General features: G+C 41.4%; 51 protein-coding genes, 1 tRNA gene and 1 pseudogene (2 of these 53 running past the window's edge). 28 read left to right on the forward strand and 25 right to left on the reverse strand.

What is annotated here, in order from left to right; translation table 11 throughout:
- A protein-coding gene (locus tag LZZ98_RS02300; RefSeq protein ID WP_237786474.1) for a YbgF trimerization domain-containing protein crosses the window boundary here: on the forward strand, positions 1 to 716 show its 3' portion. The gene continues 175 nt to the left of window position 1, outside the view; the window shows 716 of its 891 coding nt (coding positions 176-891); its start codon lies beyond the left edge, outside the window; the stop codon is at positions 714 to 716.
- Positions 717 to 765: 49 nt separating this feature from the next.
- On the opposite strand, the gene lpxA is transcribed toward LZZ98_RS02300, so the two are convergent.
- From lpxA to rimO, 12 genes are all read right to left on the reverse strand, one after another.
- Positions 766 to 1,554, reverse strand: coding sequence for an acyl-ACP--UDP-N-acetylglucosamine O-acyltransferase (lpxA, locus tag LZZ98_RS02305; RefSeq protein ID WP_086174304.1), 789 nt, complete (start codon positions 1,552 to 1,554; stop codon positions 766 to 768).
- Positions 1,551 to 2,036 (reverse strand): 3-hydroxyacyl-ACP dehydratase FabZ, encoded by a 486-nt coding sequence (fabZ, locus tag LZZ98_RS02310; protein WP_171263214.1) that lies wholly within the window; start codon positions 2,034 to 2,036, stop codon positions 1,551 to 1,553. Before fabZ ends, lpxA begins: the two co-directional genes overlap by 4 nt.
- 5 nt (positions 2,037 to 2,041) lie before the next feature.
- Positions 2,042 to 3,109 (reverse strand): UDP-3-O-(3-hydroxymyristoyl)glucosamine N-acyltransferase, encoded by a 1,068-nt coding sequence (lpxD, locus tag LZZ98_RS02315; RefSeq protein ID WP_237786475.1) that lies wholly within the window; start codon positions 3,107 to 3,109, stop codon positions 2,042 to 2,044.
- A gap of 3 nt (positions 3,110 to 3,112) precedes the next feature.
- Positions 3,113 to 3,610, reverse strand: coding sequence for an OmpH family outer membrane protein (locus LZZ98_RS02320; RefSeq protein ID WP_237786476.1), 498 nt, complete (start codon positions 3,608 to 3,610; stop codon positions 3,113 to 3,115).
- A 36-nt stretch (positions 3,611 to 3,646) separates the two neighbouring features.
- On the reverse strand, positions 3,647 to 6,163 hold the full coding sequence (gene bamA, locus LZZ98_RS02325; protein WP_237786477.1) for an outer membrane protein assembly factor BamA: 2,517 nt from the start codon (positions 6,161 to 6,163) through the stop codon (positions 3,647 to 3,649).
- Positions 6,164 to 6,204: 41 nt separating this feature from the next.
- A complete protein-coding gene (rseP, locus tag LZZ98_RS02330; RefSeq protein ID WP_237786478.1) occupies positions 6,205 to 7,560 on the reverse strand; it encodes an RIP metalloprotease RseP in 1,356 nt (451 codons plus the stop codon).
- A 3-nt stretch (positions 7,561 to 7,563) separates the two neighbouring features.
- A complete protein-coding gene (gene ispC, locus LZZ98_RS02335) occupies positions 7,564 to 8,760 on the reverse strand; it encodes a 1-deoxy-D-xylulose-5-phosphate reductoisomerase (RefSeq protein ID WP_237786479.1) in 1,197 nt (398 codons plus the stop codon).
- Positions 8,761 to 9,585, reverse strand: a complete 825-nt coding sequence (locus LZZ98_RS02340; protein ID WP_086174311.1) for a phosphatidate cytidylyltransferase — start codon at positions 9,583 to 9,585, stop codon at positions 8,761 to 8,763. It lies immediately after the preceding gene.
- A 3-nt stretch (positions 9,586 to 9,588) separates the two neighbouring features.
- Positions 9,589 to 10,341: a polyprenyl diphosphate synthase gene (uppS, locus tag LZZ98_RS02345; protein WP_237786480.1), complete on the reverse strand. Its 753-nt coding sequence runs from the start codon at positions 10,339 to 10,341 to the stop codon at positions 9,589 to 9,591.
- Between the two features lie 6 nt (positions 10,342 to 10,347).
- On the reverse strand, positions 10,348 to 10,902 hold the full coding sequence (frr, locus tag LZZ98_RS02350; protein ID WP_086174313.1) for a ribosome recycling factor: 555 nt from the start codon (positions 10,900 to 10,902) through the stop codon (positions 10,348 to 10,350).
- A 78-nt stretch (positions 10,903 to 10,980) separates the two neighbouring features.
- Entirely contained in the window at positions 10,981 to 11,709 is a 729-nt protein-coding gene (pyrH, locus tag LZZ98_RS02355; protein WP_237786481.1) for a UMP kinase, read from the reverse strand.
- A 58-nt stretch (positions 11,710 to 11,767) separates the two neighbouring features.
- Positions 11,768 to 13,111 (reverse strand): 30S ribosomal protein S12 methylthiotransferase RimO, encoded by a 1,344-nt coding sequence (gene rimO / locus LZZ98_RS02360; protein ID WP_086197899.1) that lies wholly within the window; start codon positions 13,109 to 13,111, stop codon positions 11,768 to 11,770.
- Between the two features lie 360 nt (positions 13,112 to 13,471).
- On the opposite strand from rimO, the gene glnL reads away from it, so the two are divergent.
- Positions 13,472 to 14,581, forward strand: a complete 1,110-nt coding sequence (gene glnL / locus LZZ98_RS02365) for a nitrogen regulation protein NR(II) (RefSeq protein WP_086174316.1) — start codon at positions 13,472 to 13,474, stop codon at positions 14,579 to 14,581.
- Positions 14,568 to 16,049 (forward strand): nitrogen regulation protein NR(I), encoded by a 1,482-nt coding sequence (glnG, locus tag LZZ98_RS02370; protein WP_086174317.1) that lies wholly within the window; start codon positions 14,568 to 14,570, stop codon positions 16,047 to 16,049. Before glnL ends, glnG begins: the two co-directional genes overlap by 14 nt.
- Before the next feature lie 60 nt (positions 16,050 to 16,109).
- Here the strand turns inward: glnG and LZZ98_RS02375 are convergent, their stop codons facing one another.
- The 4 genes from LZZ98_RS02375 to mnmG form a co-directional block, all read right to left on the reverse strand.
- Positions 16,110 to 16,436, reverse strand: a complete 327-nt coding sequence (locus tag LZZ98_RS02375) for a hypothetical protein (protein WP_237786482.1) — start codon at positions 16,434 to 16,436, stop codon at positions 16,110 to 16,112.
- A gap of 118 nt (positions 16,437 to 16,554) precedes the next feature.
- Positions 16,555 to 17,760, reverse strand: coding sequence for a 3-(3-hydroxy-phenyl)propionate transporter MhpT (gene mhpT / locus LZZ98_RS02380; RefSeq protein ID WP_237786483.1), 1,206 nt, complete (start codon positions 17,758 to 17,760; stop codon positions 16,555 to 16,557).
- A 258-nt stretch (positions 17,761 to 18,018) separates the two neighbouring features.
- Entirely contained in the window at positions 18,019 to 19,824 is a 1,806-nt protein-coding gene (locus LZZ98_RS02385; RefSeq protein ID WP_237786484.1) for a tetratricopeptide repeat protein, read from the reverse strand.
- Positions 19,825 to 19,913: 89 nt separating this feature from the next.
- Positions 19,914 to 21,794 carry a tRNA uridine-5-carboxymethylaminomethyl(34) synthesis enzyme MnmG gene (gene mnmG, locus LZZ98_RS02390; protein ID WP_237786485.1) on the reverse strand — a complete coding sequence of 627 codons (1,881 nt, stop codon included), beginning with the start codon at positions 21,792 to 21,794 and terminating at the stop codon, positions 19,914 to 19,916.
- 254 nt (positions 21,795 to 22,048) lie between these two features.
- On the opposite strand from mnmG, the gene LZZ98_RS02395 reads away from it, so the two are divergent.
- The 21 genes and pseudogenes from LZZ98_RS02395 to LZZ98_RS02495 all read left to right on the forward strand — a co-directional run bounded on the left by LZZ98_RS02395 (position 22,049) and on the right by LZZ98_RS02495 (position 48,264).
- Positions 22,049 to 22,504, forward strand: a complete 456-nt coding sequence (locus LZZ98_RS02395; protein WP_237786486.1) for a hypothetical protein — start codon at positions 22,049 to 22,051, stop codon at positions 22,502 to 22,504.
- A 137-nt stretch (positions 22,505 to 22,641) separates the two neighbouring features.
- The gene (locus LZZ98_RS02400) at positions 22,642 to 23,532 is read left to right on the forward strand and encodes a bile acid:sodium symporter family protein (protein WP_237786487.1); all 891 of its coding nucleotides are present in this window, start codon (positions 22,642 to 22,644) and stop codon (positions 23,530 to 23,532) included.
- Between the two features lie 214 nt (positions 23,533 to 23,746).
- Positions 23,747 to 24,626, forward strand: a pseudogene (locus tag LZZ98_RS02405) (bile acid:sodium symporter family protein).
- A 132-nt stretch (positions 24,627 to 24,758) separates the two neighbouring features.
- Entirely contained in the window at positions 24,759 to 25,676 is a 918-nt protein-coding gene (gene prmA, locus LZZ98_RS02410; RefSeq protein ID WP_237786488.1) for a 50S ribosomal protein L11 methyltransferase, read from the forward strand.
- 3 nt (positions 25,677 to 25,679) lie between these two features.
- Positions 25,680 to 26,555, forward strand: coding sequence for a DUF3426 domain-containing protein (locus LZZ98_RS02415; RefSeq protein ID WP_237786489.1), 876 nt, complete (start codon positions 25,680 to 25,682; stop codon positions 26,553 to 26,555).
- Positions 26,556 to 26,946: 391 nt separating this feature from the next.
- On the forward strand, positions 26,947 to 27,216 hold the full coding sequence (gene fis, locus LZZ98_RS02420) for a DNA-binding transcriptional regulator Fis (RefSeq protein WP_001086304.1): 270 nt from the start codon (positions 26,947 to 26,949) through the stop codon (positions 27,214 to 27,216).
- A gap of 94 nt (positions 27,217 to 27,310) precedes the next feature.
- Positions 27,311 to 28,885, forward strand: coding sequence for a bifunctional phosphoribosylaminoimidazolecarboxamide formyltransferase/IMP cyclohydrolase (gene purH, locus LZZ98_RS02425; RefSeq protein WP_237786490.1), 1,575 nt, complete (start codon positions 27,311 to 27,313; stop codon positions 28,883 to 28,885).
- Positions 28,886 to 29,015: 130 nt separating this feature from the next.
- Positions 29,016 to 30,299 carry a phosphoribosylamine--glycine ligase gene (gene purD, locus LZZ98_RS02430; protein ID WP_237786491.1) on the forward strand — a complete coding sequence of 428 codons (1,284 nt, stop codon included), beginning with the start codon at positions 29,016 to 29,018 and terminating at the stop codon, positions 30,297 to 30,299.
- 83 nt (positions 30,300 to 30,382) lie between these two features.
- Entirely contained in the window at positions 30,383 to 31,219 is an 837-nt protein-coding gene (locus LZZ98_RS02435; RefSeq protein WP_237786492.1) for a TIGR02391 family protein, read from the forward strand.
- 443 nt (positions 31,220 to 31,662) lie between these two features.
- Positions 31,663 to 32,535, forward strand: coding sequence for a MetQ/NlpA family ABC transporter substrate-binding protein (locus LZZ98_RS02440; protein WP_237786493.1), 873 nt, complete (start codon positions 31,663 to 31,665; stop codon positions 32,533 to 32,535).
- Between the two features lie 73 nt (positions 32,536 to 32,608).
- Positions 32,609 to 33,634 (forward strand): methionine ABC transporter ATP-binding protein, encoded by a 1,026-nt coding sequence (locus tag LZZ98_RS02445; RefSeq protein WP_237786494.1) that lies wholly within the window; start codon positions 32,609 to 32,611, stop codon positions 33,632 to 33,634.
- A complete protein-coding gene (locus tag LZZ98_RS02450) occupies positions 33,631 to 34,326 on the forward strand; it encodes a methionine ABC transporter permease (protein WP_237786495.1) in 696 nt (231 codons plus the stop codon). Before LZZ98_RS02445 ends, LZZ98_RS02450 begins: the two co-directional genes overlap by 4 nt.
- Positions 34,327 to 34,619: 293 nt before the next feature.
- On the forward strand, positions 34,620 to 38,189 hold the full coding sequence (gene dnaE, locus LZZ98_RS02455) for a DNA polymerase III subunit alpha (RefSeq protein ID WP_237786496.1): 3,570 nt from the start codon (positions 34,620 to 34,622) through the stop codon (positions 38,187 to 38,189).
- Between the two features lie 33 nt (positions 38,190 to 38,222).
- Positions 38,223 to 39,080, forward strand: coding sequence for an RNA methyltransferase (locus tag LZZ98_RS02460; RefSeq protein ID WP_237786497.1), 858 nt, complete (start codon positions 38,223 to 38,225; stop codon positions 39,078 to 39,080).
- On the forward strand, positions 39,073 to 39,882 hold the full coding sequence (gene cysE / locus LZZ98_RS02465; protein ID WP_237786498.1) for a serine O-acetyltransferase: 810 nt from the start codon (positions 39,073 to 39,075) through the stop codon (positions 39,880 to 39,882). The genes LZZ98_RS02460 and cysE overlap by 8 nt, the downstream gene beginning before the upstream one ends.
- Before the next feature lie 111 nt (positions 39,883 to 39,993).
- Positions 39,994 to 40,908, forward strand: coding sequence for an ABUW_2363 family tetratricopeptide repeat lipoprotein (locus tag LZZ98_RS02470; RefSeq protein ID WP_237786499.1), 915 nt, complete (start codon positions 39,994 to 39,996; stop codon positions 40,906 to 40,908).
- Between the two features lie 130 nt (positions 40,909 to 41,038).
- A complete protein-coding gene (locus LZZ98_RS02475) occupies positions 41,039 to 43,048 on the forward strand; it encodes a lipase family alpha/beta hydrolase (RefSeq protein ID WP_237786500.1) in 2,010 nt (669 codons plus the stop codon).
- A 399-nt stretch (positions 43,049 to 43,447) separates the two neighbouring features.
- The gene (gene mutS / locus LZZ98_RS02480; RefSeq protein ID WP_237786501.1) at positions 43,448 to 46,084 is read left to right on the forward strand and encodes a DNA mismatch repair protein MutS; all 2,637 of its coding nucleotides are present in this window, start codon (positions 43,448 to 43,450) and stop codon (positions 46,082 to 46,084) included.
- Between the two features lie 199 nt (positions 46,085 to 46,283).
- On the forward strand, positions 46,284 to 46,607 hold the full coding sequence (gene fdxA / locus LZZ98_RS02485; protein ID WP_004279936.1) for a ferredoxin FdxA: 324 nt from the start codon (positions 46,284 to 46,286) through the stop codon (positions 46,605 to 46,607).
- A gap of 142 nt (positions 46,608 to 46,749) precedes the next feature.
- Complete coding sequence (locus LZZ98_RS02490; RefSeq protein WP_237786502.1) at positions 46,750 to 47,463, forward strand: D-Ala-D-Ala carboxypeptidase family metallohydrolase; 714 nt, start codon at positions 46,750 to 46,752, stop codon at positions 47,461 to 47,463.
- Between the two features lie 135 nt (positions 47,464 to 47,598).
- Positions 47,599 to 48,264, forward strand: coding sequence for an O-methyltransferase (locus tag LZZ98_RS02495; RefSeq protein WP_237786503.1), 666 nt, complete (start codon positions 47,599 to 47,601; stop codon positions 48,262 to 48,264).
- 143 nt (positions 48,265 to 48,407) lie between these two features.
- On the opposite strand, the gene LZZ98_RS02500 is transcribed toward LZZ98_RS02495, so the two are convergent.
- The 8 genes from LZZ98_RS02500 to LZZ98_RS02535 form a co-directional block, all read right to left on the reverse strand.
- A complete protein-coding gene (locus LZZ98_RS02500) occupies positions 48,408 to 49,250 on the reverse strand; it encodes a universal stress protein (protein ID WP_086174340.1) in 843 nt (280 codons plus the stop codon).
- Positions 49,251 to 49,384: 134 nt separating this feature from the next.
- Positions 49,385 to 50,002 (reverse strand): acyltransferase, encoded by a 618-nt coding sequence (locus tag LZZ98_RS02505; protein WP_237786504.1) that lies wholly within the window; start codon positions 50,000 to 50,002, stop codon positions 49,385 to 49,387.
- Positions 49,995 to 50,594, reverse strand: coding sequence for an IMPACT family protein (locus LZZ98_RS02510; RefSeq protein WP_237786505.1), 600 nt, complete (start codon positions 50,592 to 50,594; stop codon positions 49,995 to 49,997). Before LZZ98_RS02510 ends, LZZ98_RS02505 begins: the two co-directional genes overlap by 8 nt.
- A gap of 162 nt (positions 50,595 to 50,756) precedes the next feature.
- On the reverse strand, positions 50,757 to 51,503 hold the full coding sequence (lptB, locus tag LZZ98_RS02515; protein WP_086174343.1) for an LPS export ABC transporter ATP-binding protein: 747 nt from the start codon (positions 51,501 to 51,503) through the stop codon (positions 50,757 to 50,759).
- Positions 51,503 to 52,069 carry a lipopolysaccharide transport periplasmic protein LptA gene (lptA, locus tag LZZ98_RS02520; protein WP_237786506.1) on the reverse strand — a complete coding sequence of 189 codons (567 nt, stop codon included), beginning with the start codon at positions 52,067 to 52,069 and terminating at the stop codon, positions 51,503 to 51,505. Before lptA ends, lptB begins: the two co-directional genes overlap by 1 nt.
- Complete coding sequence (lptC, locus tag LZZ98_RS02525; RefSeq protein ID WP_237786507.1) at positions 52,053 to 52,601, reverse strand: LPS export ABC transporter periplasmic protein LptC; 549 nt, start codon at positions 52,599 to 52,601, stop codon at positions 52,053 to 52,055. The genes lptA and lptC overlap by 17 nt, the downstream gene beginning before the upstream one ends.
- Positions 52,602 to 52,642: 41 nt before the next feature.
- On the reverse strand, positions 52,643 to 53,182 hold the full coding sequence (locus LZZ98_RS02530) for a KdsC family phosphatase (protein WP_086174346.1): 540 nt from the start codon (positions 53,180 to 53,182) through the stop codon (positions 52,643 to 52,645).
- Positions 53,183 to 53,185: 3 nt separating this feature from the next.
- On the reverse strand, positions 53,186 to 54,163 hold the full coding sequence (locus LZZ98_RS02535; protein ID WP_237786508.1) for a KpsF/GutQ family sugar-phosphate isomerase: 978 nt from the start codon (positions 54,161 to 54,163) through the stop codon (positions 53,186 to 53,188).
- A 397-nt stretch (positions 54,164 to 54,560) separates the two neighbouring features.
- Between LZZ98_RS02535 and cysS the strand changes: the two genes are divergently transcribed.
- From cysS to LZZ98_RS02555, 4 genes are all read left to right on the forward strand, one after another.
- Positions 54,561 to 55,982, forward strand: coding sequence for a cysteine--tRNA ligase (cysS, locus tag LZZ98_RS02540; RefSeq protein WP_237786509.1), 1,422 nt, complete (start codon positions 54,561 to 54,563; stop codon positions 55,980 to 55,982).
- A gap of 65 nt (positions 55,983 to 56,047) precedes the next feature.
- Positions 56,048 to 56,123: transfer RNA gene (locus LZZ98_RS02545), tRNA-Gly, on the forward strand.
- A 302-nt stretch (positions 56,124 to 56,425) separates the two neighbouring features.
- Entirely contained in the window at positions 56,426 to 56,878 is a 453-nt protein-coding gene (locus tag LZZ98_RS02550) for a universal stress protein (RefSeq protein ID WP_237786510.1), read from the forward strand.
- Positions 56,879 to 57,068: 190 nt separating this feature from the next.
- On the forward strand, positions 57,069 to 57,455 hold the full coding sequence (locus LZZ98_RS02555; RefSeq protein WP_237786511.1) for a carboxymuconolactone decarboxylase family protein: 387 nt from the start codon (positions 57,069 to 57,071) through the stop codon (positions 57,453 to 57,455).
- Positions 57,456 to 57,592: 137 nt separating this feature from the next.
- Here LZZ98_RS02555 and LZZ98_RS02560 read toward each other — a convergent pair whose 3' ends face one another.
- Positions 57,593 to 57,671, reverse strand: partial view of an ATP-binding cassette domain-containing protein gene (locus LZZ98_RS02560; protein ID WP_237786512.1) — the 3' end only. 563 nt of this gene lie beyond the right edge of the window; only the last 79 of its 642 coding nucleotides appear in the window; the start codon falls outside the window, past its right edge — the gene reads right to left on this strand; it ends in the stop codon at positions 57,593 to 57,595.

Below are 57,671 nucleotides of genomic sequence, written 5' to 3' on the forward strand. Positions count from 1 at the left end.
ATTGGCAAATCATGCAAAAAAACCAGCAATTAGAAAATGACATTCGTATCTTGCGTGGGAAAATTGAAGAACAGGACAACGAAATTGAACAGCTTAAACACGAACTGACCAATCGCTATACTGACTTGGACCAGCGTCTTGAGTTATTGCAACAAAAGGTTGACCCGGAAAGTACAACTCCAGAGGAGGATAACCAACAGGATACTTCACCCAGCACCAACACAACCAGCTCAACCCCAGTAGCACCCAACACACGACCCGCAGCCAAAACTACAAATACGCAAGCACCAACTACTAAGGCAACAGCCGCCAATTCGCAAGCAACGACAATTAACGCTCAGTCTTCAGCTGAACTGGATAAAGCAGCCTATACTGTCGCTTTAGATGCTTATAAACAAGGCGGTGCAAAAAAAGCTATTGCGCCCATGCAAAACTTTATTAAGAATAATCCCAATAGTGTCTACATTAGTAATGCCTATTTTTGGCTCGCTGAATTTAATCTGGCGATTGAACCCACCAATTATAGCGAAGCTAAAAAGAACTATAATATTGTGGTCAATCAATACCCCAATTCTGCAAAGGCCTCACGCTCTCTATATCAGCTCTACAATATAGCCAAAGATGTCGATCACAACACTACCCTTGCCACGCAGCTTAAAACCAAACTGCAAAAAAATTATCCTAAATCTGAAGAAGTAGGATATTTAAAGAAATAAAAACAAAAAAAAGACACCCAAACGGGTGTCTTTTTTTAGCTATATTCGCTTAACGAACAATACCACGTTTAGATTGCTCTAAAGAATCAATCAATAACTGTGCCTCAGGTGCTTCAGGCAACAAATCCGTGCGAATCTGCTGTATAGCCTGCTCGGTCGTTAAACCCTCTTTATAAATCAATTTAAAGGCTTGACGTAAGGCCTGGATCACATTTTTAGACCATCCCTTACGACGCATACCTTCAACATTCATTGCAAAGGCATGTGCTGGATTACCAGAAACCATCACATAAGCAGGTACATCTTTTAAAATCAGCGATGCGCCACCAATCATGCTGTAAGAATCGATTTTGCAGAATTGGTGAATACCAGAGTTACCACCCACAACCACATGATCGCCTACATGCACATGTCCAGCAACACCGACATTATTGGCAAAAATATTATGATCACCTACCATACAGTCATGTGCAATATGAGTATTAACCATCAATAAATTATGGCTACCGATTTTGGTGAGTCCTTGATCCTGAACCGTACCACGATGCAAGCTGCAATGCTCGCGAATTGAATTGTGATCGCCAATTTCAAGCCAGGTCTCTTCGCCAGCATATTTTAAATCCTGACAAACTTCACCCACACTCGCAAACTGGAATATTTCGTTGTTTTTCCCAATACGAGTATAACCACCAACCACTACATGTGCATGTAGCTTGGTGCCCTCACCAATGGTGACCTGTGGCCCAATAATACAATAAGGGCCAATTTGTACATCTGCAGCAATGACTGCAGATGAGTCTATAATGGCGGTTGGGTGAATTAAATCGTTATTACTCATGCCTGCTCTATTTTCTGATGCGAAACCGTAATTTCCGCGGTTGTTGCTACAACGCCATCCACTGTGGCTATACAATTATATTTGTAAATTCCACGTTTGTGCATAACCAATTCTGATTTTAATACCAATTGGTCACCAGCAACGACCTGTTTTTTAAAACGGACTTTTTCAACACCCGCAAAAAGAAACAATGATCCTGGACCAGGTTTTTCATTATTCATAATAAAACCAAGTATACCAGAGACTTGAGCTAATGCCTCAACAATCAAAACGCCTGGCATAATCGGGTAGCCCGGGAAGTGCCCCTGTAAAAACTCTTCGTTGATTGAAACATTCTTATAGCCCACGATGCCATTGTCAGTCACATCTACAATGCGATCGACCAATAAGAATGGATAGCGGTGAGGTAAATATTCACGAATTTGTTGAATGTGCATTGGCAATTCAGGTTTCGTAAATGCAGGAGTATTCGACTCAGTCATCATATCTATTTACGCTTAAAAGTTGATTCAAGGGACTCGATTTGAGCCTGTATATGATCAAGCCGTTTAAGTAACTGGGTCAATGGCACATCTGCTAATTGTTTAAAGCGTACCGCAGCCCGTTTCCAGTGCAAACTTTCCAGCATCGGTGTACCTGAAGAATAGCTTCCTGCCTCAGAAATACTTTTTGTGACCATTGACATACCAGTAATTGTGACATTGTCGGCAATATTAATGTGCCCTACCACTCCCACTGCTCCAGCCAGTACACAGTTTTTGCCAATTGTTGTGCTACCGGCTATACCACATTTCGCAGCAAGTGCTGTATTTGCACCAATTTTTACGTTATGGGCAATTTGCACAAGATTATCAATAATGACACCATCTTCCAAAATGGTGTCATCGAGTGCACCACGGTCAATACTGCAATTTGATCCAATGCGGACATCATTACCGATTTTAACTGAACCTAATTGTGCAATACGATGCCATTTACCCTGATAAGGAGCAAAACCAAAGCCTTCTCCCCCAATCACAGTATTGGCATGAATACGGACGCGATCACCGATTTTTGTTTCACCGGTTAAAGTGACATGTGAATCAATAAAACACTGTTTACCAATTTCTACATCATCATCAATTTTAACGTGTGATTGAATGACCGTCTGATCACCCACCACGCAATGTTCACCAATGACAACATAATGCCCAATATAGGCACTATCGGCAATTATTGCAGAAGGATGAATTTGTGCTGTACTTTCTATTCCCTGATGCTGATTTTTCTTTTCAAAAACATGCGTCAGGATTGCGAAAGCAAGATAAGGATTATCGACCACAAGAAAGTTATTGTGCGTATCTAACTGATTTTTTAGAGCTGAAGTAACAATCAACGCACCTGCTTTTGAAGCACGTGCCTGATCTAGATATTTATCAGCATTTACAAATGCAATATGTTTCGCTTGAGCCGCATCTAAGCTGGCCAACCCTTCTAATATTAAATCAGATTGACCTACGTGCTCACCCTGTACCAGACGGGCAAGATCTTCTAAGCGAAATTGTCTAGGATTCATTGATTACTTAATAACGTTAACCTTTTGAATCATTTTATCAGTTAAATCATATTTAGGGTCATAAGCAAGTGCAGAATTTTTATTCAAAACAACATCTAAGTTATTTTCTTTACGCAATTGTTCTGCCACTTGCTTGACTCGAGTCCCTAAAGTTTTATTCATCACCTGAATCGTAGACTGAACGGTTGACTGTACACTTTGCTGCAGCGTATTAAACTCTTTTAGCTGAGTCTGAAATTGCACAGACATTTTTTGCTTTTCAGCATCTGATAAATTAGGCGTTTGCTGAGCACGTTGCTGCAGAGCTTCCAGTTGCTTAGCCAACTGTTCAAGCTTGGTAGTTTGCGGCTTTACTTGTTGTTGTAAAGAAAGATTTTGCTGTTTTAAATAAGTGCTATTTTCTACCACTTTTTCTAAATCAACCACACCATAACCCGCAGCATGTACAATCGATGTACTTGCCAAACCGGCAAAAGCCAAACTCATTAATATTTTTTTCATGCAAATATCCTTTATTAAACCTGTTCAGGGCCGTACTTAGAAAGTACGACCGATTTCAAACTGGATATTTTTTGTTTTATCGCCAGCTTTATCATTTAACGGATAAGCATAACTGAGAGATAATGGCCCAATCATGGTAATCCAGGTAAAGCCAGCACCTACGCTATAACGCATGTTATTAGCATCAAAACCAAAGTTGTCTTCACAATACTTTTTCGCATCGATGCCCGGATCTTGCTTACTGCCTGATAAATATAAACTACCCGATGGAACATTACACTGAGTATCAAAAACTTGTGCACCTTCAGCAAACAGTACTGGTCGAACTTGGCGAGTCCAATCGCCTTTAAATGGTAACGGCAAGGCCAATTCCGTACCAAATTGCACTAAAGCATTACCACCTACATCTTCCGGATCATAGTCTTTTGCTCTTGACTCATTATAGGTAACTCCAGGGTATTTAGGACCTAAAGTACTATTATCATAACCACGAACCGAGCCAAAACCACCGCCATAGAAGTTTTTATAAAATGGCAGGTCATTACCATAACCCAACTTACCGTAACCACGTAATACAAAGCCCTTACCTAAAGGCTGGAAGGCTTGTGCATCATAAGTGACTTTTTGATATTCCACATCACTGCCTGGTAATGCAATTTCACCATTCACGCGATGTGACATACCAGATGTTGGAAAAACTGGGCGGTTTAAGGTGTTATAAGACCAGCCCAAGTTTAAGTTATAAGTCAGGAAGTCACCTGTAAACTCACTACCAAATGGTGCTGATTCACTGCCAGTTGGACAGTTGTATGCACCAGTAGCAGGGTCTAATACTGTATCTACCGTACAGTAAGTAGATGTCTTTTTGGTTTTACCACCATTCGCTAACAAATAATCACGCACATAAGTTGAAACATACTGACCAGTAGTAACATCAGTCTGATCAATATTTAAACCAGCGCTCACACTTTGGTTTTCATCAATTGGATAACCAAAAGTAATACCGCCACCAAAACTGTCAGTCACGTAGTTGTTAACGTTATAGTTATTATCCAGCTTGGTTTTACGGTAGTACATGTTATAACCACGACGTACACCATCAATGGTAAAGTACGGATCGGTTACGCTCAAATTATAATAATCTTGTGTTTCCGAACGGGACAAATCAATCGAAACACTATTACCTGTACCCAGGAAGTTAGTTTGGCTTAAACCTGCCTGGAAAGTTACACCACCACTTTGCGAGAAACCTACTGCCAAGGTACTTGTGCCTGAATGCTGTTCTTCAACATTGACGTTCAGATCCACCTGATCAGGGACATTTGGAATACGTGCCGGTTTAATATCAACAGTTTTAAAGAAACCGGTACGCTCTAGACGAACTTTAGATAAATCAATTTTTTCATTGCTGGCCAATGCACCTTCCATCTGGCGCATTTCACGACGCAATACTTCATCGGCAGTTTTTGTATTACCGGTAAAATTGATACGACGAACCGTAACTTGCTGACCTGGATTAATATAATAATTCAAATCAACCAGTTTGGTTTCTTTATTAATTTGCGGAACAATATTGACTTCAGCATAGTAATAACCTGCGTTACCATACTTACGCAGTAAAAGCTGTTTGACTGCGTTGACTTTTTCTTGAGAATAAATCTCACCATCTTTGTAAATTTGCAGAGCCTTTAATTCTTCAGGTTTGTACAGTGCGTCACCTAAGAATTTGCTTTCACCAAATTTAAATTGCTCGCCTTCTTCTACAGCCACTTCGACAAAGATATTCTTTTTATCTTCACTCAAGTTCAAACTTGAGTTGGTGATATTGAAATTAATATAACCTTTGTTTAAATATAAAGCCCGTAAAGCTTCAAGGCTGGCAGCCATTTTTTCACGCGCATAACGGTCATTACGGGTAACAATTGAACTCCAACCGCTTTCTTTAACCGCAAAAGCCTGCTTGATTTCGCTTTCTTTAAAAACGGTATTGCCGATGATGTTGATATCAACAACTTTTGCCGCCTTGCCTTCAACAAAATCAATGGTTAAATCTACACGGTTATTCGGTTTGGCAGTGGTGATTACCTTAACATCGGCATCATAACGACCTTGCTGCATATACTGCTGTTCAAGTTCTGTTTCGATGGTTTGCAAAGCAGATTTTTTCAAAACCTCGCCTTCTGCAATACCCATCTTCTTCAACCCTTCTTCCAGGGCTTCTTTAGGGATAAGTTTATTTCCCTTAAACTCAACCTTTGAAATGATTGGGCGTTCTATCACCGTAAAAACAAGCGTATCTGCTTGTTGAGATGCCTTGATATCATCAAACAAACCGGTGGCATACAAAGCACGAATCGCATTTGCAATAGTTGCATCATTGACACGGTCGCCAGCATTGACAGGCAGCATCCCATAAACATTTTCTGGCGTTAAACGAACAAGTCCGTCAATTTTGATATCGCGGACAATGAATTCATCTGCTGCATATACTTGTTGTACTGCTGCCATTGCACTAACGAGTGCCAAAGGCATAAATAAATGTGTGTGCTGCATGCCAGTCTTTTCCGATGTTAATTTATTACATATCTACGTTGTTATAAACGCATGAAGTCATTGAATAATGCAAGGAGCATCATGCTGCCGAGCAGTACCATACCAATTTTTAAACCAACCAATTGTATTTGTTCAGAAACAGGTTTACCACGAATTAACTCAATAACATAGTAAACCAAATGTCCACCATCAAGCATTGGAATAGGCAATAAATTTAAAATACCCAAACTCACGCTCATTAACGCCATAAATGAGATAAAGGTTTGCCAACCCATTTCTGCACTTTGCCCTGCCACCTTGGCAATGGTGATTGGTCCAGATAAATTATCCACGCCAATTAAACCACGTACCATTTTGACGATCGAGTTCAAAATCATACCTGAAATTTGACCCGTTTTATCAACAGCCATCACCAATGCTTCAGTGGGGCTGTATTGAATGGTTTGCTTATATTCTTCAGGAATGGTTATTTTTCCGGGGATGCTTTGTACACCAAGTACACCTGAAACATTCCCCATGTTGTCACGTTTAGCTTGCGGCATCACTTGCAAATGTACCAGTTGATTTTGACGTAATACATCTATTTTTAATAATTTTTCTGGCGAAGCCTGAACAATTTGAACCACATCGAACCAATCATTCATTTTCACGCCATCAATGGCAACTATTTTATCGCCTTCTTTCATCCCTTGACGAATAGCCGCGCCATCTTCACTCAGCTTACTTGCCACAGGAGCAATAGGTGGACGGTATGGCATAAAGCCTAAACTGTCTAATGCAGACTGATTTTGATTTTTCAAAAAGCTTTGAATGGGTAAGTTAAAAGTTTCAAGCTGGCCGTGACGATCGGCCTGAATTTCAATAAAACCTGTTTCACCGACACGATCGACCAAGGCAAAATTTAACTTTTCCCACGTATTGACCGCTGTTCCATCAACTGTATTAATTTTGTCACCAACCTGCATTTGAACTGTAGCAGCCGGTGTATTGGGCAATACTTTACCTACCCGGGTATTTAATTGCTCTTGCGCTGGAATGAATAAAATCCAGAACAATAACACGGCAAAAACCAGATTGATCAATGGCCCTGCAGCAACAATTGCAATACGCTTCCAGGGAGGCTGACGATTGAATGCTCGGGGTAAATCTTCTTGTGCAACATGCCCTTCACGTTCATCCAGCATTTTCACATAACCACCTAAGGGCAATGCGGAAAGCTGATATTGAATGCCAGACTTTTTCGATGTCCACTTCAGCAAAGTGGGTCCAAAACCAATCGAATAAACTAAAACCTTAACACCCAGTTTACGTGCAACAATATAATGCCCAAACTCGTGTATCGCGATAAGCGGTCCAAGAAGAAGTATTGCTGCCACAATAATAAACAAGGCACTCATGTTTTAGCTTCCTTTATTGATGACAATTTGCTGGGCGACAGTTCGCGCAATTTGATCGACCTGTAAAATACGTTCAATCGATTCTGTAGCACCACCTTCGACCTGATTTAAGGTCTGTTCTACCAAATGAGGAATTTCAGTAAAGCCTATGTTATTTTTCAAGAACGCCGCAACTGCAATTTCATTGGCAGCATTTAAAATCGCAGGGGCCAAACCACCCGTTTGCATGGCTTGTCGTGCAAGTTTTAATGCCGGAAAACGTGTGGTATCAGGTTCCTGAAAATCCAATTGCTGATTCATAAACAGGTCAAGTGCAGGCACATGAGTTTGAATACGTGCTGGCCATGCAAGTGCATGCGCAATTGGTGTACACATATCAGGGTTGCCCATTTGTGCCAAAGTCGAACCGTCCACATACTGAACCATAGAATGAATGATACTCTGTGGATGTACCACCACTGTTACAAACTGTTCTGAAATTGCAAACAAATGACAGGCTTCAATTAACTCCAGCCCTTTATTCATTAAAGTTGCTGAATCAACTGAAATTTTCTGCCCCATAGACCAGTTCGGATGTTTGCAGGCCTGTGCAGGCGTCACATTTTGTAATTGTTCCAGGCTATGGTTTAAAAATGGCCCGCCAGATGCGGTGAGCAATATACGCGATACACCTTGCTTTGGTTGTCCATTTCTCTCGTTTTGGAAATAGCCCTCAGGCAAGCATTGAAAAATGGCATTGTGTTCAGAATCAACAGGTAGCAATTCAGCCTGATAATCACGTGCAGCCTGCATCATGATGTCACCCGACATTACCAGTGCTTCTTTGTTGGCAAGCAGCACACGCTTACCAGCCTTAACCGCGGCCAAGGTCGGCAATAGACCTGCAGCACCGACAATTGCTGCCATCACCACATCAACATCAGCATGCTCGGCAACAGCAATCAAACCAGCTTCATCGGTCAAAATTTCAATATCAGTTAAGGACTGATCGTTAAAATATTGTTGTAGTTCTTTAACTCGACTGGAAGGAACAACCACCACTTTTGGTCGATACTGTTTGCATATTTCAACAAGTTCTAAAATTCGGCTATGCGCCGTGACTGCAAAAACAGAATACTTTTCAGGATGCTGTTGCAGAATTTTTAAGGTACTTTGACCGATTGAACCCGTTACACCTAATATACAAACAGATTGTGACATCTATAAATCTACACCAATAAGTTTTAAAACATACATGCCTGCTGCAAAAATTGGAGCAGCAGCAAGCAATGAATCAATACGGTCAAGTACACCACCATGTCCTGGCAGAATACGACCTGAATCTTTAATTCCAGCACGACGTTTGATCATGGATTCAAACAAGTCACCCAGAACCGAACTAAATACCGTAATTACAGATAAAATTAAAAATAAAATATGCTGGGCAAGGGTTAAATCCAGATAAAGAATTTCTACTGCCACGACAATTAGCATGGCGGTAAAAATACCACCGTACAAGCCTTCTACTGATTTGTTTGGACTGACATCCGGAGCAAGCTTTTTCTTGCCCAGTTTACGCCCAACAAAGTAAGCACCACTGTCTGCACCCCATACCAGTAAAAACAGGTACATGAGCCACCATGGAGAGCTATGCCATACAGAGAAAATTGCGGTAACCGCAGCAGAAACTAAAATAAATCCAATCACCTTGAGGCTGGAATTGTACCATCCATCATAGCTTGGATACGATTTAACCCAAAAGATACTGAGTATCCAGCAAATAATGGAAGCCGCCCAAAGCAGCAGAGCGATATCATTAAAATATAAGGCCAAGGTTGCTAAAGCTGCAGTGGCAAGTCCGTAAACCCATGCTAAAGGCTTAACCAGATTTTTATTTTTTCTTGGCATAAGCTTAAACCACTCATACCCAGCCACCCCTGCTGCAACAATCATCAGCATAAACATTGGATACTGAGACTGTGTAGCAAACATACAACTCAGTACGACTGCTACCAATACCAATGCGGTTATAATCCGCTCTAACATTTATTAATTCTCAATTTTCTCTTGTTGGATTTGCTCTGAAGTTTTACCAAAGCGACGTTCACGCCCAGCAAAGACGGCGAATGCATCATCTAATTCTTCAACAGTAAATTCAGGCCACAAGGTGGGGGTAAAATAAAGTTCAGCATAAGCAGCTTGCCAAAGTAAAAAATTCGACAAGCGATAATCACCACCTGTACGGATGAGCAAATCCACAGCAGGTAAATCGGCCATACAGACATGCTGTCCAAACAACTCAACATCAATGTCTTCAACCGCAACTTTTTTTGCCAGCACATCTACTGCAATCTGTTTTGCAGCCTGAGCCATATCCCACATACCACCGTAACTGATAGCAATGGTTAAAGTCATGCTGTCGAAATTAGCAGTCCTTTGTTCAGCTTGCAACATTAACTCGCGCAATTGCACAGATAACCGTGAACGATCACCGATAAAGCGCAAAGCAATATTGAATTTTTCCATACGTGGCAATTGCTCATGAATGGTTTCTTCCAACAAGCTCATGAGTAAATCAACCTCAAACTGAGGACGATTCCAGTTTTCACTCGAAAATGCAAAAACGGTTAAGGCTTGAATTTGATTTTCTATACAGTGCTCAACAATCGGATCGAGGACATTCTTACCTTCCCGATGGCCTGCACCTTTTTGCATTTGCTTTTTTTTTGCAAAACGATTGTTGCCATCCATAATGATGGCAACATGTTTTGGAAGATGCTTACTGTCTTCTGATACGGTCATTCAATCTTAGACCTTCATCAATTCAGCTTCTTTCGCAGCAAGACGCTTGTCTACTTCAGCAACAAATTTATCGGTGATTTTCTGGATATCATCAGATGCACGACGTTCATCATCTTCAGAAATTTCTTTTTCTTTTAATAAAGCTTTAATGTCACCCAAAACATCACGACGGATGTTACGAATGGCAACTTTGGCATTTTCTGCTTCAGTACGTGCAACTTTTTGCATGTCACGACGGGTTTCTTCAGTCAATGCAGCCATGGGCACACGAATCGCATCAGCAGTAATCGGGTTTAAGCCCAAGTCTGATTCACGGATCGCTTTATCAATTGCAGAAACCATTGAACGTTCAAAAGGCTGAACCAACAATGTACGTGAATCTTCAACACCAACGTTTGCCACTTGGTTCAATGGAACGTCAGAGCCATAGTAAGAAACCATCACACCATTTAAAATAGATGGGTGTGCACGACCAGTACGAACTTTGGCAAAACCATGTTCCAAAGACTCTAAAGTCTTGTTCATACGGTCTTCGCTGTCTTTTTTAAGATCGTTAATCATATGATCTTCCTTACTTAATTCTAAGAGATGTAATAACTAAATAGCGTGTAGTATAAAGAGCTTTCAGGCTCACGTACATTAATTCGTAACGTGAGTCCCTTCTTTTTCACCCATTACGACTGAAAGCAATGAACCAGCTTTGTTCATATCGAAAACTTGAAGTGGTACGTTATGATCACGGCATAGGCAAATCGCGGTTAAGTCCATCACACCCAATTTCTCATCCAGCACCTGATCAAATGTAAGGGCTTCGTACTTCACAGCATCATCATATTTGCTTGGATCTTTGTTATAAACGCCATCCACTTTGGTTGCTTTCAAGATCAGATTGGCTTCAATTTCAATACCACGCAAGCAAGCGGCTGTATCGGTCGTAAAGAACGGATTACCTGTACCGGCAACAAATACGCATACTTCGCCTTGAGTCAAATGACGGATGGCATCACGGCTTGAATATGATTCAACCACTGTACCAATGGGTAAAGCAGACATTAAACGGGTTTTAATGTTACGACGTACCAAGGCATCGCGTAATGCCAAACCATTCATCACAGTAGCAAGCATCCCCATCTGGTCACCGGTTACACGGCCAACCAAACCATCTTTTTGCAATTGGCTACCGCGGTACAAGTTACCACCACCAACCACAATACCTACCTGAACACCCAAACCAACCAGATGAGCAATCGCTAAAGACATTTGATCAAGCACAGTTGCGTCAATACCCATGTCTTTATTTCCAGCAAGTGCTTCACCAGAAAGTTTCAATAAAATACGTTCATAACGGGGCTTTTTTGAGTCCATCATCAGGAAATCTCCAAATCTTCCAATATCTAAAATTTTATTCGTATACTTAAATTACAAATCAGGCAGATTTAATCTGAATTAACTTGGCATATAAATCATATTCATCTGCATCGGTAATTTCGACTTCAAGCAAATCGCCGGCTTTAATCTGGCTTTTATCAATATCTTCCACAAAGACATTGCCATCAATTTCAGGCGCATCTGCATACGAACGAGCCACAGCAACCGGGAATTCTTCTTCCAGATCATCAACCAGTACAGTCATGGTCTGACCAATACGTTTTTGCAGTTTGGCTGCTGAAATTTCTTGCTGAACTTGCATAAAACGTTCATAGCGATCTTGCTTGATTTCTTCCGGCACATGATCCGGCAAGTCATTTGCTGTTGCACCTTCAACAGGTGAATAGGTAAAGCAACCTACGCGATCCAGCTGAGCTTCTTTAAGCCATTCCAGCAGGATTTGGAAATCTTCTTCAGTTTCACCCGGGAAACCCACCACAAATGTAGAACGAATGACCAGCTCAGGGCATTTTTCACGCCAAAGTTTTAGGCGCTCTAAAGTATTTTCACTGTGCGCTGGTCGCTTCATCAATTTTAAGATGCGCGGACTGGCATGCTGAAAAGGAATGTCTAGATATGGCAGGATTTTACCTTGCGCCATCAAGTCAATCACAGCATCTACATGTGGATATGGATAGACATAGTGCAAACGCACCCAGATTCCAAGTTGACCCAAAGCTTCGCACATATCGAAGAATTTGGTTTTAACCGGCTGACCATTCCAAAAGTCTAATTTATATTTGGTATCCACACCGTAGGCCGAAGTATCTTGAGAAATCACCAGTACTTCTTTTACACCGGCTTTTTTCAGCGCTTGGGCTTCGTTTAAAACCGAACCAACCGGACGTGAAACCAGGTCACCACGCATGCTTGGAATAATACAGAAGGTACAACGGTGGTTGCAGCCTTCGGATATTTTTAAATAGGCATAGTGTTTTGGCGTTAAACGGATACCCTGTTCAGGAACAAGGTCAATAAACGGATTATGCTTTGGTGGTTCCGGGACGTACTCGTGTACGGCCTCCATCACTTCTTGATATGCCGCAGCACCCGTCACTTTTAAGACATTCGGGTGCATTTGGCGAATTTTGTCTTCATCTTTACCCAAACAGCCGGTCACAATCACACGACCGTTTGCGCTCATGGCTTCGCCAATCGCATCTAAAGATTCTTGTACTGCAGATTCAATAAAACCACAGGTATTAACAACAACTAAATCAGCACCATCATAATCTGATGCTACATCATAACCTTCAGTCTTTAACTGAGTTAAAATTCGTTCGGAATCTACCAATGCCTTAGGACAACCTAAAGAAACAAAACCGACTTTGGGGGATTTCATGAATCTGCGCTCCACTGTAATGCGCGTATTGTATGTCTTTTCCACTCATAAAAACAGCTGAAATCCCGACTCTTTGCATTACGCACCAAAATACGGCTATATTTTTAGCAAATACTTAATATGCACTATTTTGGTTCACCAATAATTTTATTTCCCTTATTATGGAATTGAAATTCTGTCATTAAAAACAAAAAAGCACACTTTTATAGCGGCAGAATTTATATTTATACCCATGCTCAAAGTTGGCGTGCATTTTGCTTTATTTCGATAACGTTTAACTCGTTGAATGTCCCATAACAGGGAGAAATGACAAGAAGTGCAGATGCCATTGCGCTATTTTAACACAGGATACTTTCGCTAATGGATCAACCCGTCGCTATCGACTACCGCCTTTTAGTGGACAATTTAACCACCGCAATTTTATTGGTCGACAGTAACCTTAATATTTTTTATTTAAATTCTTCTTGTGAATCTTTGTTCGACATTAGTTTACTGCGTGCGGCGGGACAACCGGTTTTAAATTTGCTGCATATGCCCGATGATGAGTTTAACACTGAAGAAGCCCTATTAAATACCTTTAAAACCGGACAACATTATACGCGTCGTGAAGCGACCATTAGCGTCAACTTTAAAGATATTCATGTGGATTATACCGTTTCACAAATCAACTCGGAAAAACCCTATCACCCGCTTCTACTGATCGAGTTAAACCAGATTGACCGGATGCTAAAAATATCTAAAGAAGAAAACCTGATTCAGCAACACCAGGTCGCTCGGCAACTGATTCGCGGTGTCGCGCATGAAATTAAAAATCCTTTAGGCGGCATCCGTGGTGCCACCCAGTTACTGGCGCGCAGCCTGAACGATCCACAATATGAAGAATTTACCGACATTATTATTAGTGAAGTAGACCGTTTACGTAATTTGGCCGATACCATGCTGGGTTCTCGCCAGTTGCCAAGTTACGAACTGGTCAATGTGCATGAACCTTTGGAACGAGTCCGTTCACTGATTACCAATCAAACCAAAAAGAAAATCAAAATTACCCGTGACTATGACCTGTCCTTGCCTGAAGTCATGGCAGATCGTGACCAGCTGATTCAGGTCATGCTCAATATCAGCGTCAATGCCGTGCAAGCCATGATGGAAAACAAAGAGTTTTTTGTAGACCATCAGCCTGAACTGATTTTAAGAACCCGGATTCAGCGTCTGGTCACTATTAATGGTGTATTAAAACGCTCCGCGGTACGAATTGATATTGAAGATAATGGTCCGGGTGTACCGGAAGAAATTTTAGAATCGGTGTTTTACCCCTTGGTCACAGGACGTGCTAAAGGTACCGGTCTCGGTTTGAGTATTGCGCAAAACATAATGCACCAACATAGTGGAATGATTGAATGCCAATCTGTTCCAGGAAAAACAGTATTTAGCTTATATTTACCTTGGGAGTCTAACCATGTCGCGAAATAAAATATGGGTCATTGATGATGATCGTGCCATGCGCTGGGTATTGGAAAAAACTTTTAAAGAAGAAGGTTTTGATGTTACCAGTTTTGAAGAAGCACAATCTGCACTCGATCAGCTCAGCATAGATACCCCCGATGTAATTTTGACTGACATTCGTATGCCCGGCATTGATGGTCTGACCTTCTTGAGCAAAGTCAAAACCAGTCATCCAGATTTACCGGTCATTATTATGACTGCGCATTCAGATCTGGAATCTGCTGTATCCAGTTATCAAACCGGTGCTTTTGAATATTTACCTAAACCGTTTGATATTGATGAAGCATTGGCCTTGGTCAACCGTGCCATTCTGCACATTGCCAAATTACAGCAGCAAGAATCTGCCAAAATTGCTCCTCCAATTCAGTCTGCTGAAATCATTGGTGAATCGCCTGCGATGCAGGAAGTATTTCGTGCCATTGGCCGTTTGTCACAATCGCATATTACTGTGCTGATTAATGGTGAATCTGGAACAGGTAAAGAACTGGTTGCGCATGCACTACACCGCCATTCACCACGTAGCAGTAAACCTTTTATTGCCTTGAATATGGCAGCCATTCCGAAGGACCTGATTGAAACTGAACTTTTCGGTCATGAGAAAGGTGCATTCACCGGTGCCAATTCACAGCGCCAAGGCCGTTTTGAACAAGCCAATGGCGGTACGCTATTTCTAGATGAAATTGGCGATATGCCATTTGAAACCCAAACACGTTTACTGCGTGTCTTGGCAGATGGCGAGTTCTATCGTGTCGGTGGACATATTCCGGTTAAGGTCGATGTGCGTATTGTAGCCGCAACGCACCAAGACCTGGAAAAACTGGTGCATGACGGACGCTTCCGTGAAGACTTGTATCACCGTCTGAATGTGATCCGTATTCATATTCCAAAACTGGCTCATCGTAGTGAAGACATTCCTATGCTGGCACAGCACTTCCTGGCTCGCGCGGGTAAAGAACTCGGCGTAAATCCTAAGATCTTGCGTCCTGAAACCCAAGAATATATGCAACAACTGCCTTGGCAAGGCAATGTGCGTCAGCTAGAAAATACCTGTCGCTGGCTTACAGTGATGATTACCGGTCGTGAAGTGTATCCTGAAGATCTTCCTTCAGAATTAAAACAGATTCCAATTCAGCGCTCAGGTGAAGATGCGCAGCCGCACAATACCTTTGACCGTATTTCACTGCATCATTGGGATGAGTTATTGGGTCAATGGGCCATTCAGAAACTGAAAAACGGTGAGATGAAGATTTTGGACATTGCCACTCCCATGTTTGAACGCACTTTGATTACTGCAGCTTTACAGCAAACTCGTGGTCGTAAACGCCATGCTGCAGAATTGCTGGGCTGGGGTCGCAATACGCTGACTCGCAAGCTTAAAGAACTGGGGATGGATACGGCAGATGATGACGTTGAAGAAGAAGTGATAGAAAGCTAAACTTTTTCTACCTATTTAAAAAATAAAAGCTCCTTCGGGAGCTTTTTTATTAGACACCATTTAGGCAGTAAAACCTATATAACGGAAATATCCCTCTACCCCCAGATCAGACTTAAAAATCACATAATCCTGATAAGTTGATTTGGCAATTTCGGCAAACATATTCACCTGATCATCATGGGCATGCAAATCATCTACACAACGCGGCATGGTTTGCTCAAATTCATCGGTCATATATTCAAAACCAATATCCATGGCGATAAATAATACATGCTCGCAGGGTTGTATATATTGCTCTTCAGCCCAATTGATCACCTGCTGCTGACAGTGTGGACATTGGATATTATCTATGGCTTGAATATCGAGTTCAATCAGTTGATAGCTCATAACATTTAGATTCAGTTTTCTATCCGACTATATTAACAAACTCCAGCAAAGTGAATCCTTAAAAATCCTCAATAAAAAAAGGGAATCTCGATGACTCCCTTTTATAAAATTTACAAATTTATTTATGTGCCGATTTATAACGCGATAACGCAGTCACTGCCACTGCTGAAATAACCACAGCAGGTAAACTTGCCATTAAAATCCCCGAAGTTCCCAAGCCGATCGCCAAGATTTTCCCTGTCAATAATGGCCCAGTCATAGCACCTAATCGGCCCAAAGAAATCGCACTGCCCACGCCTGTCACTTTACCTGTGCCTGAATAGAAAATCGGTGAAATACCATACAAAATCGATTGGCCACCTGTCGAGAAAATCCCGCCCATAAACCCGGCCAGAACAAGTACTGGAATAGAGGTAGAAGTAAATAACAATACAAGGGCAATAAATAAACCACTATAGATAATTGCTGCCATCTGCCACAGTTTTAAACGGTCCAGCAAATAACCCAAAGCCAGAGTACCAATTACAGCGCCTACCTGGAATACCAGCATCACCATGAAAGCCTGTGGTTTTTCCAAGCCTTGTTCCATCAGCAAATTAGGTAACCAGCTAATCAAAATATAATTGATCATCAGGGTAAAGAAGAAACCTACCCAAAGCGGCATAGTATATTTATATTGCTGATTCTTAAACAATACCTGCACCATAGATGGAACAGCTTCAGTCGCGGCTTGCTCAACAGCAACCTCCTTAGGCTTATCTTTAAGAATCATTGCCATGAATGGGAGCAGTGCTAATGGTGCCAAGCCTCCAATCAGGAAAAGCGTATGCCAAGAAATATCTTTAAATAAGATAGCCAAACCCGCAACAAAAATTGCACCTACTGGTAATCCGCAATACATCAAGCTATTCAATTTACCGCGATTGGCTTCACTCGCTTCATCACCTACCACGGAAATCATGGTTGGCATTGCTGCACCCAAGCCTAAGCCGGTAAAGAAGCGCGCTGCATATAAAATTTCAACACTCGGCGCAATTGCAGTGAGTGACATAAATAGGCCGAAAATTGCAATTGAAAGCATTAAAACTTTCTTTTGACCTAAATAATCCGCTACTCGGCCGCCAAAGAATGCGCCAAACAACATCCCAAAAACACCTAAACTAAATACATAGCCCATTTGCACCTGGTCTAGAGCAAATGTTTCAGCAATTCCTTTTGCTGCAATACCGGGGGCTTGAAGATCAAAACCCTCAAAAAATGCGACCCAAAAACACAGAAACACCGTTAAGAATTTCTGCATTTTAGCTGTTTGTATTTGTGCCATGATTGAACTCCGTCCATAGTAAGCAAATTACCCTGCAGCAATTTGCTTCGCTATTTTCAGATCAATCTCCCCAAATAAATACCACTACAATGGTCGGGTTAATATCCCAAATGAATTCAGTTATATTAAAAAGCTTATCTATCAATATATTTCAAGTCTTAATATTATATTTTTTATATGAAATACAAAAACTTAAGAAAACAAAAGCTTATAACTATACAATGATAGATTTAAACAATAGTTCATAAAATTCTTCTGTTATTTCTTCCAGAATCTCCATTTGCTTGGCTTTGGTGTTTTTTCCTCAATACGCGCCAAACCTGCAAGCGCCTCCTTATTCATTTGACCATAACGGCTTAAATATTCAGGATTAAGCTGCCCAGCCACATATTCCGGCCACATGCTTTCGGAAGGCTTGCGCAAAGCGCGTTCATACCATTTTTGCGCCAGCGCCAAGTTTTGATTAAAGTACAGGCCATTTTCATATAAATAGCCCATTTGATATTCCGCATAATAATTTTTCTGATCTGCTGCTTTTTGAATCCAATAAGCCGCTTCTTCCAGATTTTTTTCAGTATATATCCCCCGCAAATACCAATCCCCCACTTGCGACTGTGAAGCCGCATCTCCCTTTTGAGCATTTAATAGAAACAGCTTAAAGAACAGCGCTTTTACTTCCGGCATGTGAAGCAAACTGTCTATATTGCGAATTTCCGCTGAAATTTGATCAATCGAATAGCTGGCAGCATGATTGAGCGCATATTCAGCCTGCTGAAGGGGACTGTCCTGAGTAAATTGAGCAAGAAGCTGCGCCGCTTCGGCCTGCATAGCCTCAATACCCGAGATTCGCGCCTGAAGAACAACATTCAAATGTTCTTTAGCTTTCATAGCATCCTGCTCAACACCCCGCCCATCAAGATACATTCGGCCTAAACTTAAATCCGCAGCAACAACTCTTCCTGCTGCCTTCATATACAGCGCAGCAGCTTTTTCCAAATCTTGAACAACACCTGTCCCATTTTCATATTTATCAGCCAAATTATTGATTGCGATAATATGATCTTTATCAGCAGCTTTTTGATACCAGTAGACAGAGCGTTCATAATCTTGGCCGGTACCGATACCATCCTGATACATCCAACCCAGCTGATAAGCAGCATTGGACATATTGCCGAGTTCTTCATCTGGCGCTTGCCTTGCAATTTTTAAATAAAGCTGAAGCGCTCTTTCCGCATTGACCGCATTAGGATTTGCTTGACGATAGCCAGCATGCGCAGAGTGCAGAAACTCAGTCAGCCAACCAAAGCGGCAATAACCTGCAAGTGCCATGACTGCAGGCCAGCTTCCCAGCTGAGCTGCCTGCTCCAGCAGCTTTAAACTTTGCTGAAAATCCTGTGGGACTGCACCCCCCTGCGCATAGCATTCCGCCAGCATATACAGTCCGACTTTGTCCTTCCGTTCAACTGCTTTGAGCAGCCATTCCCGTGTTCCTTCATAGTTTCTCTGCAGCACAGTCCCTAAGCTGAATTCCTGCGCCAAAGTACACATAGCCGGTGAAAAAGATGAGGCCGCAGATTTGCGGAGCAAATCAATATACGTGTGATGATCTTGATCTATCCGTGCCTGCTGCGCCTGAAAATGCTGGTATATTCCAGGATACAATCCTGCACGCTGATCAATCAGATTTAAGACTCTAAGGCCATGACCCGATTGAATATCTTCGAAATGCTCTATACGGCCAATCAACCCCAAACGAATAGCAATATCATCAGCATTTACCAGCCAGCGCGTTGTCCAATACAGCTCGGGCACATCTTTTGCCAGCATTACTTCCGGCAAAGGTTCAAAATGATTTGGCCGCTCAACGGTTTTACAGAACATTGCAGGCGACTCAACTTCTGGATGTATCAATGAGACACCGATCACTTCTCCCGCATTTGTTTTAACAATATCCCATACCTTCATTACAGGCTGACGCCAATGATACATTCCGCCCGCAGGCGTAAGATTCAGAACAATATCCCCTGATCGTATTTCTTCACCGCTTGAATAGCGCAAGTCCATGTACAGTCCTAATTTTTATAATGATTGAGCTTATTTATACACAAAAAAAGCCCGCATTACGCGGGCTTTTTTCAATATTTTTTTAGAACTTAAGCAGATTTTTTCGCCTGATTGTTCTTACGAATGGTAATCATCACCAGTTGAACAGCTGCAGGTGTTACACCCGGAATACGACTGGCCTGAGCAAGCGTTTCAGGACGAACATCTTTCAACTTCAAAGTAATTTCACGCGACAAGCCTGAAACCACATCATAATCAAAGTCTGCAGGAATACGGGTTTCTTCAAGACGCTTCATTTGAGCCACATCTTCTTGCTGACGGTTAATATAACCTTCGTATTTCACAGCAATTTCAATTTGCTCACCCACAAATGCTGAAACTTCTGAACCTGTGAGTTCCGCAATTTGAGCAAAGTTGATGTTTGGACGTTTTAACAAATCAATCGCTGAACATTCTTTAGACAGATCTGCACCAGTCATTTCAACGAATTTTTTACCCATTGGATTGTTTGGTGCAGCCCAAAGATGTTGTAAACGGCCTTTTTCAGTTTCTACTGCTTCCATTTTTTCACAGTAAGATGCCCAACGTTCATCATCCACCAGCCCCATTTCACGGCCAATGGCAGTTAAACGCTGATCCGCATTGTCTTCACGCAGCATCAAGCGATATTCCGCACGTGAGGTAAACATACGGTACGGTTCTTTGGTGCCGAGTGTAATCAGGTCATCAACCAGTACACCCATGTACGCTTCATCACGCTTAGGTGTCCATTGTTCCTGATCCCATGCACGGCGTGCAGCGTTCAAGCCAGCCAATAAACCTTGTGCACCAGCTTCTTCATAACCGGTTGTACCGTTGATTTGACCCGCGAAGTACAAGTTATTGATCGATTTGGTTTCAAGTGAGAATTTTAAAGATTGTGGATTGAAGTAATCATATTCAATCGCATAACCCGGACGAAGGATGTGTGCATTTTCCATACCACGGATAGAACGAACCAATTCAAACTGTACATCAAATGGCAATGATGTAGAAATACCGTTTGGATAAAGCTCATGCGTATCCAGACCTTCAGGCTCCAAGAACACTTGATGCGAGTCTTTATCGGCAAATTTATGAATTTTATCTTCAATCGATGGGCAGTAACGTGGACCTACACCTTCAATCACACCGGTATACATCGGTGAGCGGTCGAGTCCGCCACGAATAATGTCGTGGGTACGTTCATTGGTATGGGTAATATAGCAATTGATCTGTTCAGGGTGCATAGACGCATCACCCATGAATGACATGGTTGGAGACGGGAAATCACCCGGCTGTGGTGTCATGACAGAGAAATCAACCGAACGTGCATCAATACGTGGCGGCGTACCTGTTTTTAAACGACCTACCGGCAAGTTCAATTCACGTAAGCGCGCAGCCAATGAAATGGATGGAGGATCACCCGCACGACCACCTGATGCATTGTTTAGACCAATGTGAATTACACCGCCCAAGAAAGTACCCGTGGTTAACACAACAGTTTTCGCATCAAAGCGAATACCCATTTGCGTAACCACACCTTTAACGGTATCGCCTTCAACAATCAAGTCATCTGCAGCTTGCTGGAAAATATCCAGATTGGCCTGATTTTCCAAGGTATGACGAATTGCCGCTTTAAAACGGATTCGGTCAGCCTGTGCACGCGTTGCACGTACTGCCGCACCTTTACGTGAGTTCAAAATACGGAACTGAATACCGCCTTTATCGGCAGCCAAAGCCATAGCACCACCCAAGGCATCAATTTCACGTACCAGATGAGATTTACCAATACCACCAATGGCCGGGTTACAGCTCATCTGCCCTAAAGTCTCAATGTTGTGAGTTAAGAGCAAAGTCTGTCGACCCATACGCGCTGCAGCGAGGGCTGCTTCGGTACCTGCGTGACCGCCACCGATAACAATGACATCGTAAACTTTAGGATAATGCATAATGGTTTGAGAGATAAAAAATGATGACGGATTATTATATCAAAACTGAGCAAAATAAGTTGACAAAATGAGTCGAATTTCTCACTGAGCAATGAATTGATTTTCACTCTGCTAATGTTGCAATGTAATCTTGCTTTTCAGACCTACTATAGAAATGAAACATTTAATCTTCAATATTTACTTGATTCGCATTGTTTTAATTTGATTATTTTTTAAGCTAAACAGGTGGTACATTACAAACAAAGGTATCAAAGATGAATAAGAATATTTTCCTCTCTTCAATGCTCTGCGGTTTATGTTTCGCCTCATTTGCAGCTTCGGTCAATGCCAAGTCTGACACGGATTATAATGCGCAAAAGTACCAGCAGGTCTGTAAAGGTAAATCTCAGGGAACGCCAGTCACTTTTGCCTACCGTGCTGTGATCTGGAATGGTACGTGTGAAACCCAATTCTTCCCTTCTTCAAAAAATGCGTCTATTAGGGGAGATGAACCCGAACTTTACTCCACATGTAGTAATGGAGATAACAAAGCAACAACAGCCAACATTAATGGTAGCGAAATGAAGGGGAAATGTGCTTTAGGCTATATGCCACCTCGTCCTTCTCAATCACAAATGCAAATGCAACAATCTCAACCACAGATGCAATCACAACCTGAAATGCGAACTCAACCTCAAATGCAGTCACAACCTGAGATGCAACCGCAGTAATCTCCATAAAAAGTTAATTTAATTCAAATTATTAACGGGTAAAATACTTGAATTTTACCCGTTTCATATATTGCTTATTTAAAAATCTTGTTTAAACTCTAAGGATATCAAAAGATAAAAACAAAAAAGGATATTCCATGGATTCAGGACTCTTTACCCTTTTTTTACCTCTTATACTTGCCTTCATGATGGTGGGCTTAGGACTTGAACTTACAGTTAAAGATTTTCTTCGTATCCGTTATCACCCCAAAGCTATTTTTTTAGCTTTATTTTCACAACAAGTCATTTTGGTGGGCGTTGCATTTTTTATTTGTATTTTATTTAAGCCATCTCCACTTTTAGCTATTGGCTTAATGTTGCTTGCTGCTTCTCCTGGTGGCCCTACAGCAAATTTGATTAGCTATATTTTTAAGGGAGATGTGGCCTTAAACCTTACCCTTACAGCCCTTAATTCTATTATTTGCACCTTTACCCTGCCTTTTATTGTCAATTTATCCATGCATTATTTTTTAGGCGAGTCTCAAAGTTTTGCCATGCCTATTGAAAAAATCACTCAGGTCTTTTTAATTATTTTTGTTCCGGTTTGTTTAGGTATGCTGATTCGTTCATATACGCCAAAAACCGCATTACAACTCAATAAACCTATGCGATTTTTTTCAGTCATCTTTTTAATTTCGATTTTCTTGTATGCGCTCTATAAAGAAAGGCTTCATCTCACTGAATATTTTTCCGAGATTGGCATTGCCATGGCATTGTTTTGCCTCATCAGTTTTTTAGTGGGTTATCTGATTCCCCATTTAGCAGGAATTTCCGATAGGCAGGCACGGGCATGTACCTTTGAAGTGGGAATTCACAATACAGGTTTTGCGCTGACTATTGCACTTTCCGTGTTATCAAATACTACGATTGCCATTCCGGCAGGAATTTATACTATTTTTATGTATGTGTTTGCCTTTGCATTTGGTTATATCCTGAACAAAAACCCCCAACTGCTCAATAAAAGTAACGCACATACTTTAAATAGTTAAAATACATCTGCCCTGTTGAAAATGCCTCAATAGAGCATATTGCACCCCCCTATAAAAAATAAATTCAATTTATACATTTATGTAAAACAGGAGCAGTAACCTGTATTGCATATGTGTTCATATTTCTATTCAATCGGGATAGTTATATATAGTTACATAGAAAAAATCAGTACAAACTTAAATCAAGAAAAATAAATAAAAAAGGAGATTTCACATGGATTCAGGGATCATTACCATTTTACTACCTTTAGCACTGGCTATTATTATGGTGGGCTTGGGACTGGAGTTAACCCCCAAAGACTTTGCCCGAGTCAGCAAACATCCTAAAGCCGTTTTAATTACGCTATTTTGCCAACTGGTTGTACTGGTCAGTATTGCATTTATTCTCTGCAAAGTTTTGGCGCTTCCCCCATTACTTGCGGTAGGGGCTAATGCTGCTTGCAGCTTCACCTGGTGGCAGCACAGCCAACTTGTTTAGCTATCTGTTCAAGGGTGATATTGCACTGAATATTACCTTAACCGCAATCAATTCTGTCATTGCTGCTTTTACGCTACCTTTAATTGCCAACTTTGCCATCCAGCATTTTATCGATGACGGACAACAGATTAGCTTACAGTTCAGTAAGATATTACAAGTCTTTGCCATTATTATTATCCCGGTCTGCATAGGCATGCTGATTCGACACTATGCCCCACAGTTCACAGAAAAGTTAAATAAACCGCTACGTATATTCGCGGTTATATTTTTAATACTGATTATTATTGGCGCAATTGTGAGTGAACGTCAGAATATTGCCGAGTACTTGACTCAAGTGGGAGCAGCTACAGCACTGTTCTGTATGTTTAGCCTGTGTATCGGCTATTTCTTGCCTCGGCTACTTGGCATTAATAGTACCCAGGCGCGTGCCTGTGCATTTGAAATTGGCATCCATAACAGCACTCTGGCCATGACCATTGCGCTTACCGTTATGACAAACTCCACCATAGCCATGCCAGCTGCGGTATATTCTATTTTTATGTATATCTTTGCCGGGCTATTTGGCATGCTTTTGAATAAATTCGCAGCTTATCCAGCGACCGCTATCTCTACCTGATTCAACTTCCATAAAAAAGGACGTCCATGTACGTCCTTTTCTTTTTCAGGATAGTTTTTATCAATATATAGTTGTTTCAGCCTGAGTTCCGTTACAATGGCATCTTTATAAAGACAAATTTAGGTTATCTCCGTGAAGTGGTTACAAATTCATATTACTGTTGAGCAGGCTCAAGTCGATTTCACTGAAACACTATTAAGTTCATTAGGTGCAGTGAGCGTAACTTTAGATGATGCTGAAAATCAGGACTTGCTTGAACCACTTCCAGGTGAAACTCCACTGTGGAACAAAGTCATTGTGACCGGCATCTATGCTCAGGAAGATGACGAAGAAATTGATGTTGATGCACTGATTACCTTTATTACTGCTCAAATGCCTGAAGCACCAGTACGTTTTGAATTTCTTGAAGATCAGGAATGGGAACGTACCTGGATGGATGCTTATGAACCGATCCAGATTGCCGAGAAATACTGGATTGTGCCTGAATGGATGGAAGCTCCTGAAGCTGATGCCGTAAATATCAAGCTTGATCCAGGCCTGGCGTTTGGTACTGGCAACCACGCAAGTACCTTCCTTTGCCTGCAATGGTTAGGCAAGACCGATGTGAAAGATAAAATTGTGATCGATTATGGCTGCGGTTCAGGCATTTTGGGCGTGGCTGCTTTATTGCTGGGTGCTAAAAAAGTCTATGCGACTGATATTGACCCTCAAGCTGTTTTAGCGACCCAACAAAATGCTGAATTGAATGGTGTACTGGAGAACCTGTTTGTAGGTTTACCGGATGAGTTCAATGAAGAACTTAAAAATCAAAAAGCCGATGTGTTTGTTGCCAACATTCTTGCAGGCCCGTTAATGACCCTTGCGCCTGAATTCGCAACTTTGGTTAAATCTGAGGGAGAGTTCGCACTTGCCGGCATATTAGAAGAGCAAGTTGCTGATGTTTCTAGTGTTTATTCTGAATTTTTTGATATACTGCAAGTCGAAAAACGTGAAGAACATTGGTGTCGAATTTCGGGTAAACGCCAAAATACCCCTACAAATCTTGAATAGACTATGAGCGAAAAACAAACCTCCTGCCCTAACTGTTTGACCAAGTACAAAGTCTCTGTGGCTCAACTTACAGTTGCTCGGGGCATGGTTTGTTGTGCAAAATGCTCGACCAATTTTAATGCATTGAACCATCTGGTAGTAGAGAAAGAAGATACTTCCTCTACTCCTCCTGCTAGTTCTTCGTTAAATCTCAAGCGAGAAACACATTCATCCAATGAATTGTCTCCCGATCAGCTCATTAGCCATCCACACGTAGAACAACATTTATTAAACATTTTCGACCGTAAAGTTGAAAACTCGAATATTGATTTAAAAACCTATCTCAATAACTTAAATTATTTTAGTACCGAACCTATTGGTAATTACCCTACACTGAATTGGTCAGAAAAAGCCGAACAAGAGAAAAAATATGGTGCGTGGCACTATGTTTTATGGGGAACGATTAACTTATGCTTAGTCAGTTTACTTATTTTGCAGTTTTTTTGGTTTAACCCGAAAATTTTAAATAATAGCCCGGTATTTAGTGCGCTATTTAACACTGTCTGCCAGAGCTTTAGCTGTTCAATTATGGAACAGAATTATCATCTGATTTCCACCAACAAGCTAAAGGTTAAACAAATTTCCAAACAACAAACCCAGTTCACTGGCGAATTGATTAACTACCACACCCAAAGTTTGGCACTTCCTATTATTCGGGTAAATTTGAAAGAGAATGGTCAAACCATATCTACTTATTCCTTTATACCTTCTGAATATTTGATCAGCAGCCTGCAAGGGATACAACGAATTCCCCAGAATAGTCCTTTTAAATTCAAATTTAGTGTTCCGGTGGCACGTAAAAGCTTTGACACTTATAGTTTAGAAATAATTCGTCCGTAAAATTGAAAAAAACTATTAAAAAATACAAAAAAATGTAAAAAAAATGCAGTTTTCTTGCTCACTTTTTCTTAGACAATGCTATGATACGCGCCACGAAAGCTTAGTGCTGCAAACTCCTCGAAAATTTTTACAACAAAATCGTCTAACTGAAATACGCTTTATTAAATATAGCGTATAGAGTAGATTTTTTTGTTTTGATTTTGGGTGGTAACAAATATTAATCTATTGTTACGCTTAAATTTCGATCAAAAACGTCGAGTTGTGGCAAGCTAAATGATCAAGTTTTAGAGTTCTAGTTTTAGGATCTAAAACTAGAACTCATTGAATTTCTATAGACCACTTTTATATATCTCTTTACCCAAGTGATATTTGATTTTTCGGATTAATTCGCATGAATAGCAAGTCTCCTATTTTTACTGCACAATCTGATGTCGCTCTTCGTATTCACGTAGATCGCGCAGTTCGCCACTACTTTGCACAATTGCAAGGCGAGCAACCCTCTCAGGTGTATGACATGGTGCTGGCAGAAATGGAGAAGCCTCTTTTGTCTGTAGTTCTAGAGTATACGCGTGGCAATCAGACTCGTGCTGCCGAGATTCTCGGACTAAACCGTGGTACTTTACGTAAAAAGTTAAAAGCTCACGGTTTAATGAGTGAATAAATGATAAAATGCTTGCGGCTTCCGCAGGCATTTTTTTTACCTGTATTTTGCCTATTTGTTTTAATCTGTTCCTTTGAAAACTGTGACGAAGATCATGACTATTAAACGCGCTTTAATCTCTGTTTCTGACAAGACTGGTATTGTTGAGTTTGCACAAGACCTTGCTGCTCTTGGGGTAGAAATTTTATCTACGGGTGGTACTTACAAGTTGTTAAAAGACAACAATGTTGCCGTAGTTGAAGTTTCAGAGCACACTGGTTTCCCAGAGATGATGGACGGCCGTGTAAAAACGCTACATCCGAAAATTCATGGTGGTATTCTGGCTCGTCGTGGTCTAGATGAAGCTGTGATGGCAGAACACAACATCGATGCAATTGATTTGGTGGTTGTAAACCTTTATCCGTTTGCTGCGACTGTTGCAAAACCAAACTGTTCACTTGCTGATGCGATCGAAAATATCGACATCGGTGGTCCAACAATGGTTCGTGCTGCTGCGAAAAACCATGCTTCTGTAGGCATTGTAGTAAATGCTTCTGACTATGCAACTGTGGTAGCTGAGCTTAAAGCTGAAGGTGCTTTATCTCATGCAACCCGTTTTGACTTAGCAGTGAAAGCTTTTGAACATACAGCTCAATATGACGGCATGATTGCTTCTTACCTTGGCGCTCGCGTTGGTAAAGAAGAAGGTCAAGCAGACAAGTTTGCGCGTACTTTCAATACACAATTGAACAAAGCACAAGATCTTCGTTATGGTGAAAACCCACATCAATCAGCTGCTTTCTATGTAGAGTCAACTGCAACAGAAGCTTCTGTTTCAACTGCTAAACAGTTACAAGGTAAAGAATTATCTTATAACAACATTGCAGATACAGATGCAGCGCTTGAATGTGTTAAATCATTTGCTAAACCTGCATGTGTGATTGTAAAACACGCAAACCCATGTGGCGTTGCAGTATCTCTAGACGGCATTAAAGCTGCTTACGATTTAGCTTATGCAACTGACCCTGAATCTGCATTCGGTGGCATCATTGCTTTTAACCGTGAATTAGACGTGGCAACTGCACAAGCGATTGTTGACCGTCAATTCGTTGAAGTGATTATTGCACCAAGCATCGCTGAAGGTGTTTTAGAAGTAACAGGTGCGAAGAAAAACGTACGTGTACTGGTATGTGGTGAGCTTCCTGCAATTGATGCACGCCAATCTCAACTTGACTATAAACGCGTAAATGGTGGTTTGTTAGTACAAGATCAAGATTTAGGCATGATCACTAAAGATGACCTTAAAGTTGTGACTAAACGTGCACCTACTGAAGCTGAAATCGACGATATGATTTTTGCCTGGAAAGTTGCGAAATACGTTAAATCTAACGCAATTGTATATGCGAAAGGCCGTCAAACTATTGGTGTGGGCGCAGGTCAAATGAGCCGCGTAAACTCAGCTCGTATTGCTGCAATCAAAGCTGAACATGCCGGACTCGTAGTTGAAGGTGCTGTAATGGCGTCTGACGCATTCTTCCCATTCCGTGACGGTATTGATAACGCTGCAAAAGCGGGTATCAAATGCATCATCCAGCCGGGCGGTTCAATGCGTGATGAAGAAACAATTGCAGCGGCTGACGAAGCTGGCATTGCAATGGTGTTCACTGGCATGCGTCACTTCCGCCACTAAGCACACAGCTTAGAATGTAATGACAAAGTCATACATGTGGTTTAAAACAGATTTCTAATCTTGCATAAAGTCCTCTCCTATTTTTAGGCTGAGGACTTTATGTCATTTTCGATTCATGGAGTATGAACCGATGAATATTTTAGTTTTGGGTAATGGCGGTCGTGAACATGCATTGGCATGGAAAATCGCTCAGGATGAAAAAGTCGCTAAAGTTTTTGTTGCACCCGGTAATGCTGGAACAGCAACTGAAAATAAATGTGAAAACGTGAATTTAAGCATTCTAGACAATGCTGCGATTATCGATTTCGCAAAAAATAATGCAGTTGAACTGGTGATTGTGGGTCCTGAAGCGCCGCTAGTAAACGGTGTTGTTGATGCCTGCCGTGCAGCTAGTGTAAAAGTTTGGGGCCCAACTCAATTTGCAGCGCAGCTTGAAGGCTCTAAAGCATTTGCCAAGCATTTCTTAAAACGCCACAACATTCCAACTGCTTTTTATGATGTATTTACCGAAGTCGATGCAGCAAAAGCATTTGTTGAAAAAAATGGCGCGCCGATTGTAATCAAGGCTGATGGTCTTGCTGCGGGTAAAGGCGTGATTGTTGCCATGACCAATCAAGAAGCATTTGATGCCATTGATGACATGCTGGCGGGCAATAAATTTGGCGATGCTGGTTCTCGTGTTGTGATCGAAGAATTCCTTGCCGGTGAAGAAGCGTCTTTCATTTGTATGATTGATGGCGACAACATTCTACCAATGGCAACGTCTCAAGATCACAAACGCATTTTTGAAGGCGATCAAGGTCCTAACACAGGCGGCATGGGTGCATACTCTCCTGCTCCAGTTGTGACTGCGGATGTATTCGAAAAAACCATGAATGAAGTGATGCGTCCAACCGTTGAAGGCATGAAAAAAGATGGTCATGTTTATACAGGTTTCTTGTATGCCGGTTTGATGATTGATGAACAAGGTCAACCAAAAGTGATCGAGTTTAACTGTCGTTTCGGTGATCCTGAAACCCAGCCAATCATGATGCGTCTGAAATCATCTTTGGTGGATCTGGTTGAAGCAGGTATTGCAGGTAACCTTCCTGCAGAAGCTGAATGGGATGAGCGCAAGACTGTAGGCATCGTGCTTGCATCTAAAGGCTACCCTGAAACTTCAAGCAATGGTGATGTGATTTCAGGCCTAGATACTGAAATGACAGATGCCAAAGTTTTCCATGCTGGTACGAAAGCCAATGAAAAAGGCGAAATCGTAACCGCTGGTGGCCGTGTGCTGTGTGTAACTGCACTCGGTAATACCATTGGTGAAGCACAAGCCAAAGCACTTGAATTGTGTCAAAAAGTCACTTTCGACGGCGTTCAATACCGTAAAGATATCGGTTACCGTGCGATTGCACGCGAAAATGCTTGATTGATTTAATTCAGTAAAAAACCCGCCTAGCGCGGGTTTTTTAATGTATATTAATTTTATTTTATAAAATCATTTACTTAAAAATGCTCAGTACTCTATTTACTCAAGGTTCAGAAAAAATACAATATTTAGGTACTTGCTATACACAAGATTGTTTAGAAGCTTTAGGATTTATACTTCAAACACAACAAAATATAGAAAAAGCTCTCCTTCTATCAAATAAACAATATCATGCATTCTTAATTATTTCTGAAAGAAATACTTACGTAGTCCGATCAGGATTTACATCCGGTTATATGGGTGAAGGTCCAAAAGGTCTAGCATCTTCGCTTCAACTTCTCCTGAAACATCAAATAGACATTGAAGAAGTTAATATTTCCGAAAAACTAATGAATAAAGTTAATAAAGCATCAATTTTAGACTCGGATGTGAAACACATATTAGAAAGTAAATTTGTTCGCCCTTTACGTATTCATGAATATATTTATACAATCTATGAAACATTAGAATATCAACAAATTAATGATCGATATTATCCAATTGAGCTTAGCTATCACCTTATCGACCCTCGTATTTTTGATTTAGCTTTAAAGTTTAAAGAAGATCCCAACAATTCAATTATGACAGCATACGCCAGACTTGAAGATATTCTTAGACACAAAACAAAGACAGATTTATTTTCTTCAAATCTGCTAAAGACAGCATTTATTTCTGATAAACATAAATCAATGTATAAGTGGAATGTAGATAATGAAGATGTATCCAATGCTATAGGACGCTTGTTCACCAACATTTTTACAGCATATAGAAATCAACGTGCACATGGAGAAATCAATAAACACTACAAAAAGCAAATACGAGAATTTATGTTAATTAATGAACTTTATCTTTTAGAAAATGAATCAATACCAAACAATTAAAATTTTTTTATCATTATCCCTTTTTCAGCTTTGTATTTTCAAAAAATTTATATAGAAACAAAATTTTTTTAATTATGAGTTTTACTCATTTCAATAAATTTAATCTATTGTTTTATGAGTTAATTTATAAAAACGCCTCACTTTATTATACAAAATTAAGCTAAATATCAGATTTATAATCACTATTATGCATAAAAAAAAATTGTTATGATGTGTCCAATTTTTAGGAATAAGTCATCATGAAAATTGTTTGATTACAGCAATTTACTTTATTCAAACAAAAAAACCTCTCTCCATGATGCTACTGATATCCAATTGCGTTGATGAAAGGGACATTTTAAAGTCACCTGCATCAATCAGTTGATCTGATTCACACTTGATTTAATCTCTCCAATGACATATTCGTAAATTTATCGCCAAATTAAATTTACTAGGACATATACATGAAAAAGCTCCTTGGTCTTATTTTAGGTCTTTCAGTTGGCTTGTCTGGCTGTGGTAAACAGGAAGCACCTGCAAATGATGCAGCTCAAACGAAAGACGCAAATGGTCTGCAAACTGTCACTATGGCTTCTACAGGTTCTGATGCTGAAATCTGGCGTTATATTGCGACACTTCCAGAAACCAAAGCTGCCGGCATTAAACTTGAAGTGAAAAACTTCACCGATTATGTGTCTATGAACACTGCTGTTGGAAATAAAGAAATTGATGTGAATGCATTCCAGTCTTATGCTTATCTGGTTGCTTTCAACGAATCCAATAAAGACAAGATTGCTCCGCTTTCTACCACTTACCTGGAACCAATGGGTATTTACTCAAGTAAAGTGAAGAAACTGGATGAATTCAAAACCGGTGCAACCATTGCCATTCCTAATGATGGTGCCAATGAATCACGTGCATTATTGTTACTTCAATCTGCCGGTTTGCTCAAATTAAAAGCTAATTTTGACAACGTAAAAGGTACCCCTGCCGATGTTGTTGAAAACAACAAAAAGATTGTAATTAAACCGATTCAGATGGCCACTGCAGTACGTGTAAAAGATGAAGTCGATGCGATTGTCCTGGGTAATACCCTGGCAATGGAAGGTGGCTTAAATGTACTGAAAGACTCTATTTACTATGAGCCAGTAGACCAAAGCACAAAAATAAATGTCAACATTCTTGCCGTTGCAGAAGGTCGTCAAAATGACCCTGTACTAAAAAAAGTGGGCGCGCTTTACCACACGGAAGCAGTGAACAAATACGTTCAGGAAAAGTTTGGTGGTACTAAAGTTGACGTAAATAAACCGATTAGCTATCTCACTGAAGCAAAATAGTAATATAATTGGTTCATCTAAACAGGCAAAGCTTCTTTGCCTGTTTTTCTTTTTATAGATAGTTTTTGACCATATGATTGAATTTAAAAATATTTCAAAACACTATCAGCTTAAAGGTCAAACAATTCGTGCCCTGGATCAAATTAATTTACAGATTCCAGCTGGCAGTATTTTTGGCATTATTGGCTATAGTGGTGCGGGTAAAAGTACCTTAATCCGCCTGATTAATTTGCTCGAACGACCAAATGATGGTCAAGTCATCATTAATCAAAAAGATTTTACCGCATTAAATGCACGTTCATTACGTCAGGAACGCGCCAACATTGGTATGATCTTTCAGCATTTTAATTTGTTGCAGAGCAAAACTGTAGCAGCCAATATAGAAATGCCAATGAAATTGTTGGGCTGGAGCAAAGCCGATCGTGAAAAGCGTTTGGCAGAATTGCTCGAGTTTATTGATCTTAAGCATAAAAAAGATGCTTATCCGGATGAACTGTCTGGCGGTCAAAAACAGCGTGTCGGTATTGCCCGTGCCCTCGCCAATCATCCTAAAATTCTACTCTGTGATGAAGCGACCTCGGCACTGGATCCGCAAACCACCAAGTCTGTTTTAGATTTGCTTAAAAAGATTAATAAAGAACAAGGCATTACCATTGTCATGGTGACCCATGAAATGGACGTGATTGAATCTGTGTGTGATTATGTTGCGGTAATGGAACAAGGTCAGGTCATCGAAACGGGTTCGACACTGGAAATTTTCAGTCAGCCACAGCATCCTACCACCAAGAATTTTATTCAAACTGTATTGCAACAACAGTTACCGGTAAACATTTTAAATAGCCTGGAAAACAAAAATCATAACAGCATTTATAGCCTGCAATTTTTGGGTACTTCTGCGCAAGAAACCGTGGTACAGGCAGCGATTAAACAGTTTGATATCAGCTTGAATATCTTGTTTGCCAATATGACTGAAATTAACGGTTCAGTGATTGGACAAATGTTTATACAGCTTTTAGGTGAACCTGCTGTAATTGAACAGACTGTTGCATTTTTCAAGCAAAATGGTGTCAAAGTTGAGCAATCTGGAGTCAGCGCATGAGAGATTTGTTCGTTCAATGGCTGACAGAAATCACGGCACCTTACTGGAAAAGTTCGCTGTCGATTGATCAATTTGTGACAGCATTGCAAGAAACCTTTCATATGGTGTTCTTTGCCATGCTGTTTGGTTGTATCTGGGGCTTTATCCAAGCCATCATTTTATTGGTGACCCGTCCGGCAGGCATTCTGCCGAACCGTGTGATTTATCATGGCTTAAACCCGATTGTAAATGCGCTGCGTTCACTGCCCTTTATTATCTTGCTGATTGCCTTTATTCCACTGACCAAATTGCTTGTAGGGACATCGATTGGTACATGGGCCGCAATTGTGCCGCTGACCATTTATATTGGTCCTTATATGGGCCGATTGATTGAAACTTCATTGCTTGAAGTGAATGAAGGCATTATCGAATCAGCACAAGCCATGGGTGCTTCGCCACTGCAAATTATTTTCAAGTTTATTTTGCCTGAAGCACGCAGTTCACTGATTTTAAACCTGACCACTGCCACCATCAGCCTGATTGGTGCCACTGCAATGGCGGGTGCAGTCGGTGCCGGTGGTATTGGTGATCTTGCCATTTCTTATGGTTATCAGCGCTTTGATACCAGTGTGGTGATTTTGACCGTGATTGTGCTGTTATTACTGGTGCAATTTGTACAAACCTTTGGTGAATGGCTGTCACGTTTAAGATAACCCTATAACCTTAATCCCCCACATTTAAGAGCCTTCCACATGGAGGGCTTTTTTTATCACAAATATAAATCTGAATAAGCGGGTCGTTACACATTACATTCAGCCTGCATAAATAACTCAAAATTCTAAAATCCATTTCATCCTGTTGCAGCGATAATGTTTTAATTTCCTGAGGAATCCCGACTATTTTTCCAGCCAAAAAATAAAATTTGAACTTGAATTAGCTAAATATTAGTCCATGACTTTTCCTAGAGCATGCTAAACTATCCAGTGGTTTTTGCAGGGACTCATTTATGCAGTTTGTTCATCTTGGTATTCATACAGAATTTTCAATTACAGAATCGATCGTACGTATACCTGACTTAGTCAAAGCTGCAGCAAATGAAGATATGCCTGCCCTCGCATTAACAGATTTATCCAACCTGCATGCCGCAGTAAAATTTTATAAAAAGTGTCTCGATAAAGGCATTAAACCCATTTTAGGTTCAGAAATCCGCCTAAATGATGCTGAACATCGCGTGACATTGTTGTCCATGACCAACAAAGGCTGGCGCAGTCTGACCGAACTGGTTTCTGAAGGTTTTATTTCAGGTCAGCAACTGGATATTCCTTGTGTGCAAAAAGACTGGATTTTAGATCAGCATCAAGACCTGATTGTGCTATTGGGCATGCAATCTGATGTCGGCAAAATGCTGATCACATCAAATCCAGATAAGGCTGAACCCCTCCTTCAGGAATGGATTGAAAAATTCGGCAATCGGGTTTATTTGGCTTTGACTCGCACCAACCGCCCTGATGAAGATGCCTTTATTGAAGAAGCCGTCAAACTTGCAAAAAAATACAATATTGGCGTAGTCGCCCATAACGATGTGCACTTTATTACACGTGATGATTTTGAAGCCCACGAAGCACGGGTCTGTATTGCCGATGGTTATGTATTGGGTGATAACCGCCGTCCTAAAACCTATAGCCCTGAACAGTACTTTAAAACCGCTGTAGAAATGACTGAACTATTTTCAGATATTCCAACAGCCATTGAAAATACCTACCACATTGCCAAGCGTTGTAACGTCACTTTACGCTTAGGCTTTAATGACTTACCGGACTACCCGATTCCGGAAGGCCATACCATTGATACCTATTTTGCCCATTTGTCCGAACAAGGTCTGGAAGAACGACTTAACTTTCTTTATCCGCCTGAAAAGCGCGATGAAGACTGGCCAGAAATCCGCAAACCTTATGACGAGCGTTTAGCCTTTGAAGTGAAGATTATTCTCGACATGGGTTTCCCGGGCTACTTCCTGATCGTGATGGACTTCATTCAGTGGTCTAAAGGTAACGGCGTACCTGTGGGTCCAGGTCGTGGCTCGGGTGCAGGTTCACTGGTTGCATATAGCTTAAAGATTACCGATCTTGATCCTCTGCGCTATGACCTGCTGTTCGAACGTTTCTTGAACCCGGAACGTGTGTCGATGCCCGACTTTGACGTCGATTTCTGTATTGCCGGTCGTGACCGCGTGATTGAATATGTGGCTCGTACTTATGGTCACGATGCGGTATCGCAAATTGCAACCTTCGGTACTATGGCTGCTAAAGGTGCAATCCGAGACGTTGCTCGTGTCCTGGGTAAATCCTATGGTTTGGCTGACCGTATTTCTAAAATGATTCCAACCAAGCCATTAGGTTTGAGTCTGGAAGAATCGATAGAAGCCGAGCCACAACTGAAAGATATTGTCACCAACCCATCCAATCCTGACAACGATGATGCCGCTGAAATTTGGGAAATGGCCCTGAAACTAGAAGGCATTACCCGTAATACCGGTAAGCATGCGGGTGGTGTGGTTATTGCACCGACCAAACTCACCGACTATTCAGCAGTCATGTGTGATGCCGATGGTACGGGACGTGTGGCACAGTTCGATAAAGACGACGTTGAATCGGCCGGTCTGGTCAAATTCGACTTCTTGGGCCTGCGTAACCTTACCGTAATTGAAGATGCGATTCAGCATATCAATGCACGTGCTGATATTAGCGAGCCGGTGAATATTTCTTATATTCCGCTGGATGATAAAGCGGCTTACGAGATTTTCGCTTCTGCCAACACCACGGCAGTATTCCAGTTTGAATCCGTGGGTATGAAAAAAATGCTCAAGGAAGCGCGCCCAAGTAAGTTTGAAGAGATTATTGCATTCGTATCCTTGTACCGACCGGGTCCAATGGATCTTATTCCTGACTTTATCCATCGTATGCATGGTGGTGAGTTTGAATATTTACATCCACTGTTAGAAGGCGTACTAGAGCCGACTTACGGCATTATGGTATATCAGGAACAGGTCATGCAGGCTGCGCAGTTCTGTGCAGGTTATAGCCTTGGCGGTGCGGATTTACTGCGCCGTGCCATGGGTAAGAAAAAACCTGAAGAAATGGTCAAACAACGCCAAATCTTTATTAAGGGTGCTGCTGAAAAAGATATTGATGAAGCGACTGCCAACCATATCTTCGACTATATGGAAAAATTCGCCGGCTATGGTTTTAACAAATCACACGCCGCGGCCTATGCCCTGGTTGCCTATCAAACCGCCTGGTTAAAAGCGCATTATCCGGCTGAATTTATGGCAGCGGTCATGACTTCGGAAATGCAGAACACCGACAACGTGGTGTTCCTGATTGATGACTGCCGTCATAACAATTTGGAAGTACTTCCACCTTCGGTGAACATGTCGATCTATCAATTCCATGCCAGTAGCGAAAATACCATTGTCTATGGTTTGGGTGCGATCAAAGGCGTGGGTGAAGCAGCAATGCAGTCGGTGATTGAATCGCGTATCAGTGACGGCCCCTATAAAGACTTATTCGACTTCTGCCACCGAGTCGATTTAAAGAAAATCAATAAACGTACCCTTGAAGCTCTGATTCGTGCAGGTGCTATGGATTGTTTGGGGATTGAACGTGCAGATTTAATGGCACAGCTCCCTGAAGCGGTACAAGCCGCTGAACAGGCACGCTCGAACCGTGAAACCGGTATTATGGATTTGTTTGGTGAAGTTGAAGAAGTTCAGCGTAAACCATCAAAACCGGTGAAACCGTGGTCTGATGAAGTCCGCCTCAAAGGTGAAAAAGATACTTTAGGCCTGTACTTAACTGGCCACCCGATTGATGTGTATCGTCCGGAACTCAAATCTTTTATTCCAGTCCGTATTAATGAACTGACCCCGACCCGTCGTGGTGTGACCACCGTATTTGCCGGTTTGGTTGTAGATATCGCCAATTTCCCGAACCGGATGATGGTGACTCTAGATGATGGTACAGCACGTATTGAAGTGTCGGCCAATCATGAACGTTTCCAGCGTTTTAAAGACATCATCCAGAATGAAAAAGTGGTGGTGATTGAAGGCGAAATATACGAGCGCGAAGGTTTTGACCGTCCTATGGGACGCTTGACCAAAGCCTTTAGCCTGAATGAAATCCGTCAAAAACGTGCCAACAGCATTCAGATCAAGCTGAACCCGGAACATCTCACCGCTTCACTGAGTCAGGATTTACGCAAAATTTTAACGCCATTCTGTAATGTCGACATGTGTAATCATATCCCGATGCAATTACAGATTGATTATGCTTATGCTTCAGCAGACATACATTTAGGCCTGAACTGGAATGTGGCTCCGCTAGATGAACTGCTGGCGAAATTGCGAGATTATTTTGGCAAAGACGTGATTCATATTGAATATCAGGTTAAATCCAAAGCCGCTAAAGCCGTCAGTTACGAGCAGGCCAAGCCTGCCAATGTTCCGCCTCCTCCAGCCAATGTGAGCATGGATGATGCGATGGATATGTATCAGGCTGAAGCCAGTCAATATTCTTAATTTTTAAATATTTAAATTCAAATCGGACACATTATGAGTCAAGTTGACAATGCTGTGGTTTCCGCACATCTCTCCCATGTGCGTATTGTCATGGTTAATACTACCTTGCCAGCCAATATTGGTAGCGCATTACGTGCAATGAAAACCATGGGCCTATCCAAGCTGGTACTGGTCGCGCCCAAAACCTATCCGCATCCGGATATTGATGCCTTGGCCGCAGGTGCAGCCGATCTGATTGAACAGATTGAAATTGTACCGACTTTAGAAGAAGCGATTAAAGATTGCCATCTGGTCTTTGGAACCAGTGCGCGTAGCCGTACCATTCCCTGGCCTTTACTGGATGCCCGACCTGCGGCAGAAAAATCATTACAAGCGGTAGTACAAGACAAACAGGAAATTGCGGTGATTTTTGGCCGTGAAGACCGTGGCTTGACCAATGAAGAATTAGCCCTGGCCAATTATCACGTTACTATTCCAGTCAATAACGATTACGGCGTACTCAATGTTGCGCAAGCCATTCAGGTGATTTGCTATGAAATGCGCATGGCAGCGATGGCGTTGACTGAGCAGAATGAAGATCCTGAAGCAACCATGCCTGTAACAGATGAAATTGACATGCAATGGGACGAACCCCTGGTCACCCATGCGCAAATGGAACAGTTTTACCCGCATATTGAAAAAATGCTGGCCGAAATTGAATTTATGGACCCGAAAAACCCACGATTATTGCCTTTACGCTTGCGCCGATTATTTGGACGTATACAATTAGATCGTATGGAATATCATTTACTTCGTGGCATATTCAGCCGTGTACAGGCATTAAATAACGGTACATGGAAAAAATCTACAGACAAAACAACCGATTCTTCAGAGGATCAATCTAATGCTTAAGCAGCTCAAAGAAGATATACAAGCTGTATTCGCGCGCGATCCTGCCGCTCGAAACACTTTAGAAGTTCTTACCACTTATCCTGGCATACACGCGCTGATTATGCACCGTGTTGCTCATGAACTTTGGCAAAAAGAGTGTAAAGGCTCGGCTCGCCTGCTGTCTTCTTTTAGCCGCTTTGCCACAGGCATTGAAATTCACCCGGGTGCGAAAATTGGCCGCCGTTTTTTTATCGATCATGGCATGGGTGTGGTGATTGGCGAAACTGCCGAGATTGGTGATGATGTCACCCTGTATCACGGCGTAACGCTAGGTGGCACCACCTGGAATAAAGGCAAGCGCCATCCGACTTTGGAAGATGGCGTGGTCGTGGGTGCCGGGGCAAAAATTCTCGGCCCATTTACTGTAGGTAAAAATGCAAAGGTCGGTTCAAATGCCGTGGTGACCAAAGCCGTTCCACCGAATACCACAGCTGTCGGTAATCCGGCGCGCTTTATTACCAAAGACCAGCCTAAAGATGCAGAAGAAGCGCGTCGTCGTGATTATGCAGAAAGTATTGGTTTCCAGCCTTATGCAGCAACACCGGATCAGTCCGACCCGATTCTGGATGGCATGCGTATTTTATTGGATCGTATCCAACTTAATGAAAAACGCATGAATACTTTATGCCAGCGTTTATCTTTGCTTGATCCGACTTTTAAAAAGCAACAGCAAAATGAACAGCCCTTCAGTATTGAAGAACTTAAAATCATTGAAGATGTGCGCCGCGAATGTGAAGCACAAAGCAGTCAATCTAAAGCTTAACCAGCTGATCTGAATCTTAACAAGCGCTTACTTGTATGTTCCTGAGCATTTTTTTAGACTGAGGAACATACTGACTGACCAATTTTAAAATTAAATGAATGGATGACCCATATGATCCTTAAGCCTTTGGCATGTACCTTAATTGCTGTTTCTTTACTTTCGGGGTGTAGCTCGACACCAACAAAAGATAAAAATTCGAATTCCCCTATTGTTTTCACTGAACCTGAATTGACCGCTCCGTTCTATGCATTGAATCCATTTAACTATGATGCCCCCCCTCCATTTGAAATTGCATTACAAAAAGCTGCTGCACAGCCTGTAACAAAAATGGAAGTGACCTCGCCAAGTGATGCTTCGAAAAAAGTAACCCTGGATGTCAACAAGCTGATCATTCCAACAGTCAACAGCAATCAACGTAATGTAAAATATGCTGTTATTGCCGGTGATAATGAATTTGATATCACTGAAATTGATGACTTCTTGCAGTTGGTCGAAGGCAAGGCACGTCATTACCCGCCTCGTTTCACTGAACGTCAGGAACGTAAAGGCTTTGAAGCCAAACTCAAACAAGTGACTCAGCAGCTGGATACCCTGGCTTCTAAAGACAATGCATCTTTTGATGTGTTGATCCGTGCATTTAAAGCCAGCGTAATGGCCCGTAACCTGGACTTGGGCTCAGTCTATACCACCAAATCTTTAACCTATGCACAGCGCATTTTAAGAATCAACACTAATGATGCCGAAGCAAACTTCTGGTTTGGTTTTGGTTTATCTGAAGGTGGTGGTCAACGTGAAGCCATTCCTTATTTAGATAAAGCCATGAAAGCGGGTGTGCAGGAAGCTTATCTTTGTGCGGCAAATAACTACATTGCCATGGAACAAAAGAAAAATGCAATTCAGGTTTTAAAAAATTACAAAGTGAAATATCCGCAGGAAGCTGAAGTTGCTGACCGTTTAATTACTGAAATTGAAAAACAAGGTCGCTGGAATGTATGGCAAGTGCTTAATCCAGCTAAAGCCCCTTAATTTTTAAATCTTAAATGAGCATTTCAAATAGGCCGTTCAGTACGGCCTATTTTTATGTGCATGAATTGAAAATTAGAAGAATTATCGTATGATGAAGAAAAATTCAAACAATACTTAGTTGACAATCTTTATGCCAAAACAAATATATAAAGTTTTATTTGCTTCGCTGCTGAGTAGTTACCTGCTTACAGGTTGTCAAATTGTCAGTGTTAAAAGCCAAGCCATCAATGTCTCGATTGCCAATGAACGTGACAGTATTCTGACCCGCAATAAATTGAGTGAAGCCAGCTTAAATGTACTGTCTATGACCGGTCGTGAAGCTAAAATTTGCTCCGACCAACCCGACCAGTGTATTCAGGAACTGCAACAAATTCCGCAAATTCAGGATGAACAACTGCTCTCTACAGCAAGTGAAATCTATTTAGCCAAAGCCTTAACCTTCGAAAAATCAACTGATTGTAAAGTCGGCATATTGAACAGCACCCGCTCTGAAGAAAAACAAAAACTGCAGCAAGACACCTATGAGCAATGTTTAGATCAGCAACTGTATATGCTGGATCGAAGCATTCGCTATAGCTATGCCTATATGTTTAAAACCAAACGTGAACCCCAAGGCCGTATTTTTGATAACCGGCAGGTTCAGATTCGTGACTTTTATAATTTAGCCCTAGCCAAACTGGTTTCAGCCTATGGCTTACGCTACAAACCCACGACTGTAGAACCGCAAATTAAAGTCGGTAAAAGCATTTACAGCATTAACTTCGATTACTATCCTCAATTAAAAGATCAAAAAATTGAGCAATTGCTTTCCAGTTATAATCTAAACTTTTCAGGTTTACGTTCGATCACCCGCCGCGATGGTTTTGGTTCAGAATTTGTTTTAGTTTTACCGCAAGTCAAAGAGGATATCGGTGAATCTAAACATCCCTATATTATTGACCCGATAAATTTTAGTTATAAAAATGGCATCAATCCGAATATTCATCAAGCGCGCTATCTGGCAGCCACACTGACTGCACAGCCCAAGTCGGCAACCAATGTCAAAGATATTTTAAATAATGCAGAGTTTGAACTCAAAGCCTTTGACCCTTATAAATACGAACAGGTCAATGTAGGCGGCAAAAACTACCCATTGGCTGCCAACTTCTCTACCCCGTATGGCTTATGGCTGGCGCAAAACAATCTGGGCAAAGCAGCTTATTTGACCCTGATCAATCGTGATGAACATCTCACCATGCCGCATTTATACATGCTGGAACCGTATAACCCGAATAAAAAAGTGATTGTACTGGTGCATGGTCTGGCCAGTAGCCCGGAAGCCTGGATTCGTCTGACCAACGATATTATGGGTGATACGGTACTGCGGGAAAACTTCCAGGTCTGGCAAGTGTTTTATTCTACCAATATGCCGATTATTGAAAGCCGCTTTCAGATTTATGCCCTGCTCACTCAAGCCTTTGCCCAGGTCGATGCCAATGCGCCAGCCAAAAAAGATGCAGTACTGGTTGGACATAGTATGGGCGGCATTATCGCCCGTCTTTTGGTCAGTGATGCCGATACCACCAAAAAAGCATTATCGATGATGAATAATCGCCAGTTAAATAAATATCAAAAATTACCGATCATTTCGCAACGTTTGGTGATGAAGGATATTCCTAATTTCTCTCGTGCCATTTTTCTCGCAAGCCCACACAAAGGAACTGATTACGCCGATCGATGGTTTACCAGGGCAGCACGTAAAATCATCCGCATTCCTGGCGCATTTCTCTCTGCAATTAGCGATAGCATACAAAGTCAGGATCTGGATTTTAAAGACTTGTTACAGCAGATTGATCATGGTCTCATCCAAAATGGCCCCAGTGATTTAAGTCACCAATCCAAATTCATGGAACTCACCAAAGATATTCAGCCACGTAAAGGCTTGGTGTTTCACTCCATTATGGGTAATGTGACAACAAGCGATGATCCCAATATCATTACTGATGATGTGGTGCCATATAGAAGCGCGCATTTAGATGGTGCTGCTTCGGAAAAAATCATCAAGGGTGGACATTCGATTCAGGAAACGCCAGAAGCGGTTTTAGAACTGCGTCGAATATTACGACTACATTTGACCAAACTCGGTTTGCATCAACCTTAATGTCCATTGAAACCTCAGTAAAATATCGACTGGCAAAGTCAGGCAAAGTGAACTTTGCTGGTCGATCGGCTCAGAATGAACAGATTGAATCGTTGCCACTCATCTTTGCTTCACGCTAAAACATTTTTGGTTTGCTTTTGCATCACAGCAGAGTTGCTGTTTTTCTATTTTTTACCCATTTACTGCAAAGCATTTTTCGAAATTCCTGCAAATTTGATAAGATATCTGGGCAGATGAGACTCAGTTTTTTCCTAGATCGGGTTGGCTTGAAAATGACAACAATAGCAGCGCCAAAGTCTAGGATTTAACTGGCAGAGATTTATGCATAAATTTGAAATTGGTGAGACAGCCAAGTTTTAACGATTTAAATGTATTCAAATATTTAAGGATTTTACCTCAATGAGTTACCCGGAAATCATGGCTGATTTTTCCAATTTAACGCCTATGATGCAGCAGTACATGAGCGTCAAAATGCAGCATCCACATTCACTGATGTTTTATCGTATGGGTGACTTCTATGAACTGTTTTTTGACGATGCCCACAAAGCAGCCAAATTATTGGGGATTACCTTAACTCATCGTGGCAAGGCCAATGGTGAACCGATTCCCATGGCAGGCGTTCCCTATCATGCAGCCGAAGGCTATTTGGCCCGTCTGGTCAAAAAAGGCGAAACGGTCGTTATTTGTGAACAGCTGGGTGAGGTTACCGGTAAAGGTCCGGTTGAACGCGGTGTAGTCCGTATCATTACTCCGGGCACCCTGACCGATGATGCGCTGTTAAACAGTTATCAATCTTCCAATCTGGTTGCACTGTGCCTACAGCAAGGCCAGATTGGTATTGCACTGCTGGATTTGAGTGCGGGTATTTTCAAAGTCCAGCAACAGGAGTTCCAGCACGAACAGCTGGCGATTGAGCTTTCACGCTTAATGCCAAGTGAAATTGTGGTCGATGAAGACATTGTTGACCCCAATATTATTGAGCAAATTAAAAAGCAACTCGACTGCCCTGTGACCCGCCGCCCCAATGTCGATTTCAACCTGAACAATGCACAAAAAACCTTATGTGACCAGTTTGCGGTAGCTACCCTTTCCGGTTTTGGGATTGATCATTTACCGCTGGCCAAGGCAGCGGCAGCAGCGTTGATTCATTACGCCAAAGAAACCCAGAAGACTGCACTGCCGCATATCCGTTCAATTCAACTGGAACAAAGCAGTGACTTTATTGCTTTAGATCCGGTCACACGCCGTAATCTGGAACTGGTGGAACCATTGTTTGATCATGGCACCTCTTTATTCCAGCTCATTAATGACTGCCAGACCGCAATGGGCGGCCGTCTGCTCAGCCGCACCCTGATGCAGCCTTTACGCGACACCAAAATACTGGATGCCCGTCTGGATGCCATTGCCGCCATGCTGAATGGCTATCATGAGTCTCCTGTTCGTCTGGTTCTGAAAGAGATTAGTGATATTGAGCGTGTATTGAGTCGTGTGGCTTTGGGCAGTGCACGTCCACGTGATCTGGTGCAACTGCGTCAGGCCTGTGCGCAAATTCCTTTCTTACGTCATGCCCTTCAACCGATGACACAAGCCAAGCAATCCGATCTAATTCAGCAATTGAATGATGAACTGGGTGATTTTCATGGCTTACATCAACGCCTGATGTCTGCCATTGTAGAAAATCCGCCGGTATTACTGCGTGATGGCAACGTCATTGCAGAAGGCTTTGACAGCGAACTGGATGAGCTGCGTAAAATCCGTGATCATGCCGGCCAGTTCCTGATCGACCTTGAAACTCAAGAGCGTGCCAACACCGGCATTTCAACGCTGAAAATTGGCTATAACCGTGTCAGTGGCTACTATATTGAACTGACCCGTGCTCAGGCGGATCAGGCACCGGATCATTATATCCGTCGCCAGACTTTAAAAAATGCTGAACGCTATATCACTCCAGAACTGAAATCTTTTGAAGATAAAGTGCTGTCTAGCGAATCACGTGCCCTTGCGCGTGAAAAGATGCTGTTTGAAATGCTGCTGGATGAATTACGTCAAGACATTGGCAATTTACAAATGATGAGTAGCGCGATTGCGCAGATTGACATGCTGGCCAATTTTGCCCATCAGGCCCGTTTGCGTAACTGGTCACGTCCAGAATACAGCCCTGAAATTGGGGTCAAAATTGTTGCCGGCCGACATCCTGTGGTTGAAGCCTTAAGCAAGACAGCCTTTACTCCGAATGACACCACTTTAGATTACAACCACCGTATGGCCATTGTGACCGGGCCGAATATGGGCGGTAAATCGACCTTTATGCGCCAAACCGCATTGATCAGTCTACTCGCCTACTGTGGTGCTTACGTACCGGCCAAATCGGCAGTATTAGGCCCAATTGATCGCGTCTTTACTCGTATTGGTTCAGCAGATGACTTATCTACCGGCAAATCGACCTTTATGGTGGAAATGACGGAAACTTCACAGATTCTACATCATGCCACCAACCAGTCCTTGGTGTTGATGGATGAAGTCGGACGCGGTACCAGTACTTACGATGGTCTATCTTTGGCTTGGGCCTGTGTGATTGACCTGAGCAAGCGCATTAAATGCCTGTGCTTATTTGCCACGCATTATTTTGAACTCACCGAACTGGGTAAAGAGTCAGGCATTGATAACTACCATGTCACGGCCAAAGAACTGAACGGTAATTTAATTTTGCTGCACAAGGTTCAGCATGGTCCTGCCAGTCAAAGTCATGGCTTGCAGGTGGCCAAACTGGCAGGTATTCCAGCCAGCGTGATTAAAGAGGCGCAAAACCGGTTGAAGATTTTGGAAAAGCAGCAACATCAGCAACTCAATAAAGCCGTACAAAATGATTTATTTAGTGTGGTTGATGAACCTGCTATTGAAATCATTGAACGTGTGGTGGAAATTGAAAAAGATGTGCCTGCACTGAATCTGTTAAGATCGCTAGATGTAGACAGCCTTTCTCCTCGGGAAGCCTTGCAACAGATTTATGCATTAAAAGATGCATTAGAAAGCTAATCAAAATCTGCACCAAAAAAGACTTCTAAATAGAAGTCTTTTTCATTTACTACAATTATTTAATGAAATATGCAATTTTTATCAAAATTAACAGCGCTATATATAACAAATATCAATAAAAGCAATTGTTAGTTAGCAGCATTTTTGCCTAAAATACTGCAAGAGTAATTAGAACCATATTTTTTAGGTAGCTGTCGCCATGACCTTTGTTGTCACTGAAAATTGTATTAAATGTAAATACCAAGACTGCGTAGAAGTTTGTCCGGTAGATTGTTTCTACGAAGGTCCAAATTTCCTCGTAATTAATCCTGATGAATGTATTGACTGTGCATTATGCGAACCTGAATGCCCGGCTAATGCTATTTTCTCGGAAGATGAGTTACCTGAAGGTCAAGAAGTCTTTATTGAACTTAATGCTGATCTTTCACAAAAATGGCCAAATATCACTCAAATTGGCGATCAGCCTGCTGACCGTGAAGAATGGAATGGTAAAGCTGACAAGTTACAGTATTTGGAAAAATAATACTGTACTTGGACTTGAAAAAAGATCAGCCTATGCTGATCTTTTTTTATACTGAAAAAATACATTTGATTGCAATATTTTCAAATTTTATCCGTCAAATTAGATTAAAATAGCTCGTGTTTATAAATATTTGATTTCTATAATGAAGCATATTTTAAAGGGATTATTGGGCCTGAGCCTAATCCCACTTGTCATGATTGGATGTACCACATCTCCTCATAAACAAGGGCAAACACCCGATGGGAAACGGATCTTCATACCCCAAGAACGCATTAGCCTGGAACGCCAAATTCCCCCTAAAACAGTGCCTTATGTTTATAATTCATGGGTAGCAATAGGTGATAATTTACATCGTGTACGTGAATATGAAATTTTTCTGGAACGTAATGGGGTGGGTAATATTATCCCGAGTTTTGAATTATTGCGTACCGCTCGTGACTGGCAAAAATGCGGCCGTCCCCAATATATGATTCCAAATCGTGAATTGTGGAACAATCAGATTGCGACATTACGTGTCTTTAAATACCTGGTTGCTGCCAAAGTGCTTACTGACTTTGAAGTGACCTCCGTTTACCGGGATTTGCCACTTAACCAATGTGCCGGTGGTGCAAATTCGTCACGCCACTTATTTAATTCGGCGATCGATTTCCGTATTGGGCCTGAAGTGCCCCAAGCAGAAGATTATGCATTTATTGAAAATAGCAAATTTAAATTATGTCAATTCTGGGTGCAGTACGGACAAAGCCTGAATATGGGGCTGGGTCTGTATGCTTCTGGTCAAATCCATATTGATACTCAAGGGTACCGCACCTGGGGTCCAGACCACTCACGCCACAGCTCGATGTGTAATTTTTAAAATCGTGTATTGTGGTAAAAAAGAGATCCTACTGATCTCTTTTTTATTGCCCTATTTTCAATAAATCAAAACGATAAATTGCACTCTGAATGGAAAGGTTTAAAATGCATGCATCGCAACACAGGTGACAAAACTATGCAACAAATGTGGACAGAGATTGATGCTTACATCGATTCACATTTAATTCCAGAAGACCCCATTCTGCAACAGACATTAAAAAACACCGAAGATAAAGGTTTTCCAGATCACCTTGCCGTCGCGCCTAATCAGGGCATGCTGCTGCAAATGCTTATTCAAATGAACAAGTGCAAGCGTGTGCTTGAATTGGGTACTTTTGCTGCCTACAGTACCATGTGGCTTGCACGTGCCCTGCCTGAGGATGGTTATATCCTAACCATTGAAGGTCGTGATACCCATGCAGCCTTGGGACAAGAAAATATCGATAATGCCAAACTTCCGCAGACCATTGAGCTTAAAGTTGGCCGTGCCGCAGATGTATTAAAGGCATTACCTGACGATTTTGAACCTTTTGACTTTGTGTTTATTGATGCCGACAAACAGAGTTATCCTGAGTATTTGGAACTTAGCTTAAACCTGTCACATTCAGGGACCATTATTGTACTGGATAATGTAATTCGCGCTGGTGATATCATTAACCCCGACAATCACAAACCAAGTATTGAAGGTATTCGTGATATGTTTGCCGCCATGCAAGACCATCCTCGAATTCTGTCCTGTACCGCCTTACAAACAGTTGGAAGCAAAGGACATGATGGCTTTGCTATCGCCATAGTGAAATAATATGACACAAAGGTTAAAAAACAATCTTTTTGTTTTTTTATTTATTTATTAGCTATTTACAAATACTGTCCATATAGTTATCCACAAGTTATGCGGATAACTATGACCAATTATTAAGCGTATTTGTAAAGTATTGATAATACTTATTTCACCACCAATAACGGTACGCTTGAATTTCGGAATATACTGGTTGCCACGCTACCCAAAAAGAATTGGCGAATTTTACTGTGACTAAATGCACCGAGTAATATCAGTTGTATCCCATGTTCGCTTTGATATTCAAGTATATTTTCCGAAACATCACCATAACGGTATTCAGTCACCACATCAAGGCCAGCATCACGTAAATACTGTGAAGGCTCATTCAGTATTTCCGGATGATCACCGACATATAGCAGATGGCATTGCAATAATTTTAATAAATCACTTTGCGCTACACGTTTCATCAAATTGACACAGGTCGGTGAATATTCATAGGCAAAAATAAATCGGGTTGGTGGCTTAAACTGTTCTCCAACTGTCATGATTGTACATTTTGCACCACGAATAAAATTTTCGACATTACTGCCGATCGGCTTGTTTCGTTCCGCAGAGCGCTCCCCGACTCGGCCAATAATGGCTATGTCATCTTCTTTAAGCACATGAAAGCTTTGTTCTAAAAAATCGCCTTTTTCTTGCAGATGCGAGGCACTAATCTGATATTTTTGCTGAATCATTTCAGAAATGTGATTTAAAAGATTATTACTGTAATCCAGTGCCAGTTCACTTTGTTTTTGTTCAAGTTCTGCCAGTTCTTTCAGTAACATTGCATTACTTTCAAAACCAATTACCCCACTGATTTCACCCAAATGATAACTGGCTGGGTAATAGTCTAAAACCTGTAATAATACCAATTCACGTTGTGTCTGCTTCGCAACCCATGCCGCAGCTTCAGCAACTGCATTTACACATGGAGAAGAATCAATACAAGCGATTACACGTTTCATTTTCGCCTCGCTTTTCGCCCATACAGGCTGTAAGTCTAATTGTTATTTTTAACTTAGCATATCTCTTTGTCACTGTGCATGCTTTTATGTAATTAAACTTACTCGCTGATTCATATTCATTTTATTGAAATTTTTTAATCCCGATGACGAATAAATATTGCAGGATTGCCCACAACAATAGTTGTCTTTTCAACATTTTTGGTGACCATGCTATTCATGCCGACAATGGCATGAGCATCAATCTTTACACCATCTTTAACTCCAACATGCGCCCCTAACCAGACATCCTGCCCCACTTCGATGCCTTGCGAACGTACCGGTTGCTGGTAAATGGGCTGCTGCAGTTCCATACCATGGTCAAAGGCATACAGATGGCAGTATGCGGCCATACGGACCTGATCATGCAGCTTAATCCCTGCTCTACCACCATCCAGAATACAGTGATGGTTGATTGCGACTTCATTGCCAATTTCTAAAGGCCCATGTAGCGTGCAATCTGCGGCAATGAAAGTATTATCGCCAATGCTAATCTTGCGACCCGGCTCGGCAAAAATATGGGCCAATGGTGAAATAAAACAGTTTTCACCAATCTCGACAGTTTCCATTTCCATTAAATAAGCCTGATATTCCTTTTGCCATTCTTCCGCCCAGCCACGATTTTTCGGTTTTAATGACCAATATAACCAGGGCATATAATTCAAACGATGCTTATGCTGTTCGCGATATTTTAACAACGGGTCTTGCTCAGTCATGTTCAGGCTCTTCTACAATTTTGAGTTGTTCACGGCCACGGCTTACATCCTGAATTTTCAGTGCAAAAGGCTGGATTTGATGGACTTGTAACAGGGCTTCGACCTGCACACCTGTGGCAGTATATTGTTCCTGAAATTCGATGTGTTGCTGGTTCAGCTCGTATTGAAAGATAGCCCATTCATTGAATTGACAGGAAAAACTGACCTTTTTCTTTTCAATCAGTTCGATTTTTTCCGTCAGTAACAAGCACTGCCCTGCACAACCGCCATAGGCGCGCACCAGACCGCCTGTACCCAGTTTAATACCACCATACCAGCGGTTGACCAGAACGATGATATTGGTTAATTCATTGCCTTCAATCGTGGCCAGAATCGGTCTGCCTGCTGTACCTGATGGCTCACCAGCATCATTAAAACGGACATTGTGACCGATTTTCCATGCCCAGCACTGATGTGTCGTGGTGATATCTTTATGGGCCTCTAAAAAGTTTTTTACATCCTGGTCATTTTCGACTGGTGCAGCAATCGCCTGAAAGCGACTTTTTTTAATGTCTTCTTCAAAAGAAACGGATGAGGCAATCGTAAATGGCATAAATCTGGAATAAATAACAATACAGCGGCAGTATAGCCTGTTTTGAACAGCTTGCAGCTACAAAAAAACCTTCTATAAAAGAAGGTTTCTTAAATTTAAAAAATATTTTAAGTTAAATGATACTGTAATTTATAAGATTAGATCATTCTGATTAAACTTTAATTAAACTGTAAAATCTTCACCCAAATAGACTTTACGTACAGTTTCATTTTCCAGTACGTCTTGCGGTGTGCCTTCCGCAATCACTGCACCTTCACTGACAATATATGCATGCTCACAAATCGCTAAAGTTTCACGTACATTATGATCGGTGATCAATACACCAATTCCACGGTCTTTCAGGTTACGAATAATATCCTTGATATCACCGACAGAAATTGGGTCGACCCCGGCAAAAGGTTCATCCAGTAACATAAACTTAGGATCGGCAGCCAAAGCACGGGCAATTTCAGCACGGCGTCGTTCACCACCCGACACACTCATTCCCAATGAATCTTTAATATGGCTGATTTTAAAGTCAGCCAGCAATTCATTTAAACGCTGCTGACGTTGCTGCTTGTTCAAATCCTTACGGGTTTCCAGAATCGCCATGATGTTTTCAGAAATCGTCAGTTTTCTAAAAATAGAAGCTTCTTGTGGTAAATAACCAATACCTTTACGGGCTCGTTCATGCATGGCCAAATCTGAGAGGTCGAGATCATCTAAATGAATCTCACCTTTGTCCATACGAACCAAACCCACCACCATATAGAAACTTGTAGTTTTACCTGCACCATTGGGACCAAGCAAGCCTACAATTTGCCCACTCTGCATCTGGAAAGACACATCCTTGACGACCCATCTTTTACTATAGTTTTTTGCAAGGTGCTTAATACACAACGTTTGAGGCTGGTTGAGTGATTGATCCATTAATCACGTGCTCCCGGGAAAGATTTTGAGCTTGATGGCGGAATAACAATTTGCACACGGCCTGAAGATGAGCCAGTATTGTTTGGTGTACCCGTTGCTTCTACATCACCTTTATTCATGCTGTATTTCAAGGTATTACCTCGAATACTCGCCCCATCTTGCTGTAACCATGCACCGCCAGTCAAAGTGATGATACCGGTTTCGGCATTATATAAAATCTTTTGTGCCTGACCTTTGGCCAAGCCTTTATTGACATCGGTTTTTTGCTGGAAACGTGCAGGACCGCCACTCGCGATAATGGTGCTGATCTGTTTTTGACTGTTCAGATTTGCCACAATTGAATTGGCTTGCAACTTCATGGTGCCCTGTTCAATGATGACATTACCGGTATAAGTGGTCACACCTGTTTTTTCATTATAGGTGGCACGGTCAGCGACCAATGAAATGGGCTGATTCCGGTCAGAAGGAATGGCAAATGCCGCTGCCGACGAGAATACAACCAAACCGACTAAAGCTGCTTGCTTAAGCAAGGTTTTAGACAATGTAAGCTTAAGATTTTGGTTCATATTTTCCTCGAATATTAAAAAATTCGTATTGACCGTCATTTAAATTGGCTTTCAGACCTTGGCTCACGAATTCAGCTTGCGGAGATTGCACAATGACCTGTTTATCTGTTTCAATTTCCCGGGTTTTAGGATATCCGGTTAATTCTTGAGTCCGAAACTGCATTTGGCCTTGTTGCATCAGCTTGGTTGCTACTACATTCCCTGACAAAACCACGCGTTCATTATCATCATAGCTATTTGCAACTTTGGCATAAAAAGTCGCATCTACTGCGCCGTTCTTATACATTGAGGCATTGAGGTTGGTCAGTTTTGCCGTTTCTTTTTGCAGGTCCTGTTCCAGACGATCCACCTGGGCACGGACATGCAAATTACCGTTATCATCGGTTTGAGTCAGGTTAATTTTTTCAGCGGAATAGGTCATGCTTCTGGCTGAGTCAACCTCAAGCTTGTTACCCTTACCGCTGTAATAGTAGTAACCACCACTTATAGCTGCAATGGCTATAGCAGTTACATATAAAACTTTTGTATCCATAAGTGGGGTACTTAACTCAAATTCAATGGATTATTTAATAATTAATGTGGGACAGCGGTATATTTTTCAAGAAGCTCTTCATAAGCTCCTTTGGCCGTTAAAATCATGTCACAGATTTCACGCACCGCACCACGACCACCCATGGCCTGAGTGACCAGATCAGCACGACGTCGAACTTCGACATGACCATTCGGTACCGTCACTTTCATGCCTGCAATAGCAAATGCTGAAAGATCAGGCCAGTCGTCGCCCATATACAAACAATCTTCTGGAGCAACATTTAATTGGGCACAGGCTTCACGTAATGCAACACCTTTATCTTCACGGCCCTGAAAAACCAGATCGACACCAAGATCGGACATGCGCTTTTCCACAATATTACTTTTACGTCCAGTAATAATAATGACTTTCACACCTGCTTTCTGTACAAGTTTCATGCCCAAACCGTCACGAATATCAAAAGACTTGATTTCATCACCGGTATTGGTCAAGGTGACAAAACCATCACTCAGAATGCCGTCGACATCAAGAACCAAGGCTTCAACATGACGCGCCTGTTCCAATAAAATATAAGATGCCATTTATTAATTTACCCCGGCTTGAATCAAGTCATGCATGCTAATCACACCAATGACCTTATTTGCACTATCTACGACAACAAATTGATTGATTTTCTTTTCGTTCATTCGCTCTAAAGCTTCAACCGCACGAGCGTCTTGTGAAATGGTTAAAGGATTTTTAGTCATGACTTCAGCAACAGCCAAGTTCACATCAAAACCCTGCTGCTTATCAATTAGGCGACGTAAATCTCCATCGGTAAAAATACCCAATAGAACGTCATTTTGATCCACAATTGTGGTTAAACCTAGGCGTTTATTTGAAATTTCGTACAGAACCTGATTCATTGGTGTATCTGGAGATACTTTTGGCAATTCTGTGCCTGTATGCATAAGGTGTTTGACATGTAGCAACAAACGTTTGCCCAAAGCACCGGCTGGATGAGACAGGGCAAAATCATCGGCAGTAAAGCCACGTGCATCAAGTAAGGCAACCGCCAAGGCATCGCCTAAAGCCAAAGTTGCAGTGGTACTTGAGGTCGGTGCCAGACCCAGTGGACAGGCTTCCTGGATATTCCCCAAGGTTAAAGCCACATCCGCATTTTGCGGCATCGGGCCTTTGTCATGCCCACTAATGGTGATTAAAGGAATTTCCAAGCGTTTGATTAAGGGCATGAGCATCATAATTTCGTCGCTCTTGCCCGAATTTGAAATAGCGATTAACACATCACCAGGAACCAGCATGCCCAGGTCGCCATGTCCCGCTTCACCTGGGTGCATAAAGAATGATGGCGTACCTGTAGAGGCAAAGGTTGCTGCCATTTTACGGCCAATATGCCCTGACTTTCCCATACCGGTAATGACTAAACGCCCTCGGCACTGCAAAATAATTTCGCAGGCACGACTAAAACGTTCATCAATTTGCGTCGCCAATATTTCTAGCGCTTGTTCTTCTATACGCAAAGTTTCTAATGCGACTTTTTGAAAGTCTATTTGATTTGGCATATTTGGTGGGTTCAAAGTAGGTTTACCTTAACTCTATATAGAGTTGACTCAGTCTAGCAAAAAATAATTTTCGCAATTTTATCATATCTATGCAAATGGCACGTTTTAATATGTATAAGATTTCATGAATTGTGCAGAAATTATGGTTTGTGGATAAAAAGAAATATCCCTATTCTTCTCATTTCACATAAATTGGAATGATTGCTGATTCAATTTTTATCCCCTAATCTTTTTAAGTCATTATTTTAATTTCAGTAGAGTATAGCATTGCCTACCTTTTAATGATTTCACAGAACGATCCTGCTAAAAAAATCCTGCATTTTTTCGTTTTAACTTTATGAAAAAAAATGCTTAGGTTAAGATGAGCCATCTTTTGGTAGAAACAATTTGAAGACCTATGCAACCTTTTGTTCTATATAACTCAGAGCAACGTAAAAAAGTAGAATTCGTACCTCGTAAAGAAGGTCATATCGACATGTATGTCTGCGGTATGACCGTATATGACTACTGTCATATTGGTCATGCTCGAGTTATGGTTGCATTTGACTACATTATCCGTTTCCTGCGCAGTCAGGGCTGGAATGTAAAATACGTACGTAATATCACCGATATTGATGACAAAATCATCAAACGTGCCAATGAAAATGGCGAAAGCATTACTGCATTGACCGATCGTTTTATCAAAGCCATGAACGAAGATGCGGAAAATTTAGGTTGTTTGCATCCAGATGAAGCTCCTCGTGCGACGGATTATATTGACCAGATGCAAAACATGATTGGCAACTTGGTCAATAACGGCACGGCTTATCCATCTGCAAATGGCGATGTTTATTTTGAAGTAGAAAAATTTGCCAAATATGGCCGACTTTCTGGCCGTAAGCTTGAAGATATGCAAGCCGGTGCATCTGAACGCGTTGATGTTGAAGTAGAAAAGAAACATCCCTTTGACTTTGTACTGTGGAAACATGCCAAGGAAAACGAACCTTCTTGGGCTTCGCCTTGGGGCAATGGCCGTCCGGGCTGGCATATTGAATGTTCAGCCATGTCGACCTGCTGCCTAGGCAACCATTTTGATATTCACGGTGGCGGTTCAGATTTAACTTTCCCGCATCATGAAAATGAAATTGCGCAATCGGAAGCCTCAACTGGTGAACAGTATGTCAATTACTGGATGCACGTCGGCTTTATTAATGTTGATGGCGAAAAAATGTCGAAGTCTTTAGGTAACTTCTTCACCATTCGTGATGTAATGGATAAGTTCCATCCTGAAGTGATCCGTTTCTTTATTGTTTCTTCGCATTACCGTAGCCCTGTTAACTTCTCTGACACCGCTTTAAAAGAAGCAAAAAATACCCTTTCCCGTTTCTATCATTCATTTAAAGCTTATCAACAAGCTTATGGTGAAAAAACGGTAGATAGTTTAGATGATGCTTTAGTTGAGCGTTTTAATGCAGCCATGCGTGATGATTTCAATACCGCTGAAGCTATTGCTGTGCTGTTTGAAATTAACAAAGAATTGAACCGTGCCGTGAAAGATGAAAATGCCGAACAGGCTGCAGTGTATTATTCTACTTTACGTCACTTGACCAATATTTTAGGTTTGGCACAGCACAATGTAGATGATTTCTTGAAGTCGGATATTGGTCAGGAAGCATTAGGCTTGTCAGAACAACAGATTGAAGATTTGATTCAGCAACGTAAAGATGCAAAAAAAGCCAAGGAATTTGCTAAAGCCGATGAAATTCGCCAGTCTTTGCTCGATCAAGGTGTAGTTCTGGAAGATACGCGTCAAGGAACAATTTGGCGTCGTGCTGATTAATTAAACATTTGGAAGCATAAAGAGTTGACAGTTTAATTAAACTCTCTATAATTCACTTCCATATTGCGGGAATAGCTCAGTTGGTAGAGCATAACCTTGCCAAGGTTGGGGTCGGGAGTTCGAGTCTCCTTTCCCGCTCCAGAATACGAAAAAGCCCTTATCATTGATAAGGGCTTTTTTTATAACAAGATTTTATCATTGATTTTTTTAGGTAAGTTGAGCCTCCAAGGAAGCTCAACTTAAAAATATAAAAATAGGTTTGATGTTTAGTATTATAAATCAAAAAATAATTTTCAGATTTAATAAATATTTTAGTGAATTCATATGATTAATATTTTGCTGAATTAAGTATAAAAGATACATTTTTATCCTTTTCCCTTCCCTCATTCCAGCTATGTTAATCTTTGAACAGATAATGAATCTTGAAACAAGAGGATAGCATCATGGGTTACCAGCACATCTTAGTTTCTGTGGATGATTCCCCTATCTCTCTCGCTGCAGCTGACCAAGCAATGATGTTGGCTAAAGCCATGGGAAGTAAAGTGACTATAGTCAGTATTGTGGTTATCGATCCTTTAACCAGTGTCAGTTTTTATAAAAATGTACCTGGAGTCACAGATTATTTTATGGAGGCCCAAGCCCATGCTAAAAATATATTGGCTGAGCTAGCTGTCAGATTTTCTGAAGCAGGCATTACAGCAGAAACTAAACTTTTAGCCAAACAATCACCGAGTGAAGGCATTGCTGAACTTGCCGATGAATTAAATGCTGATTTAATTGTAGTCGGCTCGCATGGGCGTACAGGTTTGAAAAAGACTTTTATTGGCAGTATCGCACAAGACATTCTGACGGCAAGTCATGTTCCTGTACTTGTGGTCAAACACACCCATTCATAGTTTTTAATCCTGAATTAACCCACATCATGTGGGTTAATTTATTTATAGTGATTTAACATTTATAAAAATAAAAGCCAGAGTAATATCACCAAAATGACAATACTATTACGACCATAAACCAATACACATCATCATGCTTGAAGCATAAACTTTGCGCACATCTTTTTTATAGATATGCAAAGAGTAAAACATGTCACAACAAGATTATGAAAATGGATTAAAAGTTCGTACTGAAGTTATGGGCGAGACTTTTGTAAAACGTGCACAGGACAATACTGTGGCCTTTACTCAACCGTTACAAGACTGGATTAACGAACATGCCTGGGGTTCAACCTGGCAACGTGAAGGTGTTCTCCCGCGTAAATATCGTTCACTAATCACCATTGCTTTTTTAACTGCCCAAAAAAGCCCAACCGAACTTAAGGGTCATGTACGTGGTGCACTCAATAATGGTGCAACGGTAGAAGAAATTCAGGAAGTGTTATTACACAGCTTGCCATACTGTGGCGCTCCTGCTACCCAGGAAGCCTTTCGTGCTGCACTTGAAGTCATCAATGAATATCAAAAACCTGAATAGGCGTGTTTTAGTTTTTTTGCTTGATTTTTATAGAAATAGCTTAAGTATTTTATGATTCAGCCTGGTTAGACTATTCTGAACTTAGGCTATTTCACTTTTAATGGCCTGAGTCATTTAGACACATCCATCTGAACGTTTTATTGAGGCTGCAATTTCCCTTGACTGAGCTGCAAAGTTTCAGCCTGTAAATATTCCAGTTCTTCTTTATAATGGGTG

The organism is Acinetobacter sp. SM34 (assembly GCF_022012365.1).
Lineage (GTDB): Bacteria > Pseudomonadota > Gammaproteobacteria > Pseudomonadales > Moraxellaceae > Acinetobacter.

Excerpts from the sequence above, each read along its gene's own strand:
- lpxA (WP_086174304.1), bottom strand. The coding sequence starts at position 1,554 with ATGAGTAATAACGATTTAATTCACCCAACCGCCATTATAGACTCATCT.
- LZZ98_RS02340 (WP_086174311.1), bottom strand. The coding sequence starts at position 9,585 with ATGTTAGAGCGGATTATAACCGCATTGGTATTGGTAGCAGTCGTACTG.
- LZZ98_RS02415 (WP_237786489.1), top strand. The coding sequence starts at position 25,680 with ATGAGCGAAAAACAAACCTCCTGCCCTAACTGTTTGACCAAGTACAAA.
- cysS (WP_237786509.1), top strand. The coding sequence starts at position 54,561 with ATGCAACCTTTTGTTCTATATAACTCAGAGCAACGTAAAAAAGTAGAA.
- cysE (WP_237786498.1), top strand. The coding sequence starts at position 39,073 with ATGCTTAAGCAGCTCAAAGAAGATATACAAGCTGTATTCGCGCGCGAT.
- lptB (WP_086174343.1), bottom strand. The coding sequence starts at position 51,503 with ATGGATCAATCACTCAACCAGCCTCAAACGTTGTGTATTAAGCACCTT.
- dnaE (WP_237786496.1), top strand. The coding sequence starts at position 34,620 with ATGCAGTTTGTTCATCTTGGTATTCATACAGAATTTTCAATTACAGAA.
- LZZ98_RS02320 (WP_237786476.1), bottom strand. The coding sequence starts at position 3,610 with ATGAAAAAAATATTAATGAGTTTGGCTTTTGCCGGTTTGGCAAGTACA.
- LZZ98_RS02395 (WP_237786486.1), top strand. The coding sequence starts at position 22,049 with ATGAATAAGAATATTTTCCTCTCTTCAATGCTCTGCGGTTTATGTTTC.
- rseP (WP_237786478.1), bottom strand. The coding sequence starts at position 7,560 with ATGAGTGCCTTGTTTATTATTGTGGCAGCAATACTTCTTCTTGGACCG.
- LZZ98_RS02500 (WP_086174340.1), bottom strand. The coding sequence starts at position 49,250 with ATGAAACGTGTAATCGCTTGTATTGATTCTTCTCCATGTGTAAATGCA.
- LZZ98_RS02555 (WP_237786511.1), top strand. The coding sequence starts at position 57,069 with ATGTCACAACAAGATTATGAAAATGGATTAAAAGTTCGTACTGAAGTT.
- LZZ98_RS02510 (WP_237786505.1), bottom strand. The coding sequence starts at position 50,594 with ATGCCATTTACGATTGCCTCATCCGTTTCTTTTGAAGAAGACATTAAA.
- LZZ98_RS02450 (WP_237786495.1), top strand. The coding sequence starts at position 33,631 with ATGAGAGATTTGTTCGTTCAATGGCTGACAGAAATCACGGCACCTTAC.
- mhpT (WP_237786483.1), bottom strand. The coding sequence starts at position 17,760 with ATGGCACAAATACAAACAGCTAAAATGCAGAAATTCTTAACGGTGTTT.
- LZZ98_RS02400 (WP_237786487.1), top strand. The coding sequence starts at position 22,642 with ATGGATTCAGGACTCTTTACCCTTTTTTTACCTCTTATACTTGCCTTC.
- purH (WP_237786490.1), top strand. The coding sequence starts at position 27,311 with ATGACTATTAAACGCGCTTTAATCTCTGTTTCTGACAAGACTGGTATT.
- LZZ98_RS02495 (WP_237786503.1), top strand. The coding sequence starts at position 47,599 with ATGCAACAAATGTGGACAGAGATTGATGCTTACATCGATTCACATTTA.
- LZZ98_RS02440 (WP_237786493.1), top strand. The coding sequence starts at position 31,663 with ATGAAAAAGCTCCTTGGTCTTATTTTAGGTCTTTCAGTTGGCTTGTCT.
- LZZ98_RS02550 (WP_237786510.1), top strand. The coding sequence starts at position 56,426 with ATGGGTTACCAGCACATCTTAGTTTCTGTGGATGATTCCCCTATCTCT.
- LZZ98_RS02445 (WP_237786494.1), top strand. The coding sequence starts at position 32,609 with ATGATTGAATTTAAAAATATTTCAAAACACTATCAGCTTAAAGGTCAA.
- LZZ98_RS02530 (WP_086174346.1), bottom strand. The coding sequence starts at position 53,182 with ATGGCATCTTATATTTTATTGGAACAGGCGCGTCATGTTGAAGCCTTG.
- purD (WP_237786491.1), top strand. The coding sequence starts at position 29,016 with ATGAATATTTTAGTTTTGGGTAATGGCGGTCGTGAACATGCATTGGCA.
- fis (WP_001086304.1), top strand. The coding sequence starts at position 26,947 with ATGAATAGCAAGTCTCCTATTTTTACTGCACAATCTGATGTCGCTCTT.
- LZZ98_RS02375 (WP_237786482.1), bottom strand. The coding sequence starts at position 16,436 with ATGAGCTATCAACTGATTGAACTCGATATTCAAGCCATAGATAATATC.
- fdxA (WP_004279936.1), top strand. The coding sequence starts at position 46,284 with ATGACCTTTGTTGTCACTGAAAATTGTATTAAATGTAAATACCAAGAC.
- LZZ98_RS02490 (WP_237786502.1), top strand. The coding sequence starts at position 46,750 with ATGAAGCATATTTTAAAGGGATTATTGGGCCTGAGCCTAATCCCACTT.
- LZZ98_RS02535 (WP_237786508.1), bottom strand. The coding sequence starts at position 54,163 with ATGCCAAATCAAATAGACTTTCAAAAAGTCGCATTAGAAACTTTGCGT.
- mnmG (WP_237786485.1), bottom strand. The coding sequence starts at position 21,794 with ATGCATTATCCTAAAGTTTACGATGTCATTGTTATCGGTGGCGGTCAC.
- pyrH (WP_237786481.1), bottom strand. The coding sequence starts at position 11,709 with ATGATGGACTCAAAAAAGCCCCGTTATGAACGTATTTTATTGAAACTT.
- bamA (WP_237786477.1), bottom strand. The coding sequence starts at position 6,163 with ATGCAGCACACACATTTATTTATGCCTTTGGCACTCGTTAGTGCAATG.
- LZZ98_RS02470 (WP_237786499.1), top strand. The coding sequence starts at position 39,994 with ATGATCCTTAAGCCTTTGGCATGTACCTTAATTGCTGTTTCTTTACTT.
- LZZ98_RS02435 (WP_237786492.1), top strand. The coding sequence starts at position 30,383 with ATGCTCAGTACTCTATTTACTCAAGGTTCAGAAAAAATACAATATTTA.
- ispC (WP_237786479.1), bottom strand. The coding sequence starts at position 8,760 with ATGTCACAATCTGTTTGTATATTAGGTGTAACGGGTTCAATCGGTCAA.
- LZZ98_RS02385 (WP_237786484.1), bottom strand. The coding sequence starts at position 19,824 with ATGGACTTGCGCTATTCAAGCGGTGAAGAAATACGATCAGGGGATATT.
- glnG (WP_086174317.1), top strand. The coding sequence starts at position 14,568 with ATGTCGCGAAATAAAATATGGGTCATTGATGATGATCGTGCCATGCGC.
- mutS (WP_237786501.1), top strand. The coding sequence starts at position 43,448 with ATGAGTTACCCGGAAATCATGGCTGATTTTTCCAATTTAACGCCTATG.
- lptC (WP_237786507.1), bottom strand. The coding sequence starts at position 52,601 with ATGGATACAAAAGTTTTATATGTAACTGCTATAGCCATTGCAGCTATA.
- fabZ (WP_171263214.1), bottom strand. The coding sequence starts at position 2,036 with ATGACTGAGTCGAATACTCCTGCATTTACGAAACCTGAATTGCCAATG.
- LZZ98_RS02460 (WP_237786497.1), top strand. The coding sequence starts at position 38,223 with ATGAGTCAAGTTGACAATGCTGTGGTTTCCGCACATCTCTCCCATGTG.
- uppS (WP_237786480.1), bottom strand. The coding sequence starts at position 10,341 with ATGACCGTATCAGAAGACAGTAAGCATCTTCCAAAACATGTTGCCATC.
- frr (WP_086174313.1), bottom strand. The coding sequence starts at position 10,902 with ATGATTAACGATCTTAAAAAAGACAGCGAAGACCGTATGAACAAGACT.
- LZZ98_RS02475 (WP_237786500.1), top strand. The coding sequence starts at position 41,039 with ATGCCAAAACAAATATATAAAGTTTTATTTGCTTCGCTGCTGAGTAGT.
- rimO (WP_086197899.1), bottom strand. The coding sequence starts at position 13,111 with ATGAAATCCCCCAAAGTCGGTTTTGTTTCTTTAGGTTGTCCTAAGGCA.
- LZZ98_RS02505 (WP_237786504.1), bottom strand. The coding sequence starts at position 50,002 with ATGACTGAGCAAGACCCGTTGTTAAAATATCGCGAACAGCATAAGCAT.
- lptA (WP_237786506.1), bottom strand. The coding sequence starts at position 52,069 with ATGAACCAAAATCTTAAGCTTACATTGTCTAAAACCTTGCTTAAGCAA.
- lpxD (WP_237786475.1), bottom strand. The coding sequence starts at position 3,109 with ATGAATCCTAGACAATTTCGCTTAGAAGATCTTGCCCGTCTGGTACAG.
- glnL (WP_086174316.1), top strand. The coding sequence starts at position 13,472 with ATGGATCAACCCGTCGCTATCGACTACCGCCTTTTAGTGGACAATTTA.